The 56,354-nt window shown below is 70.6% G+C and carries 52 protein-coding genes (2 of these 52 running past the window's edge); 12 read left to right on the top strand and 40 right to left on the bottom strand.

Annotated features, from left to right (window positions below; translation table 11 throughout):
* Positions 1-376, bottom strand: the 5' portion of a protein-coding gene (locus tag ACZ4MU_RS09735; RefSeq protein ID WP_467873246.1) for an acyl-CoA desaturase. The gene continues 638 nt to the left of window position 1, outside the view; the window shows 376 of its 1,014 coding nt (coding positions 1-376); it begins with the start codon at positions 374-376; the stop codon falls past the left edge of the window.
* A 476-nt stretch (positions 377-852) separates the two neighbouring features.
* Here ACZ4MU_RS09735 and ACZ4MU_RS09730 point away from each other — a divergent pair, with 476 nt between their 5' ends.
* The 3 genes from ACZ4MU_RS09730 to ACZ4MU_RS09720 all read left to right on the top strand — a co-directional run bounded on the left by ACZ4MU_RS09730 (position 853) and on the right by ACZ4MU_RS09720 (position 4,181).
* On the top strand, positions 853-1,491 hold the full coding sequence (locus ACZ4MU_RS09730; RefSeq protein ID WP_467873243.1) for a DUF5994 family protein: 639 nt from the start codon (positions 853-855) through the stop codon (positions 1,489-1,491).
* A 285-nt stretch (positions 1,492-1,776) separates the two neighbouring features.
* The gene (locus tag ACZ4MU_RS09725) at positions 1,777-2,700 is read left to right on the top strand and encodes an expansin EXLX1 family cellulose-binding protein (protein ID WP_467873240.1); all 924 of its coding nucleotides are present in this window, start codon (positions 1,777-1,779) and stop codon (positions 2,698-2,700) included.
* A 242-nt stretch (positions 2,701-2,942) separates the two neighbouring features.
* Entirely contained in the window at positions 2,943-4,181 is a 1,239-nt protein-coding gene (locus tag ACZ4MU_RS09720; protein WP_467873601.1) for a PP2C family protein-serine/threonine phosphatase, read from the top strand.
* A 71-nt stretch (positions 4,182-4,252) separates the two neighbouring features.
* Here ACZ4MU_RS09720 and ACZ4MU_RS09715 read toward each other — a convergent pair whose 3' ends face one another.
* Positions 4,253-4,420, bottom strand: coding sequence for a hypothetical protein (locus ACZ4MU_RS09715; RefSeq protein WP_398028461.1), 168 nt, complete (start codon positions 4,418-4,420; stop codon positions 4,253-4,255).
* A 34-nt stretch (positions 4,421-4,454) separates the two neighbouring features.
* Entirely contained in the window at positions 4,455-4,811 is a 357-nt protein-coding gene (locus ACZ4MU_RS09710) for a PRC-barrel domain-containing protein (RefSeq protein WP_365114490.1), read from the bottom strand.
* A gap of 246 nt (positions 4,812-5,057) precedes the next feature.
* Between ACZ4MU_RS09710 and ACZ4MU_RS09705 the strand changes: the two genes are divergently transcribed.
* The 3 genes from ACZ4MU_RS09705 to ACZ4MU_RS09695 are packed head-to-tail and all read left to right on the top strand — an operon-like array spanning position 5,058 to position 8,385.
* The gene (locus ACZ4MU_RS09705; protein ID WP_467873236.1) at positions 5,058-6,611 is read left to right on the top strand and encodes an FAD-dependent oxidoreductase; all 1,554 of its coding nucleotides are present in this window, start codon (positions 5,058-5,060) and stop codon (positions 6,609-6,611) included.
* A gap of 15 nt (positions 6,612-6,626) precedes the next feature.
* Positions 6,627-7,757 (top strand): hypothetical protein, encoded by a 1,131-nt coding sequence (locus tag ACZ4MU_RS09700; RefSeq protein WP_467873234.1) that lies wholly within the window; start codon positions 6,627-6,629, stop codon positions 7,755-7,757.
* 4 nt (positions 7,758-7,761) lie between these two features.
* Entirely contained in the window at positions 7,762-8,385 is a 624-nt protein-coding gene (locus ACZ4MU_RS09695; protein ID WP_467873231.1) for a TetR/AcrR family transcriptional regulator, read from the top strand.
* 26 nt (positions 8,386-8,411) lie between these two features.
* Here ACZ4MU_RS09695 and ACZ4MU_RS09690 read toward each other — a convergent pair whose 3' ends face one another.
* Positions 8,412-9,059, bottom strand: coding sequence for a dihydrofolate reductase family protein (locus ACZ4MU_RS09690; protein ID WP_467873229.1), 648 nt, complete (start codon positions 9,057-9,059; stop codon positions 8,412-8,414).
* Positions 9,060-9,253: 194 nt separating this feature from the next.
* On the opposite strand from ACZ4MU_RS09690, the gene ACZ4MU_RS09685 reads away from it, so the two are divergent.
* Positions 9,254-10,294 (top strand): HAD-IIA family hydrolase, encoded by a 1,041-nt coding sequence (locus ACZ4MU_RS09685; RefSeq protein ID WP_467873226.1) that lies wholly within the window; start codon positions 9,254-9,256, stop codon positions 10,292-10,294.
* Between the two features lie 140 nt (positions 10,295-10,434).
* On the opposite strand, the gene ACZ4MU_RS09680 is transcribed toward ACZ4MU_RS09685, so the two are convergent.
* The 7 genes from ACZ4MU_RS09680 to ACZ4MU_RS09650 are packed head-to-tail and all read right to left on the bottom strand — an operon-like array spanning position 10,435 to position 17,461.
* Entirely contained in the window at positions 10,435-11,559 is a 1,125-nt protein-coding gene (locus ACZ4MU_RS09680; RefSeq protein ID WP_467873223.1) for a hypothetical protein, read from the bottom strand.
* Positions 11,560-11,585: 26 nt separating this feature from the next.
* On the bottom strand, positions 11,586-12,503 hold the full coding sequence (locus ACZ4MU_RS09675) for a methyltransferase domain-containing protein (RefSeq protein ID WP_467873220.1): 918 nt from the start codon (positions 12,501-12,503) through the stop codon (positions 11,586-11,588).
* Positions 12,504-12,548: 45 nt separating this feature from the next.
* Positions 12,549-13,529, bottom strand: a complete 981-nt coding sequence (locus ACZ4MU_RS09670; protein ID WP_467873218.1) for an ornithine carbamoyltransferase — start codon at positions 13,527-13,529, stop codon at positions 12,549-12,551.
* A gap of 22 nt (positions 13,530-13,551) precedes the next feature.
* A complete protein-coding gene (locus ACZ4MU_RS09665; protein WP_467873215.1) occupies positions 13,552-14,583 on the bottom strand; it encodes an ornithine cyclodeaminase family protein in 1,032 nt (343 codons plus the stop codon).
* Positions 14,580-15,527, bottom strand: coding sequence for a diiron oxygenase (locus tag ACZ4MU_RS09660; protein ID WP_467873212.1), 948 nt, complete (start codon positions 15,525-15,527; stop codon positions 14,580-14,582). Before ACZ4MU_RS09660 ends, ACZ4MU_RS09665 begins: the two co-directional genes overlap by 4 nt.
* A complete protein-coding gene (locus ACZ4MU_RS09655) occupies positions 15,528-16,541 on the bottom strand; it encodes a pyridoxal-phosphate dependent enzyme (RefSeq protein ID WP_467873209.1) in 1,014 nt (337 codons plus the stop codon). It lies immediately after the preceding gene.
* Positions 16,538-17,461 carry a polysaccharide deacetylase family protein gene (locus tag ACZ4MU_RS09650; RefSeq protein WP_467873598.1) on the bottom strand — a complete coding sequence of 308 codons (924 nt, stop codon included), beginning with the start codon at positions 17,459-17,461 and terminating at the stop codon, positions 16,538-16,540. The genes ACZ4MU_RS09655 and ACZ4MU_RS09650 overlap by 4 nt, the downstream gene beginning before the upstream one ends.
* Positions 17,462-17,717: 256 nt before the next feature.
* Here ACZ4MU_RS09650 and ACZ4MU_RS09645 point away from each other — a divergent pair, with 256 nt between their 5' ends.
* The 5 genes from ACZ4MU_RS09645 to ACZ4MU_RS09625 all read left to right on the top strand — a co-directional run bounded on the left by ACZ4MU_RS09645 (position 17,718) and on the right by ACZ4MU_RS09625 (position 24,391).
* Positions 17,718-19,004, top strand: coding sequence for a M20 metallopeptidase family protein (locus ACZ4MU_RS09645; protein WP_467873206.1), 1,287 nt, complete (start codon positions 17,718-17,720; stop codon positions 19,002-19,004).
* The gene (locus ACZ4MU_RS09640) at positions 19,001-19,552 is read left to right on the top strand and encodes a GNAT family N-acetyltransferase (protein WP_467873203.1); all 552 of its coding nucleotides are present in this window, start codon (positions 19,001-19,003) and stop codon (positions 19,550-19,552) included. Before ACZ4MU_RS09645 ends, ACZ4MU_RS09640 begins: the two co-directional genes overlap by 4 nt.
* Positions 19,549-20,475, top strand: coding sequence for an ectoine hydroxylase (thpD, locus tag ACZ4MU_RS09635; protein WP_467873199.1), 927 nt, complete (start codon positions 19,549-19,551; stop codon positions 20,473-20,475). The genes ACZ4MU_RS09640 and thpD overlap by 4 nt, the downstream gene beginning before the upstream one ends.
* A gap of 265 nt (positions 20,476-20,740) precedes the next feature.
* On the top strand, positions 20,741-21,676 hold the full coding sequence (locus ACZ4MU_RS09630) for a helix-turn-helix domain-containing protein (RefSeq protein ID WP_467873196.1): 936 nt from the start codon (positions 20,741-20,743) through the stop codon (positions 21,674-21,676).
* 330 nt (positions 21,677-22,006) lie between these two features.
* On the top strand, positions 22,007-24,391 hold the full coding sequence (locus ACZ4MU_RS09625; RefSeq protein ID WP_467873193.1) for a glycoside hydrolase family 44 protein: 2,385 nt from the start codon (positions 22,007-22,009) through the stop codon (positions 24,389-24,391).
* Positions 24,392-24,463: 72 nt separating this feature from the next.
* On the opposite strand, the gene ACZ4MU_RS09620 is transcribed toward ACZ4MU_RS09625, so the two are convergent.
* The 29 genes from ACZ4MU_RS09620 to ACZ4MU_RS09480 form a co-directional block, all read right to left on the bottom strand.
* On the bottom strand, positions 24,464-25,204 hold the full coding sequence (locus tag ACZ4MU_RS09620; RefSeq protein ID WP_467873191.1) for an aKG-HExxH-type peptide beta-hydroxylase: 741 nt from the start codon (positions 25,202-25,204) through the stop codon (positions 24,464-24,466).
* Positions 25,205-25,386: 182 nt separating this feature from the next.
* Positions 25,387-26,343: a JmjC domain-containing protein gene (locus tag ACZ4MU_RS09615; RefSeq protein ID WP_467873188.1), complete on the bottom strand. Its 957-nt coding sequence runs from the start codon at positions 26,341-26,343 to the stop codon at positions 25,387-25,389.
* Positions 26,321-27,571 (bottom strand): MFS transporter, encoded by a 1,251-nt coding sequence (locus ACZ4MU_RS09610; RefSeq protein ID WP_467873186.1) that lies wholly within the window; start codon positions 27,569-27,571, stop codon positions 26,321-26,323. The genes ACZ4MU_RS09615 and ACZ4MU_RS09610 overlap by 23 nt, the downstream gene beginning before the upstream one ends.
* 36 nt (positions 27,572-27,607) lie before the next feature.
* On the bottom strand, positions 27,608-28,777 hold the full coding sequence (locus ACZ4MU_RS09605; RefSeq protein WP_467873183.1) for a M29 family metallopeptidase: 1,170 nt from the start codon (positions 28,775-28,777) through the stop codon (positions 27,608-27,610).
* A 59-nt stretch (positions 28,778-28,836) separates the two neighbouring features.
* A complete protein-coding gene (locus ACZ4MU_RS09600) occupies positions 28,837-29,007 on the bottom strand; it encodes a hypothetical protein (RefSeq protein ID WP_467873181.1) in 171 nt (56 codons plus the stop codon).
* A 292-nt stretch (positions 29,008-29,299) separates the two neighbouring features.
* Entirely contained in the window at positions 29,300-30,175 is an 876-nt protein-coding gene (locus tag ACZ4MU_RS09595; protein WP_467873178.1) for an LPXTG cell wall anchor domain-containing protein, read from the bottom strand.
* A gap of 10 nt (positions 30,176-30,185) precedes the next feature.
* Entirely contained in the window at positions 30,186-30,977 is a 792-nt protein-coding gene (locus tag ACZ4MU_RS09590; protein ID WP_467873176.1) for a papain-like cysteine protease family protein, read from the bottom strand.
* 122 nt (positions 30,978-31,099) lie between these two features.
* On the bottom strand, positions 31,100-31,654 hold the full coding sequence (locus ACZ4MU_RS09585) for a hypothetical protein (RefSeq protein WP_467873173.1): 555 nt from the start codon (positions 31,652-31,654) through the stop codon (positions 31,100-31,102).
* 67 nt (positions 31,655-31,721) lie between these two features.
* On the bottom strand, positions 31,722-33,746 hold the full coding sequence (locus ACZ4MU_RS09580) for an RICIN domain-containing protein (protein WP_467873170.1): 2,025 nt from the start codon (positions 33,744-33,746) through the stop codon (positions 31,722-31,724).
* Positions 33,747-34,191: 445 nt separating this feature from the next.
* Positions 34,192-34,905 carry an alpha/beta fold hydrolase gene (locus tag ACZ4MU_RS09575; RefSeq protein ID WP_467873167.1) on the bottom strand — a complete coding sequence of 238 codons (714 nt, stop codon included), beginning with the start codon at positions 34,903-34,905 and terminating at the stop codon, positions 34,192-34,194.
* A gap of 180 nt (positions 34,906-35,085) precedes the next feature.
* The gene (locus tag ACZ4MU_RS09570; protein ID WP_467873164.1) at positions 35,086-35,985 is read right to left on the bottom strand and encodes a helix-turn-helix domain-containing protein; all 900 of its coding nucleotides are present in this window, start codon (positions 35,983-35,985) and stop codon (positions 35,086-35,088) included.
* A gap of 41 nt (positions 35,986-36,026) precedes the next feature.
* Positions 36,027-36,878 (bottom strand): alpha/beta fold hydrolase, encoded by an 852-nt coding sequence (locus ACZ4MU_RS09565; protein WP_467873162.1) that lies wholly within the window; start codon positions 36,876-36,878, stop codon positions 36,027-36,029.
* Between the two features lie 138 nt (positions 36,879-37,016).
* The gene (locus tag ACZ4MU_RS09560; protein ID WP_467873159.1) at positions 37,017-38,264 is read right to left on the bottom strand and encodes a PucR family transcriptional regulator; all 1,248 of its coding nucleotides are present in this window, start codon (positions 38,262-38,264) and stop codon (positions 37,017-37,019) included.
* 136 nt (positions 38,265-38,400) lie between these two features.
* Positions 38,401-41,232, bottom strand: a complete 2,832-nt coding sequence (locus ACZ4MU_RS09555) for an ATP-binding protein (RefSeq protein ID WP_467873156.1) — start codon at positions 41,230-41,232, stop codon at positions 38,401-38,403.
* 142 nt (positions 41,233-41,374) lie between these two features.
* Positions 41,375-41,989 (bottom strand): CE1759 family FMN reductase, encoded by a 615-nt coding sequence (locus ACZ4MU_RS09550; RefSeq protein WP_467873154.1) that lies wholly within the window; start codon positions 41,987-41,989, stop codon positions 41,375-41,377.
* Positions 41,986-43,071 carry an LLM class flavin-dependent oxidoreductase gene (locus tag ACZ4MU_RS09545; protein WP_467873153.1) on the bottom strand — a complete coding sequence of 362 codons (1,086 nt, stop codon included), beginning with the start codon at positions 43,069-43,071 and terminating at the stop codon, positions 41,986-41,988. The genes ACZ4MU_RS09550 and ACZ4MU_RS09545 overlap by 4 nt, the downstream gene beginning before the upstream one ends.
* A gap of 106 nt (positions 43,072-43,177) precedes the next feature.
* A complete protein-coding gene (locus tag ACZ4MU_RS09540) occupies positions 43,178-44,014 on the bottom strand; it encodes an alpha/beta fold hydrolase (RefSeq protein WP_467873151.1) in 837 nt (278 codons plus the stop codon).
* 134 nt (positions 44,015-44,148) lie between these two features.
* Positions 44,149-46,917 (bottom strand): helix-turn-helix transcriptional regulator, encoded by a 2,769-nt coding sequence (locus ACZ4MU_RS09535; protein ID WP_467873149.1) that lies wholly within the window; start codon positions 46,915-46,917, stop codon positions 44,149-44,151.
* A complete protein-coding gene (locus ACZ4MU_RS09530; RefSeq protein ID WP_467873147.1) occupies positions 46,914-47,792 on the bottom strand; it encodes a carbohydrate ABC transporter permease in 879 nt (292 codons plus the stop codon). Before ACZ4MU_RS09530 ends, ACZ4MU_RS09535 begins: the two co-directional genes overlap by 4 nt.
* A gap of 5 nt (positions 47,793-47,797) precedes the next feature.
* Entirely contained in the window at positions 47,798-48,763 is a 966-nt protein-coding gene (locus tag ACZ4MU_RS09525) for a carbohydrate ABC transporter permease (RefSeq protein ID WP_467873145.1), read from the bottom strand.
* On the bottom strand, positions 48,763-50,094 hold the full coding sequence (locus ACZ4MU_RS09520) for an ABC transporter substrate-binding protein (protein WP_467873142.1): 1,332 nt from the start codon (positions 50,092-50,094) through the stop codon (positions 48,763-48,765). The genes ACZ4MU_RS09525 and ACZ4MU_RS09520 overlap by 1 nt, the downstream gene beginning before the upstream one ends.
* A gap of 83 nt (positions 50,095-50,177) precedes the next feature.
* Positions 50,178-50,921, bottom strand: coding sequence for an alpha/beta fold hydrolase (locus ACZ4MU_RS09515; RefSeq protein ID WP_467873140.1), 744 nt, complete (start codon positions 50,919-50,921; stop codon positions 50,178-50,180).
* A 40-nt stretch (positions 50,922-50,961) separates the two neighbouring features.
* Positions 50,962-51,276 (bottom strand): GNAT family N-acetyltransferase, encoded by a 315-nt coding sequence (locus ACZ4MU_RS09510; RefSeq protein WP_467873137.1) that lies wholly within the window; start codon positions 51,274-51,276, stop codon positions 50,962-50,964.
* Positions 51,277-51,320: 44 nt separating this feature from the next.
* Positions 51,321-52,058, bottom strand: a complete 738-nt coding sequence (locus ACZ4MU_RS09505; protein WP_467873135.1) for a GPR1/FUN34/YaaH family transporter — start codon at positions 52,056-52,058, stop codon at positions 51,321-51,323.
* A gap of 16 nt (positions 52,059-52,074) precedes the next feature.
* Complete coding sequence (locus ACZ4MU_RS09500; protein ID WP_467873132.1) at positions 52,075-53,961, bottom strand: amidohydrolase; 1,887 nt, start codon at positions 53,959-53,961, stop codon at positions 52,075-52,077.
* Positions 53,958-54,911 carry an alpha/beta hydrolase gene (locus ACZ4MU_RS09495; protein ID WP_467873129.1) on the bottom strand — a complete coding sequence of 318 codons (954 nt, stop codon included), beginning with the start codon at positions 54,909-54,911 and terminating at the stop codon, positions 53,958-53,960. Before ACZ4MU_RS09495 ends, ACZ4MU_RS09500 begins: the two co-directional genes overlap by 4 nt.
* 163 nt (positions 54,912-55,074) lie before the next feature.
* A complete protein-coding gene (locus ACZ4MU_RS09490; protein WP_467873127.1) occupies positions 55,075-55,653 on the bottom strand; it encodes a Dps family protein in 579 nt (192 codons plus the stop codon).
* Between the two features lie 104 nt (positions 55,654-55,757).
* Positions 55,758-56,279, bottom strand: coding sequence for a DoxX family protein (locus tag ACZ4MU_RS09485; protein WP_467873124.1), 522 nt, complete (start codon positions 56,277-56,279; stop codon positions 55,758-55,760).
* A gap of 5 nt (positions 56,280-56,284) precedes the next feature.
* Positions 56,285-56,354: the 3' end of a hydrolase gene (locus ACZ4MU_RS09480; RefSeq protein WP_467873121.1), read on the bottom strand. The gene runs 593 nt beyond the window's last position; only the last 70 of its 663 coding nucleotides appear in the window; its start codon lies beyond the right edge, outside the window; its stop codon occupies positions 56,285-56,287.

Genomic DNA, 56,354 nt, shown 5'->3' with positions numbered 1-56,354 from the left:
AGCTCATCGACCCGGCCACCGCGAGCGCGGTGCGCAGCGGCCGGACGGCCCGGTAGCTGTTGTGGGTCAGGCCACGGTGAAAGCCGACCGTGACGCCGAGGCCCGTGACGACATAGAGCACCGCGGCGAGCAGGACATCCGCGGGATGGATCAGGCGCCCCCACAGCAACCAGACGGCCAGACCGAGTGCCAGGAACGGGAGGAAGACGATCAACGCCGTGATGGCCAGGGACAACCGCTCGCTGCCGGTGCGCTCGTCGGCCGTTCCTTCGTGCGGGAAGGCCGCCTTCCCGTCGTACTCCGGGAGTGGCCGGGTGCCGTCCGGCGGGACGGCGGAAGCGGGGCGGGAGACGTGAGGGGAGAGCTGAAGAGACATACGCGATCCTTGACCTCGGTGACGACAGTGCGGCCGGGGTCTTGGGCTGCGAGTCTTCGACGTGCGTGCGGACGGCATCGCCGGGAGCGGATGCGAGTCGCACGGAGAGCGGATGGAGGAAACTGGACAGGACGTGGAGCGTGGGCGGTGGACCGCCGGGCGGTCCCGCCGGCGCGGACCATCACCGGGCGTCCTGCTGGAGCCGAGCGTACCGATGACGCGTGAGCAGCCCATCGCGAGTTGCGGTCGCGGGCCCGTTCCCGAAGGGCCGCGGCGAGGACGAGACCACCGGCCCCAACACCGGCGTACGGCGCACCCTCGAGTTGTCAGCGTACTCCTGTGGCCGCCCGGAACGGCCGCCCCCGCGTTGCTTCCGTGGTGCGACGGCCCCCACGGCGAGGGGTGCGGGGAGTAGACTGGACAGACCGAGGGCATCTCGCACATCGGCTTCCACGCCGGGTCGTCCCCGGTGAGCGATGAAACCCGGGCCGCTGTTCACAAGGGCGGCCCGGAGACGGGTCCGCATCATGACCGCGACCTTCCAAGCCACTCTGCCGCGGCCCGCACCCGTCGCAGCTCCTCCCGCCCGTCTCGCCCTGAAGCCGGACGGTCCCTCCCGTGGGCTCCTTGACGGTGCCTGGTGGCCCCGCTCACGTGATCTGTTGCGCGAACTGCCCGCGCTGACCGACGTGTTGGACATCACCTGGGGCCGCATCACCCGTATCGCCGTCAACCCCGAGCACTGGCCGGTCATCCCGCACAAGGTGCCCGTCAACGGCCACGTGGTGAAGACCGGTTGGTTCACACCCGAGATGGACCCGCACAAACTGCTGCTGCTCTCCTACGGCACCGGGCGCTGGGATCTGCTGGTCATACCGCCCGAGACCGATGCGGAGTCGGCGGCCCGTCTGATGGCGGCCGCGTCCGACTACGACGGCCCCGCGCTGACCGCGAGCCTGCTCCTCGCCGCGGACCGGGCCGGACACGCTGTCTCCACGGCCCACCGGCCGGCCGACCCGAACGAGACGTGGGAGTACGAGGGCGGTACCTGTGCCACCTCCTCGGCCGTACCGGCGAAGGCCCGGGTCGTCAGCCGCCTGATCATCGGCATGTGAGACAGCCTCGCTGAACGCCTGAACGCCCGGACGCGTTCGACGCAGGGCGCCGCCTTCTCGCTGCGGGCGGCGCCTGTTTCCGTTCATGCCAACCAGTGCCTCCTCCGGCGCGCCTCCGGGCCCGGTCTCCCATGGTGAGGTGCTGTCGCGGCCCGGCAGAACGATCGGCGGCAACCTTCTCGTCGCCTGCGGCCACTGATGGGGGGAACACCGGCTCGCTCTTCCGAACGGATGCATATGAACGAGACACGTCAGGCTGCCCGACAGCGCAGGCGCAGAAGAAGGATGACAACGGCCCTCACCACCGGGCTGGCCGTCGCAGGCCTGCTCGTCTGCCTGGTCATGGCCGTGCAACCGGACCGCCATGACCGGAAGACTGCCGGGCGGGGCACGGCCGTCGCCGACACCCGGGGGACCCTGCCGCCGACCTCGCCGGGCTCCAGGCCCGCCTCCACTCCCCCGGCGGCTCCCTCCGCGGCCTCCTCGGCCGGTGCGAGGACCCCGACGCCGGACGGCGCCACGTCCCGGACCCCGTCCCCGACCACGTCGGTGTCGCGCCCGGCCTCCCCGCGCAGCCCTGCCACCTCACCCCTCGCCGGGCGGATTCGGCCCAAGAGCACCTACCGCGGAGTCGCCACTGTCTACAAGGCCGGTGTAGGGGACGGCGCGTGCTCCTACGGCGCGAGCGACGACATGCTGATCGCGGCGATGAACACCACCGATTACGAGACGTCCAGAGCCTGCGGGGCGTACGTACTCGTCCGTGCGGAGAACGGCGCCTCCGTCACGGTACGGATCACCAACGAGTGCCCGCTGCCCTGCGCGCCGGGTCAACTCGACCTCAGTGAGCAGGCCTTCGCCAAACTGGCGCCCGTCTCGACCGGCCGGATCGCGATCACCTGGAACCTGTTGAGCCCCGGCATACCGGACACGATAGCCATCCGCTACAAGAAGGGTTCCAACCCCTACTGGTGCGGCATTCAGGCTGTCGGCCACCGCAATCCGCTCGCGCGGCTCGAAGTCCGCACCAGCAGCGGCTGGCGCCAGCTGGCCCGGACCGGCTACAACTACTTCCTCTCCCCCGACGGCAGCGGGTGCGGCGGCCCCATCAGGATCACCGACATCTACGGAGAGCGCCTGACCGTCAACGGGATCGGTCTGCGGCCGGAAGCCGTGCAGCCCACACAGGTCCAGTTCGCACAGCACTGATGCCGTTCATTCGGAGCATTCGGGGGCCGGTTTGCCGACCGCTGCGCCTGGTCATGGGCCCTGTGATGCAATATGGGACATCTGCCCGGCACCGGGTTTGACGCCGGCCCCTCGCGCGATCGGGGCGGAACCCTGAGAGTCAGCGAGCAACGAGGAGTCGGACCGTGACCGTACATGGGCCGGGCGGGAACGGTTCGGCTGCCCCTCGTACCCTGGAGAACAGCGGTGCCCGGGACAGGGCGATGACCTTGGCGGGGGTGCTGGCGGCGGCGGAGACCGCGGCGCCCGTCGAATCGCTCGACGTGGTCGCGCGCATGCTCAAGGAGCACCTCGGGGCCGTGTCGGCGTCGTTCCTGATCATCGATTTCACCGGCGGCTCGGTGGTACGACTCGGGGCGGCGGGCAGTGTCGAGACCGATGAGCCCGCCCGGCGCATCAAGGTGCGGGGCACCCTCTACGACGACGTGATCCGCACCCAGCGGCCGAACGTGGAGGACAAGGGCGACGGCGGGCTGGTGCGGATCGTCGCCCCGGTGACCAACCGCGGGGATGCCATCGGGCTCCTCGAACTGTTCCTGCCCGCGGCGCCGGACGCGGAGGTGATGCGGGAGATCGGCGAGACCGCGCACGCCCTGGCCTACATCGTCATCGCGAACCGCTCCTTCACCGACGTCTACCAGTGGGGCCGCCGCACCAAGCCGCTCAGCCTGGCCGCGGAGATCCAGCACCGGCTGCTTCCCGCGTCACTGGCCTGCGAGGCCGCGCAGTTCGCGGTCGCGGGGGCACTGGAACCGGCCGACCACGTCGGGGGCGACACCTTCGACTACGTGATCGACCGGGACACGGTCCAGCTCTCTGTCACCGATGCCATGGGGCACGACGTCGACGCCTCGTTGCTGGCCACCTTGCTGGTGGGCGCTCTGCGCCGGGCGCGGCGGGCGGGTGCCGACCTCGCCGAACAGGCCCGCCAGGCCGACCGGGCCATGCGCGAGCACGGCCGCCAGGGGTACGTCACCGGTCAGCTCCTGCGCATCAGCCTGCTTGACGGCAGCACCGAGTTCATCAACGCCGGCCACCCCTGGCCGCTGCGGATGCGGGACGGGAAGGTACGGGAGATCGCTCCGAAGATCGATATGCCGTTCGGTTTTCACGCCCCTCACGACTATCAGGTCCAGTCGCTGGACCTGCGGCCGGGCGACCGGCTGGTGATGGTGACGGACGGCATGCTGGACCGCAACGCCAACAGCCTCGACCTGTCGGATCTGATCATCCGCACCCGCGAGCTGCATCCCCGCGAGGCCGCCCGCACCCTTATCGCGGCGATCGTCGACGCCACCGAGGGCCATCTCCAGGACGACGCGACCGTCATGTGTCTGGACTGGCACGGCGTGGGCCAGTCCCAGCGGGACGCCGACAACGGCGCCGACCTCGCCGACGCCTCCGCGCCCTCAGGGTCAGGACCGGCCATTCCGCAGCGCTGACGCGAGCAGACAGTGACCCTCTTCAGTGGAGCTCGGGCGGCCACGGCGGGTGTCTGCTCCGGGTGACCGCGTCACCGGGGAAGGCGCCTGCGGCGGCGACCCAGGCGCAGGCCGAGGAGCACGAGGTCGGCGACCAGCACCAGCACGCCGATGACCAGGAGATAGAACAGGCCCTTCGCCACCACACCGACAATGCCGAGCACGATGGCCACAATGACCAGCAGGAGAAAGAGAGCCATGCTTGTCACCTCGTGGTGGGGAAGTTGGTAGGGATCAGCGGCGGGCGAGACGGCGTTCGCCGCCCGCACCCGTTCGGTAGGCCAGCTCGTAGTGCGCGAAGACGGCCTTCTCGGCCTCCGCGAGCAGTTCGCCGTCCGTGTCGATCGACGGCGCGTCCTTGACCTGCTTCTTGCCGTAGACAACCTTCAGGTACCCCGGACCGACGGTCGCGCCGGTCAGGGGGACGAACACCAGCCGGTGCCGGGTGGGCAGACCGACCGTGACCGTCGCGAACGCCGGCTCGTCCGTGGCGGTGTCGACGTAGACCGCCTCCAGAACGCCGATCTTGTGCCTCTCGTGGTCGACCACATCATGGCCCCGCCACTCCCTGATGTCCTCCACCTCGAACACGGGGACCTCCTCTGTCGCTGGTCAGCCGAAGACCGCACTCCAGTCTTCCTCTCGCTCCCCCTCCTTACCTGCTTACGGCATGTCACACCCGGTAAAGCTGCCTCATCGCGGGTGAATTCACCCGCGCCTTGCTGAGGGGCCGGCCATTACGTCGCGTGGAAACGGTGGTTCGTTCGAGCCGTACCTGCTAATCTCCGCTCCCCACCGATCATACGTTCACTCAGAAAATGTATGAATGGAGGAAACATGCGGGGAGAGACAGCCGTCGTACTCGGCGGCAGCGTGGCGGGGCTGTGCGCCGCCGGAGTGCTGGCTCGGCATTTCGACGAGGTGATCGTTCTGGAGCGGGACCGGCTCCCGCCGGACGCGAAGCACCGGCGGGGCGTGCCGCAGAGCAAGCATCCGCACTTCCTTCTGAACTCCGGGCGCCGCACGATCGGTGAGATCTTCCCCGGTTTCGAGGAGGCGTTGCTCGCCGCCGGCGGGATGCACCTGATGCCGTCGATGGACGCGGCCTACTGTGAGAGCGGCGGATGGGCCCCCCGCAGGTCCGGATCGATGACGATGGTCTACAGCTCGCGCGTACTCATCGAGCGGGTCCTGCGCGACAAGGTCCGCGAGCTGCCGGCCGTTGAGGTCCGCGAAGGCGTGACCGTCACCGGGCTACGCACCAGCGGTGGCGGCAGCGAGCGAGGCCGGGTGGTGGGGGTCGAGTACCGCGTGGGCGACGCCCCGGGGCGGCTGGCCGCCGATGTGGTCGTCGACGCGCTGGGGCGCGGGTCCTCCGTCGCCGACTGGCTGGTCGAAGCGGGCTGGCCGGCCCCGCCGGAGAAGACCCTCGACGCCAAGGTCACCTACACCTCGCGGTGGTACGACCTGCCGCCCGCCGGGCGGCGTCCGCAGTCATGGTGGTGGAAACACCTGGTCGTCACTCCGACGCGGGACACCGGTGACCATCCCGAAGAGCATGAATTCCTCAGCAACTTCTTTCCGATCGAGGGCGACCGCGCCATCGTGTGCATGGGGGCGTGGGGCATCCGGATGCCGCGCGAGGCCGACACCTTCGAGAAGGCCGTGGACCGCGTGCGGGCCGCCGCCTTCGGGCAGGCGACGCGTGCCTGCATTCCCACCTCCGAGGTGCACCTGACCCGTTCGACCGGCAACAAGTGGCGCCGCTACGACCTGCTGGAACGGCCCCCGCTCGGGCTGGTGTGCATCGGTGACTCGATCTGCGCGTTCAATCCGTTCTACGCCCAGGGGATGAGCTCGGCGGCCCGCTCCGCGCTCGTCCTCGCCGAGCTGCTGCACGGCCGCACCGCCCTCGACCTCGCTTTCTTCCGTGACTTCCTCGCCCGGCAGAAGAAGTCACTCGACGTGCCGTGGATGCTCGCCATGGCCCGTGACCAGGCCTATGACTTCGCCACCGGCAGCGAGGTCGTCGCGCCGTGGCGCCGCAAGCTGGCCGCACGCCTGAGCTGGCCGGTGTTCGACGCCATCAACGCCACCAGCCGCGAGGACGCCTACGTCGAGCGGACGTTCGCCGAGGTCTTCAACCTCGACAGATCACTCAGGGAGATGGCCACCGATCCGCGGTTCTGGTTCGGCATCGCGCGGTACAAGATCCGTCAGCGGCTCGGACGCACGGTCGTGCCGGGCGGCTTCGACGATCAACAGGACCCGCCCGGCACCGACTACACCGACTTCACCGGCTCCGCCGACCGCACCGACCGCACCAACCGGACCGGCCCCGGCGGTGCCGGTGCTTCGCCGTCCGCCGAGGCCGATCTCGTCCACGACTGACCCGAGGAGCACGCCATGGCCCACGCATGCGACTCAGCGGCCGAGCGCCTCGCGGAAAGGCTCGGCTTCTCCTGCCATGACGCTCACCCCGTCGTGGACGTCCGCAACCCGTTCGGTCTCGAGAACGCCACCATGCCGTTCCTGGAACTGCTGGTCATCGGCGGCGCGGTGTTCGCCCTCATCCACGCCTGGCGGCGATGGCGGCGCGACGGCGACCCGGTCAACATCTCGCTGTGGTTCGCCTCCGTCGTCTATCTGGCGGTGATCGAGCCGCCGCTCTACTTCCCCGGCTGGTTCGGTCTGGAGGAACACGTCGGTCTCATCTTCTCCCACAACGTCTTCACCGTGCAGTTCATGTACGACCGGCTGCCGCTCTACATCGTGGCCTTCTACCCCGCCCTTGCGCAGCTCGCCTACGAGGTGGTCCGCGCCCTCGGAGTCTTCGCGCGGCGCGGGCTCCTGGCCGGTTCGCTGGCGGTCGCGTTCGTCTGCCAGGCGTTCTACGAGCTGTTCGACCAGCTCGGCCCCCAGCTGAAGTGGTGGGCCTGGAACCCCGACAACACGATGATCAACGAGCCGGCGCTCGCCTCGGTCCCGATGAACAGCATGTTCCTGTTCGCCTCGGTGTCCTTCGGCGCGATGACCTACCTCGTCATCCGCCTGGTCGGCGTGCCGGACGGGCGGCGGAGCACGCCCAACGGCCGCCGGATCAGTCTGCGCGCCGCCGCCGCCGGCGTCCTGACCCCGTTGGCGATGGTGATCGCCGGCGCGCCGGGCAACGCCTTCCGCGGCGGTGACCACCTCGGGGTCCAGCGGGCCGTCATCGGCGCCGAGCTCGCCCTGGTCTGGATCGTCGGCCTCTGTCTTCTCGCGGACGCCTGGCGCGCACCGCGAACCGATCCGGCCCCGGTGGCCTCGCCCCTGTTCGTGCGGACCTACCCGGCGCTCTACCTCGGCGTCCACTGTGCCCTCTGGCTGAGCGCGTTGCCTTCCTACTTCGCGGCGGTCGACAACATCACCGAGCAGGGCACCCCGATCGGCAGCCTCTGGTACGCCGCACTGTGCGCTGTCGCCGCCACCGGGCTCATCGTCGCCGCGCTCCGCGCCACCACGTCCCACCGGGCCGAAGAGCCTGTGCGATCCTGAAACCATGGGGCACCACGGCTGGGGAGGCCGACCTCCCGCATCGGAGGCGGAGGCACGGCAGCGCATCATCGATGCGACCGCCCGCTGCATCGACCGGCACGGTGTCACCAAGACCACCCTGTCCGACGTCGCCGGCGAACTCGGCGTCACCCGCCAGACCGTCTACCGCCACTTCGGCCGCCTCAACGACATCATCGCCGAGGTCGCGGCCCAGGGCGCCGAGTCGTTCGTCGACCGGATGATCGCTCACCTCCAAGGGATCACCGATCCGGCCGAAGCCGTGGTCGAGAGCATGGTCTTCTGCGTACGGACCATCCCCACCGAGCCACGCCTGAGCCTGCTGCTGCAACTCGGAGACACCACCGCCTTCGGCCGCGGCGCCACCACCCCGGACACGATCGCCTACGGCGCCAAGATGTTGCAGCGTTTCCCCGTCGACTGGGCCACCGCCGGCATCGGTGCACCCGACCTCGACGGCCTCGCCGAGATCATCATGCGGCTGCTCACATCGCTGTTGCAGCACCCGAGCGAGCCGCCGCAGGACGAAGCCCGGCTCCGAACCCTTCTCGGCCGCTGGCTGGCCCCGGCGCTGTCCCCGACCGCGGCCGCCGTGCCCGCGGGGTCTTGAGGCTCGCCCTCAGCCCCGGGGCCCGGTCACTTCCTCCAGAACAGGTGGTGCGTCACACCGCTCGGGCTGGGCACGACCTCCAGGTGAAAACGGTCGAGCAGCTCGTCGGGGGACTCCCACAGCCGTAGTCCCGAGCCGATCTTCACCGGCGAGACCACGACATGCAGGGTGTCGACGAGGTCCGCGTCCAGGAACTCCCGGATGGTGGTGACGCCGCCGCCGAGCCGGACGTCCCTGCCCCGCGCCGCCTCCCGCGCCTGCTCAAGGACCGTGGCAGGGTCACCGTCGACGAAGTGGAACGTGGTGTCGGCGAGCGTGAACGAAGGACGCCTGTGGTGGGTCATGACGAACACGGGGGTACGGAACGGAGGCTCTTCACCCCACCAGCCGCGCCACTCATGGTCGTTCCAGGGCCCGCGTTGCGGGCCGAACTTGTTGCGGCCCATGATCTCGGCCCCGATGTTGCGCGCGTAGTCCCGCGTGAAGTAGTCGTCGAGTCCCCGGCTCCCCCCGGAGTCGGTGCGCATGGGCCAGCTCGCCGTGGCGCCTGCCCACGCGAAGAGTTTCGCCGGATCGATGGCGTGGCCGAACGGATTCTCCAGGCTCTGGTCCTCACCAGCACCGATCCCGTCACTCGAGACGCTGAAATTCTGAACTCTCAGCAGCTGAGGCATGTGTTCCTCCCATGTGGTCGACAACGGTGTTCAGACTCTCCGGGCCGCGAGAACTCATCGCCGCATCCGGAACCGGCAAAGAAAGTGTGTCCCACGAGAGCCTGTCCCTCCGGCATCGGCCTGGTGTCCGAATCGCTCCCTTTCGCCCGGCGGGGTCCCATCAGCACACTGCACGGGGCGGCAGAGGGGGGCCTATGAGCGGATCGGAGCCAGCGGACAGAGCGGCACCCGGCCCGTCAGCCGGCCTGCCGTTGCTGCGGCTGTACGACGCCGTACTGGTGGATCTCGACGGCGTGGTCCGCGTGGGCTCCCATCCCGTGCCGTATGCCGTGCCCGTGCTGCGCGGGCTGCGGGAGGCCGACCGACGGACCGTCTATGTGACCAACAATGCCAACCGTTCCCCCGCCGGTGTGGCGGCGGCCCTGCGGCACCTCGGTCTGGCGGTCGACGACGGCGAGGTGGTGACATCGGCTGAGGCTGCCGCGCGCCTCGCCGCCGAGCGGTGCCGCCGTCACGCGCCGGTCCTCGTCATCGGCTCACCGGCCCTGCGGGCAGCGGTCGTCGCACACGGGCTGCGGCCCGTGGCGTTCGAGCGGGACCGTCCCGCCGCCGTGGTCCAGGGGTTCGCGCCGACGGTCTCCTGGCAGGAGCTGGCCGAGGCGGGTCACGCGGTGGCGCGCGGCGTACCGTGGATCGTCACCCATACCGACCTGACCGCTCCCACCCCCCGGGGGACCGTGCCCGGCAATGGTGCCCTGGTCGCGGTGGTGCGGGCCGCCACGGGAGCCGAGCCGATCGTCGCGGGCAAGCCCTCACCCGCGTTGTTCCGGGAGGCTGCTCGGCGGGCCGGCGCCCACCGGCCCCTGATGGTCGGCGACAGCCTGGACAGCGACGTCCAGGGCGCCCGGCGTGCCGGATACGACAGTCTCCTGGTCCTGACCGGCCGTACCCGCCCGGCCGACCTGTTCGTCGCACCGCCCCACCTCCGGCCCACGCATCTGGGACGGGACCTGCGAGCCCTGTGCGCGCCGCCACTCGTCGCCGACCCGCGGGCGCGGGGATGGTGGTGCCGGGGCTGGTACGCCAGGGTCGAGGACGGCGCCGTGCTGGTGGAGGGAGGCGGCGACGCCTGTGCGGGACTGTGGGCGGCCTGCACGGCCGCCTGGTCGGCGGCGCCCGAGCGACCGGACCCGCTGCGGGCCCTGGCGGTGCTCGATGGCACAGCCGACCGCTGAAGGCTCTCCGGGCACGCTCCACGAGAGGTTCCGCGCCGGGCCGTCGACGGTCTGCGGCACACACGCGCCGCAGGTGGCATGGTTCGCCGCACCCCCGGTGGGGCGCTCCGGGACCGACGGCCCGGCTCCCCCGGCGCTGCTCAGCCGCCCGGCCGGGAGCCGGTCCGGCCGAGCAGCCGCACCACTTCCGATGTGGTGTAGCCGCGCTCGAAGTGCTGCGGAGCGGACAGCATCAGTGACACCAGCCGGTGCAGCGTCGAGGCGTACTCCTGCGTCGTGCCCTCCCAGCGCGTCGCGTCCAGCATCCACGGCGGGGTGTCCGGGGACAGGTCCGCCCTTCCCTGCCGCATCAGGGATTTGGACAGTTTGGCACCGGACGCGGACAGGACGACGGGTGTCAAGACGCGGGCCGGCGGAAGGACACCGCCCGGGAAACAGAGGTGTGCCTCGTCCAGCAGACGGCAACCCGCCGCCCAGTCCGCGCCTTTGACGATGACGGGCAGGGCGGCCTCCCGGGCGGCCAGCCGCTCTTTGACGACGTTGCGGTGCAGCGTGGTGAGCCCCACGTACGCGTCCCCTTGCGGCCCGGCCTCGGCCTCATGGCGTCCGTGGTCGAGGCAGAGGGCGGTGAAACGGGCACGGCTGCCGTCGAAAGCCAGGAGTTCGGTGTCCTCGCCGTGCTTTTGCAGCCAGCCGCAGCGCGGACACGGGAAGCTGATGGGCACGTGCCCGCTGGACGGGGCAAGTGAGAACCGCAGCCGGTCCCATTGAGCGAGGGAATCGAGGAACTCCTCGCGGAAGGCGGGTGTCCGCTGCTGGTCCGTGTACGTCTCGACGGAGTACGGCACACCGGTCATGGCGCTGAGCGCGTCGAACAGACCGCTGTAGAACCGTTTCACCAGCTCCAGTATCCGGTCCGGACCGGCCGCGTGGTGGTAGGAGCGGGTGTAGAGGGTGCCGGTGCGCGGGCAGAGGCGGGTCTGGCAGGGGGCGTTGTCGAGCGCGCCGAAGCGGAGTTCGGACTGGACGCCGAGCCGGTCACGGGCTGCCTCTGCCAGCAGGAAGGCCGCCGTCTGCAGAACGCCGGTGCCCAGATGCGGAGCTCCGTTGATCTGGACTCCCGCGTACAGGACCACCCGAGTGGCCGCGTGCATGCGCAGGTGGGGCCTGATGAAGTCGACGCTGTGTTCGACGGCGCCCTCCGTGACGCTGACGGGAGAGACGGGCTCCGCGGGCCGCGGTGCCGCAGGAACGGACGAAGGCATGAGGCGGGCTCCCTGGGGCAGCGGCATTACCAGTGGTGACGTGCGCTTGCGAGGGGCAGGTCCAGGACGCGTACGGGCCAGGGGCAGGGGGTCTCGCCCGGCGCATCGAGGTTCTCCAGCCGGGTGGTCCTCGACCGCGCCGCGCTGTGCAGGAGGTCCATCAGCTCCTTGGCGCCGGCGGGATGGCCCGCTGCCTCCGCCCGGCGGCAGGCCAGGCCGACGATGAAGTAGGCGAGCGGGCCGGGCCCACGGCGCCACAGGACGGCCTCCCCCGCTTCTTCCAGGGCCAGGACGCGCTCGGAATGGCGTCGGGTGAAGTCGCCGAGCGGCAACGGGCACAGTGTCACAGCGGCGATGCGGTATCCGGCCTCGGCGAGTCCGGCGACCGCGCGCCGGGGCGCGGAGTAGCTGCCGAGGGTGAGGCCGAGGTCGGCGCCGAGGGCCCGGGCGTGCCCGGTGATCGGCCCGGCCCACCTCAGGCCATCGGCCCCACCGCTGATCGAGGGGCGGGCCCGGCCCACTTCCGGGGGCAGCGGCACATAGGCGGGATTGCTGGTGACGACCAGGGGCCGGGGAAGCGGGCCGGGGGCTGTGGCGAGCAGCCGCGCCGCGCTCATCAGCGCGAAGTCACCACGGGCGAAGGTGACTCTCCCGTCACCGGGAGGGGAGGCGTAGCGCGTGCGGGCGTAGCGCAGGGTCTGCTCACCGGAGTCGATGCCGTGGACGCGGGCCGCGCCGGCCCGGGCCATGGCGGCCGCGGCGGCTCCGCTGCCCGACCCGAGGTCCAGCACCGTGCCTCCGCCGCCGGGCGGCAGCAGGTCCGTGGCGACCCACACGCCGGTCTCGGTGTCGGCCGGTTCGAAGAAGACCTCCGGTTCCCCTGGCGGCTCGAGATCGTGCGGCGTCAGGTGGGTGTAGTCGGTGACCCGTGAGACGTGCGGCATGGCGTGCCTCGCTCCTGATGGACGGTGGGAGTCCGGATGGTCGCGTCAGCGGGGCCGCAGCCCGATGGTGTGCTCCAACACGGCCATGGCGCTGGGCAGTTTCATGGCCGCTTGGGTCCAGGCCAGGGACCGGGGGCCGTCCAGCACCTCTGCGGCGACCTCGTCGCCGCGGTGGGCGGGCAGGTCGTGCAGGAAGACGGCGTCCGGGTACCTGCGCAGCAGCGCGGCGTCGACGTGGAACGGCCGGAATACCTCCCGCCAGGAAGGGTCGGGCTTGCTGGTGCCGGTGGTCTGCCAGCGCGTGGTGTACACGACGTCGGCCTCGGCCGGCGCCTGTGCGAGGTCGTGGATCTGGCCGATCCGCGCCCCCGTGGCCTCGGCGTTCTTGCGCGCCACGGCCAGCGCTTCCTCGGGCAGGCCGTAGCCGGGAGGGGTGGCGAAGGTGACGTGCGCCGCGGGGATCGTCGCCAGGCCGTGGGCGAGGGCCGTGGCCGTGTTGTTCCCCTCCCCCGCGTACAGCACCCTGATCCCGCTCAAGTCGCCGAAGGCGAGTGTCAGTGCGGCGAGGTCGCACACGCCCTGCGTGGGGTGCTCCTCGGCCGCCATGGCGTTGACCACGCGAAGGCGGCCCGCACGGGACAGCTCGCGCAGCTGTTCCAGCGGCCCTGCCGTGCGCGCCACCAGCAGGTCGAGCATGGGGCCGAGGACCCGGCCGGTGTCCGTCACCGATTCGCCCGTGTTCAGTTGGAGGTCGTCGGGCCCATAGGAGAGGGGCGAACCGCCGAGCCGGACGGCGCCGCTGTGGAAGGCGGTGCGGGTCCGGGTGGAGGTGCGGGTGAACAGCACACCGACGACCCGGCCGTCCAGCGGCCGGTCGTGCGCGTCGCGGTCCCGGAACAGCTCGACCGATCTGGCAAGGAGACTGCTCAGCTTCTCAGGAGGGAAGTCGGCCAGGGAGAACAGTCCATGCTCCGGGCCGGGGACAGGGGCTCCGAGCAGGGAGTCCGGGCCGGTGATGTCACGCATGCGCAGTCCTGCCTTCCGTGTCTCAGTAAAGGCGCAGCCGTCGGCCGGACGCGCGGCGCACGGCGACCTCGTGGACGGCCGCGAGCAGAGCGACGTCCAGGACGGCCATGCCGAACGGATTGCTGATGACATGCCCGGCGCCGGGCCGCTCGGCCGCCACCTCACCGGTGAGGACCTGGCCGAGCGTTCCGTCGACGGCGCGTCCGCCCGCCGGCCCCGGCGCCCGGGCGGTGATCCTTCCCTCGCGCATCAACGCCCCCAGGACGCGGCGCGGGTTGTCCTGGACCAGGCCGATGTCGTCGACGTACAGGGCCTGCGCCGTGAGCAGGGCCTCGGGCAGCAGGTCCGCGAGCGACACATGGGCGACGAAGGTCCCCGGACGCAGCCAGGCCGCGGGCAGATAGCCCGTCTCGGTCGTGGTCACCGTCACCACCACCGGGGAGGCCCGCACCGCCTCCCGCGCGGTGGCGTGGACCAGCGTGCGCAACTGGGGCCGCTGCTGTGCGTTCCAGTCGGCGAGGGCATCGGCCCGCCGGGGATCGACGTCGTACACGTGCACTGTGCGCACCTGCGGAAAGGCCGTGCCGAGCAGTTCCAGATGGATACGGGCCAGGGTGCCGCAGCCGATGAGCGTCAGCTCCTGCCAGCCGGGCGGGCCCAGGTGACGCAGGCTCACCATGGTGTACGCGGCGGTGCGGGCCGCGCTCAGCCAGCCGGCCTCGGCCAGCACGAGCGGGCGTGCGGTCTCGTGATCGAACAGGAGGCTGACGCCGGCTGCCCGCTCCCGGCCGAGCGCCGGGTTGCTGGTGGCGGCGTTGATCAGCTTCATCCCCCGCACGGGTGGGGCGCCGTCGCCCTCCAGCGCGCCGAGCATGGCCAGCGAACGGCAGGAGCCGCCGCGGTCGTTGGTCCAGGGCAGATAGCCCTCGGCGGGCAGGGTGCCCGCGCCCCGGGCATGCCGGACCAGCGCGTCGGTCACGACCTGGCACACGTCGATTTCGGCCGCGCACTCCCGCACGGCCGTACGGTCCAGGAAGAGCACGTCCTCACTCACGAACCGCCTTCTTTCCCCTCGGTCAGCAGGCCCGCCTCGTGGAAGGCGTCCCGGGCGCCCTCGACCGCGAGCACGCCCGTCTCCTCGAAGAGCCGTAGAGCGTGCCGCGCCGCCACGCGCGTCCGCCGCTCGCCCTCGGCCCGTGCATAGCAGTCCCCCACCACGTCCTCCACCTGAGCCGCGCTGAGACCCGCCATGCTCAGCATGGCCCGTACCGGGCGCAGGTCCGGCAGCAGACTGGAGCGGATCAGCCGCGGCAGACAGCGGGCGATGCGCACCCGCTGGGCGGAGGAGTTCTGGGCCCACAACTCCCGGAAGAAGCCCGCGAAGAAGGCGTGGTGCCAGCCCTCGTCCCGGGCGTGGTCACGCACGATCTGCCGGACCACACCGAGCACCCGCTCGTCCTTGGGCACCTCGCTGAGGATGGCGGTGACGAGCGTTTCGAAGACGACGACCTGCAGCAGCTGCGCGAGCACCGGCTGGCCCGGCAGGGCCTCCCCGCCGATCGCGTCGAGGTGCGCCCGGAACGGCGTGAACACGTACGGCACCGGTTCGATGCCGCAGGCGTCCGCGATCTGCCGGATGACGTCGAAGCTGTACAGCGCGTGATAGCCCTCGTCGCAGTAGATCCGGAAGGCGTCGAGCCTGGTCTCCGCGGGGATGTCGACGCCGCAGCCGCCCGTGGCGATGAGCTGGGTGGCACGATTGACCACCTGGGTCTCGAAATGCGTCGTGAAGCCCAGATACTGGAACAGGTGCCGCGCGGCCAGCGCCTCCCGCGCCCGCGCGGGCAGCGCACACACCAGGGGATGAGCACCGTAGGGGATGAGGGCCGGCGGAAAGTACAGCCGCCCGGCGCGCAGTTCGTCGCGCAGCAGCCGACGCGGGTCCCTGCGCACGCCCGCCTTCGCGTACCAGTCCCGCTCGCCGCCGTCGGTGTGCACTTATCCCGCCTCCCCGCTCACCGCACCGGCAGCCTCACCGACAGCCAGGACGCGGACCCCGGGCGCTCCCGCGTGCCCGGTGATGCCGTGTGCCCGGCGCCATACGGCGGAGTACACGGTGTCGAGGTAGCGGTCCGCGCCGTCGGGGCACAGACAGGCGGCGCTGGTGCGCCGGGCGTCGGCCCGGAACAGGCGCAGTGCCGCCGCCACGAGTGCGCCCGCACTGGCGCCGACACCGATCCCGGTGGTGTCGCGCAGCCACAGACACACCCTGACCGCCTCCGCGGGGCGGACGTAGACCGTGGGCCGGTGGCCGCCGGGGAGGAAGGCGGACGGACGGCTGGAGCCGATGCCGGACAGCAGGCGGGGGCCGACCCGCCCGCCCAGGGCCGCCGATCCGACCGCGTCCACCCCGATCAGCTCCCAGTCGGCGCCCGACGCGGCCACGTACCGTCGGAAGCCGGCGAGCGTGCCGCCGGTGGACACCGCCACCAGGACGCTCATCCGCTCCCCGGATGTCTGCCGATGCAGCTCGGGCGCCGTGCCGGCCTCATGGGCACCCGGATTGGCCGGATTGGCGTACTGGTCGGGCCACACCAGCCCCGGCTGGTTGTCGAGCAGGTCCCGCACCCGAGCGAGACGGTTGAGGAGATAGCCGCCGGCTCCGTCCGGGGCGTCCACGGTCACCACCCGGGCCCCCAGGGCGCGGATGTCGTACAGCAGCGCCACGCTGGCGCGCGGGTCCACCACCGCGGTGAACGGCACACCGTGGGCGGCGGTCAGTGCGGCCAGGGCCAGGCCGAGATTGCCGGAAGTGGACTCCACCAGCCCCACGCCCGGATCCACCCGGTCGGCGACGTCCCGCCACAGCGCCAGCGCCGTGCGTCCTTTGATGGACCCGGAGGGGTTGTTGCCCTCCAGCTTCAGCCACAGCCGCCGCGGTGTACCGGCCACCTCGACGCCCAGCCGGAGCACCGGCGTCCAGGCGAGACCCTCCCTCGGTGACCGGCTCATAAGGCCGTGCCGCCGGTCGCCTCCTGCCGCACGTGCCCGGCGACCTGCGCGTGTGTCGCGTACCAGACGTCACCACGGGCGGCGATGTGCTCCAGCAGTTCCTCCAGGACCACCATCCGGGAACGGTGCCCGATGACGTGCGGGTGCAGGGTGAGCTGGAAGAGACCGCCGTCCGCGTGGGCCGCGTCGAACTCGTCCCGCCACAACGGGATCAGCTGTCGGGGCGGGGTGTAGGGACGTACGGCCGTGGAGCGGTCCATGTTCAGATACGCGGCGTCGTCACGGATCCATTCCGGCGGGATCTCCACCACGCCCGTGGGCTCGTCGTACGCCAGCAGCTCGTACGGCTCGTCGTCCGCCATGAGGGAGGAGTCGTAGAGGAGCCCCAGCTCGCGGATGATGTCCAGGGTGCGCTCGGTGAAGTCCCAGGAGGGCGTGCGGATGCCCACGGGCCGGTGGCCGGTGACGCGTTCCAGGGTGTCCGCGCACCGGAAGGCCAGGTCCCGCTCGTGCTTGTACTCCAGCCCCATGGCGCGTTCATGGATCCAGCCGTGGACGGCGACCTCGTGCCCGGCGTCGACGTAGCCCCGGGCCTCGCCCGGACGCAGCAGGGCGCACACCGCCGGCATGAAGAACGTGGCGGGCACGGCGTGCCGCGCCAGCAGGCGCAGGATGCGGGGGACGCCGACGCGGGCGCCGTACTCGCCCTGTGACAGCTTGCCGGGCGTCACCTCGCCGTCCCGGAGCGGAATGGTCTCGTGGTCGGGGTCGAAGGAGAGCGCCACCGCGCAGCGCGCGCCTTCGGGCCAGGACGCGGGCTTGAGACTGCGCCCGGCACGGACCCGGTCGACGTGCCGTCGCCATTCGGCCTCGCCCCATTCCCACGGGCGTTCAGGTGTCGCTCCCGCGGACGCGGACATCGTCATGGATCGGGCCTCACCCTCACTCGGGTTCGCGGGCTGACTCGGTCGAGCATCTCAGCGCGTCGGCCCCCGGTCAGCACAGGGAATCCGCCATCCTGTCCGCACGTGGTGGTGTCCTGATCCCGTCCACCGCGGCACACGGGGGCTGTCCGGCCCCGCCCGCGGTCCCTACGGTGAGACAGTACGGCCGCCTCCCCCGACGCCGCCGCGGGCCGGGCCGCCACGGACCGGGCCCGGGAAGGAGAACGGCTGCATGACCCCTGCGCCCCGGGCTCCGCACCACGCACAAGACGCCGCCCTCTCCCAGCAGCCCACCGGGACTCCCGCGGGCCCGCCTCTGCTCGACGCGGCTCGCCGGCTGGCCCCCGAAGCCATCGCCCTGCGCCGCGCGCTGCACCAGTGTCCGGAGCAGGGCCTGGACCTGCCCAACACGCAGGAGCTGCTGCTCGACGCCCTCGGTGGACTCGGCCTGAGAATCCACACCGGCCGCGCGCTCACCTCCCTCACCGCGGTCCTCTCCGGGGCGGCCGACGGGCCGACGATCCTGCTCCGCGCCGACATGGACGCCCTTCCGGTGGCCGAGGAGAGCGGACTGCCCTTCGCCTCACGGACCCCCGGGCTGATGCACGCGTGCGGCCATGACGCCCACATGGCGATGCTCGTGGGCGCGGCACGGCTGCTCGCCGAGCGGCGCGCACAGATCGCCGGGCGCGTGGTGTTGATGTTCCAGCCCGGTGAGGAGGGCCATCATGGGGCCCGCCACATGATCGAGGAAGGTGTCCTTCAAGCGTCCGGACACAGAGCCGACGCCGCCTTCGCCCTCCATGTCCACCCCCAGCTGCCCTCAGGCGCACTGCGGTTGCGCCCCGGTCCGCAACTGGCCGCCTCCGACCGGTTCCGCGTCCTCGTCCGTGGCCGCGGCGGACACGCTTCCGCGCCGCACACGACGTGCGACCCGGTACCGGTGGTGTGCGAGATCGTGCTGGCGCTGCAGACGATGGTCACCCGCAGCCTGTCCGCCGACGACCGGGCCGTGCTCAGTGTGACCCGCCTCGCCGCCGGTACGGCACCCGGCGTCATCGCGGACACCGCGGAGCTGGGCGGCACTCTGCGCACCCTGTCCGAACCCACCCGGAAGATGCTGCACGAAAAGATCATCAGGGTGGCCGAGGGGGTGGCCGAGGCCCACGGAGCACGAGCCGAGGCGGCCATCGAGCCGGGCTATCCGGTCACGGTCAACGACCCCGGCTTCACCGACTTCGTCCTTCGCGCGGCCGCGGGCGCGCTGGGGACGAACGCGGTGGACGTCCTGACGGCCACACAGATGACCGCGGAGGACTTCGCCTACGTCCTGCGGGCGGTCCCCGGCGCCCTGGCGTTTCTCGGTGTGTGCCCGCCCGGCCTGGAACCGCACGAGGCCCCGTCCCTGCACTCGCCCCGCATGGAACTGGACGAGGACGCGATCGCCTCGGGCATCGCCTGCCACGCGGCCGTGGCACTCACCTTCCTCGCAGGAGGCGCGACGGAGCTCGCGCCATGACGGCCCCCGACATACGCACCGCTCTCCCCGGCGACCTCGACCGGGTCGAGGGCCTGTGGCTGGAGGGGAGTCGCTGGCTGGCCGGCCGCGGCCTCGACCAGTGGCAGTATCCGCCGCGCCGGTGGCGCATGGAGGAGGCGATCGAGGCGGGCGACTGCTATCTCGTCTTCCGTGACACCACGGCCGTCGCCACCATCACCGTCCACGCGCGTGCCGACCTCGAATGGTGGAGCGAGGACGACCCCGCATCAGCGCTCTACGTCCACGACCTCGTGGTCAGCCGGGCGGCCGCCGGACAGGCGCTGGGCGCACACCTGCTGGACTGGGCCGGCGCCCTGGCCCACCAACGGGGCAGACCCCGGCTGCGGCTGGAAGCGTGGAAGACCAACCACCTGCTGCACCGCTACTACCTCGACCAGGGCTTCACACTCCTGCGGATCGTCGACCTGCCGCACCGCAACTCCGGGGCTCTGTTCCAACGAGCCGCCTCCCCTGCCGCGGCCCTCCGGCCGGTCATGTCTCCCGAGACGATGGAGAGCCGACGATGACGACCACCGTGCGCCCCTCCGAATCCGGGGACTTGTACCCGACCCGCACCCCGCACGCCGCGGCTCCCTTCCCGCGCCGGCACCCCGTCGTCTGGAACGCCGACGCCGACGGCCCTGTGTCCTCCGCCCGGCTCAGCACCTATGACCGCGACGGCTTCCTGCACTTCGAGGCGCTGCTGTCCAAGGAGGAGACAGCGGCCTGTCTGGAGGAGACCGGGCGTCTGAAAGCCGACCGCTCGCTGAGCGCATCGGGACGAGTGGTACCGGAGCCCGACGGCGGCGGGATCCGCTCGGTGTTCGAGGTGCACGCGCTCAGCGATACGTTCGGCCGGATCGTCCGGTCCGCCGGGCTCGTCGGCATCGCACGCCAGATCCTGGGCTCGGATGTGTACGTCCACCAGACCAGGGTGAACCTGAAGTCGGCGTTCACCGGCTCGGGCTTCGGCTGGCACTCGGACTTCGAGACCTGGCACTCCGAGGACGGCATGCCGGCGCCGCGCGCACTCAGCCTGTCCATCGCCCTGAGTGAGAACGCCCCGTACAACGGCCCGCTCATGATCATCCCTGGGGCACACCGCACCTTCGTCCCCTCCGCCGGCCGGACGCCTCCCGACTACCACCACACCTCCCTTCAGGGAAAGAACCTCCCGGCCGGCCCACCGGACCGCGCCGAGGTCGCGGCCCTGGCCCGCGACCTCGGTATCCGCCAGTTCACCGGCCCGGCGGGTTCGGCGGTCGTCTTCGACTCCAACAGCCTGCATGCGTCCGCCTCCAACGTCTCGCCGTTCCCGCGCACCAACCTCTTCGTCGTCTACAACAGCGTCGAGAATCCGATCGGCACCCCGTACGCGGCAGCGCGCCCACGCCCCACCTATCTGGCGAGCCGCACCTTCACCCCGCTCCCCCACCCGTCTGCGGGGTGACGTGCGGGCGTCAGCCGCGGACGCCGAAGCCGAGGTGGTCGGTGAGATCCTCTCGCCTGTCCTCCACCGCACCGCCGCCTCCCCGCGCACCCGGCGGCAGGTCGGATCGATCACCCGGCCACGGACACCCGCCCGGTCGGCCATCACGGGAACACGTCCCTGGGACCCAGGCACCGGCGCGGTCTCCCAGGCCCCCGGAGAAGGCCGCGGCCGGAAAGATCACCTCTCCCGCGTCGGAAACGGCACGCAGCCTACAGTTTCGGACATGACCACTGTCGCGCTGGCCGTCACCGAAGGCATGCTCCACTACGAACTGGCCGTGGCTGTCGAGATCTTCGGGTCCGACCTGACCCACCTCGTGGACCCCTGGTACGACTTCGCCCTCTGCGGGAGCGGCCCGGTCCGGGTCGGCCGCTTCAGCCTTGAACCCGACCACGGACTCGACCGCCTCGCGCGCGCGGACACGGTGATCGTCCCCGGCTGGGCCGACACGGATCGCGAACCGCCTCCCGAACTGGTCGAGGCGGTGCGCGCCGCTCACGCGGCCGGTGCCCGCGTGGCGTCCCTGTGCACGGGCGCCTTCGTCCTGGGCGCGGCAGGACTGCTCGACGGCCGTCGCGCCACCACGCACTGGGCTCACACCCGGGAACTGGCCCGGCGCCACCCGGCTGCCGCGATCGATCCCGACGTCCTCTACGTCGACAACGGCGACATCCTCACCTCCGCGGGCAAGGCGGCCGCCATGGACCTGTGCCTGCACCTGGTCCGCCTCGACCACGGCTCAGCCAACGCCAACAAGATCGCCCGACGCCTGGTCATCCCACCCCACCGCGACGGCGGCCAGGCCCAGTTCATCGCCACGCCCCTCCCCGCCCCCGGCAACCACCCTCTGAGCCAACTCTTCCCCTGGGCGCTGGAGCGACTGGACCAGCCGCTCACCGTGGAAGACCTGGCCCGCCAGGCCCGCATGAGCTCACGCCATCTCGGCCGGCACTTCAAACACCTCACCGGCACCACGCCGTTGCAGTGGCTCCACACCCAACGCATCCGCCACGCCCAGCAGCTCCTGGAGACCACCAACGCCACCGTGAACACCATCGCCGTGGCCACCGGCATGGGCACCGCCACCACCCTGCGCCGCCACTTCCATCGCAGCGTCGGGGTCCCACCCGACACCTACCGCCGCACCTTCCGCTCCTGAGGGACATGGAGGCGCTGGATCCCGCCCATGTGACCGCTCATGCATACGTGTTGACACTCCGGGCCGGGCACTCCAGACTCCAATATGGGAGCGCTCCCACCCATCGACTGGGCCCGGCCTGGGGCGAGTTGAGGAGTTCAGCCATCGGACGCGCGGCGCGATCGCCGGCCGCGGAGTCCTGTCTCGCCGCCACCGGCCGGTGAGGCTCCCCCAGCGCGGCCGTTTCCATCCCCCACCGAAGGCCGCGGCACGGCCGACGGTACGTACCGATCGCACGCTCCGGCGCCGCGGACCGTACCGCCCGTGCTGCCAGCTGTTGAGAAGGAGACCATGCGTACGACACACAAGGCGGCCGCCCTGGCGGCATTCGCGGTGCTGCTGGCAGGCGCCGGGACGGCACAGGGTGACGAAACCAGTCCCGGGCGGTCGATACGGGCAGCCGACGCCGCCGCCGGCCCGGCGATCACGGTGGACGCCACCACCGGGCGGCACGCCATCGACCCCCACATCTACGGCATGAACTTCCCCGACGAGGCACTGGCCGAGGAACTGCGCCTGCCGACGGGCCGCTGGGGCGGCAACGCCACCACCCGTTACAACTACCAACTCGACGCCTACAACGCCGGGTCCGACTGGTACTTCGAAAACCTGCACTACAACAATGACACCAAGAACCTGCCCGCCGGATCACAGGCAGACAAGTTCGTCGACCAGAACCGCAGGACCGGCACCGACACGCTGATGACCGTGCCGATGATCGGCTGGACGGCGGCGGCCCGCGACGACCGCTGCGGGTTCAGCATCGCCAAGTACGGCCCCCAGCAGGACACCGACGCGCAGTGGCGACCGGACTGCGGCAACGGCAAGAAGCCCGACGGCACCCTGATCAAGGGCAACGATCCGGCCGAGACCAGCACGCCCGCGGGCCCGGACTTCGTCAAGGGCTGGGTGCAGTACCTCAAAAGCGCCTACGGCAGCGCGGACAGCGGCGGGGTGCGGTTCTACGACCTGGACAACGAACCCGACCTCTGGTCCGGCACACACCGCGACGTTCACCCGACCGGGGCGGGCTTCGACGAACTGCGCGACAGCACCTACGCCACCGCCGCGGCGGTCAAGGACGCCGACCCGGGCGCGCAGACCCTCGGACCGGTCGGCTGGGGCTTCAACTCGCTGATCTACTCCGGCCTCGACCAGCAGGTGTGCGGCGAGCAGGGCGGCAGTTGCTGGTCCAACCCGCCGGACGCCGCCGCCCACGGCGGCGTGCAGTTCGCCCCGTGGTACCTGCAAAGGATGAAGGAATACCAGCAGGCGCACGGGCGCCGGATCCTGGACTACTTCGACGAGCACATCTACCCGCAGCAGTCCGGTGTGTCCGGCAGCGCGGACGACGCGGCGACACAGGCCCTGCGACTGCGCTCCACCCGGCAGTTGTGGGATCCCTCCTACGTCGACGAGAGCTGGATCAACCAGCCGATCCAGTTCATCCCCCGCATGCGCTCGCTGGTGGACCAGAACTACCCGGGTACGAAGCTGGCCATCTCGGAGTACAACTGGGGCGCGCTGGACCACATCGACGGTGGCCTTGCCGAGGCGGACGTGCTGGGGATCTTCGGGCGTCAGGGACTGGATCTGGCCACTTTGTGGTCACCACCCAAAGCGAGCGACCCCGGAGCGTACGCCTTCCGCATGTTCCTCAACTACGACGGTCACGGCGGCGCCTTCGGCGACACCTCCGTCCGGGCCGCGAGTGCCGATCAGGACAAGCTGTCGGTGTACGCGGCCGAGCGCAGCGGCGACCGCGCCACCACGGTCATGGTGATCAACAAGACCACCGGCGACCTGACCGCACCCGTTTCCGTGACCGGCAGCACCGCGCTCCCGGCAGCGGCGCAGGTCTACCGCTACGGCCAGGCCGACCCCACCGCGATCCAGCACCCGGCCGACCAGCCGCTGAGCGGCGGCTCCTTCACCGCGACCTTCCCGGCGTACTCCATCACCGAGTACGTCATTCCCGCCGGCTCGACCCAGGCCACCCCGCCTTCGGCACCCGGCACTCCCACGGCCTCCGCGACCGGTCCCGACCGCGTGACGCTGATTTGGCCCGCCGCCACACCCGGGACCTCCCCGCTGGTGGACTACCGCGTGTACGCCGGTGACCCGGCCACCACGGCGCCGCTGGCCACCGTCCCCGCGTCGACGACCACCGCCACGCTCACCGGACTGACCCCGGCCACCGCCTATACGTTCCGCGTCGTGGCCACCGACACCGCGGGCCGCAGCTCGCCTCCGTCGGCATCGCTCCAGGTCACCACCGGCCCGGCCACGACAAGCGGCTGCACCGTCGCCTATCAGATCAGCAGCGACTGGGGCACCGGCTTCACCGCGAACGTGAGGATCACCAACCAGGCCGCACCGGTCAACGGCTGGAGCCTCGGATTCACCTTCACCGGCAAGCAGAAGGTCACCCAGGGCTGGAACGGCACCTGGTCGCAAACCGGTGCCGCGGTCACCGTCAAGGACGCCGGCTGGAACGCGTCCCTGCCCACGGGCGGTTCCACCACCATCGGCTTCAACGGCTCCTACTCCGGCGCCAATACCGCGCCCAGCACCTTCACCCTCAACGGCACACCTTGCACCACCGCAGGCACCGCGGCAGCGACCGCCCCCTCCCGGGCCGTCGGCCACGCACCCGCACGCAAGGCCCTCCACTGACCCAACCTGCACCGGCACGGCCGACCCCGGCAGCAGGGGTCGGCCGTGTAGCTGTTTGACCGTGCGGTTCTGTCAGCACTGATTATCTGTCAGTTCCTTTTCCCACTTGAGGAGGTCGTCGAAGTACAACCGTCCCCTCTCCGTCCACTCCGCGACCGGTTCCAGTGCCGCGATGGTCCCCTTGAAACGTCGCAAAGCCTCGTCGCGGCGATCGGAGACCTCGGGCGGCGCCGACGGCTCCGTTGCCCAGCGGGTGAGCCCGTACGTCATACGCGCGAGCACATGTGCAGCGTGCACGGCACCAGCGACCGGTCGTGGGTCGGGACGCAGAGCGTGGCTCACCATCGCGTCACCGTTCGTCACGAACGTCTCGAAGTGGTTGCGCAGATAGAGGGCATGGTGGCCGGTTTCGTGCAGGAGCGCCTCGAAAGCGGCGGGAGTGCTTTCGACGCTGGCTGTGCCGAGGTAGATGGCCCCAAAGGTCTGTCGAAGGGTACCGGAGCGGAAGGCGCCCCCCTGCACGTACACGATGACGCGGATCAGTAGATCCATTTCCAGGGCGGCTTCCGGCCATACCCTTCGCAGGGTTTCCCGGGCGCCTTCCAGGTGCGCGACCCCCTCCTTCATCTCCGGCGTGCTGAATTCAGCGTCATCGGTGCCCCGCGTGAGCCGAATATCCGTCAGCAGCTGACGAATGCCCCATCGGCACCAATCGGGGTGCAGCGGTGCGTCAAGTGCGAGGTGCTCAAGCGGAGGCATGAGACCCCCAGTTTTCAGGCTGCGGATCAGGTCGGCGACGCGCTCGGCGTCCACCGCGGCGGCGGATGCCTGCTCTGCCGCCCAAACCAGGCCGGGGTGCAGACAGGAGGGCTCAGGCCCACCCTTGAGATGGGGCTCAAGGAGTCCGAAGACCGCCCGCTGGTGGCTCCGGACCAAGCTCATGGTGCCGGCTGGCGTTATTCCGACCCGGACTGCTTCGTCGCGGCCGGCTCCCATCACACATCACCCGGTTTTGACTCCACTGACAGGATCTCGGCGAGCCGGGCCGGTTGCGACCTCGACAGTTCTTCTTCACGTGCCTGGAGACGCCGTACAACCAGTGCGGAGATCATCTCGTCTCCCACACCCTCCAGCGCGCGCACCACATCGTCCCGGACCGATTGCCAGACTTCCCTCGACTGGCCGCTCAACGCCTCGGCCCTGCCGGGCAAGCGGCCTCGCAACGATTCGGTCCGTTGAGCCACCAGATCCAGTACGTCGTGCAGGACATCGACCCAGTGGTCCTCCACCCCGTCGGAGAACGTGATGTGAACGGACCCGTCCTCCCCCGTGATCCCCTCATGGTAGTAACCACGTGGCAGGTAGAGGCAGTCACCGGGATGGAGAGTGATTTCATGAGCCAACGGCGTTTTCGGCTTGTCGCCCGGCTTCGAACGCCTGATGGGCCAGGTAGCCGGCGGTTCATGAAGACGCCATGTCTTGGAGCCCGCCAACTGCCGTATGAAGACGCTCGCCATGTCGTAGTGCACCGGCGCACCCTGCGCGTGCGGCGGAGTCAAGAACGCGTTGGCGGCTACGGGACAGCCGACGTCCTCACTCAGATCCGCGCAGAACGACGCCACCTCGGGGCAGTACGTGGACATCGCCTGGAAGACGAGCGTCGCGCCGGCCCGTATCTCGGACACCGCGTACTGGGGATCCACGAGCCCGGAAAGCACCCTGCGCTCGTCGGCTCCGCCCTTGGTCTTGGCAGCGTCCCGGACTCCTATGTCCTCACCCTTGCGCCACAGCCTGATATAGGGGGCGCGCAGTCCTCGATCGAAGAGGAGGGTCTGCGCGATCTCCGTTGAGAACACATGGTCCAGCTTGCCCAGGCTCCGACTGACGTGCGGCTTCCTGTCCCGAATGGATGCCAGCAGCGACGGATCGTCAAGAACTTGTTCCAGCGCCATCTTCTACCTCCGAATATTCGGTATCTGACCGTTCGTCCTGATGGAAATCGCGCACGCCCGGCACAGTCAGCACCAGTGCCGCGGTGACGAGTTGTACGGCCGCGGCGACGCCGAGCGCTGTCGTACGGCCCAGGACATCTGCCAGTGGCCCGGCGCTCGCGAGACCGATCGGCAGCAAGGCGAGGCTGCACAGCGAGTCGACCGCTGTCACCCGGCCGAGCAGCGACGGGGAGAACTGGCGCTGCAGCGCGGTGTGCAGAAGAGTGTTGAACGGCATCATCGCGAATCCAGCGACCATGTATCCGCCCACCACCCAGCCCAAGGAGAACGGAGTGAGCAGGACGAGTGGAACGGTGGCGAAGAGCGCGTTGAAGACGATCGCACTCGTTCCGGGACGCTTCAACTGAATGCGCCCGACAATGATCGTGCCGACGAGGCCGCTGAGGCTGAACGCGGCGAGCACCAGGCCGTAGGCCGAGGGCCCCCCGAACTTCTCCTGCGTGATCACCGGCAGCAACACCATATGGGGCGCGACGACGAGCATGGTCTGCACCGCGGTCATGACGAGAACGGCCGACGTCCAGTGCACGCGGCGCACCGCGGCCAGTCCTTCTCGACTCTCGCGGACGATGGAGGAGCGGGGTGACGGCCGTTGCATCGGTGGTTCGGAGACCGCGAGTACACACACCAGACTGACCGCGAACGTGGCCGCGTTGATGGCGAAGGCCAGCCGGGTACCAGCGGTGGCCACCAGTACGCCGCCCAGCGCCGGCCCCAGCACGGCGGCGGCGCTCTCCATGCCGCCTCGCCATACGTTCGCGCTGAGCAGGCGTTCTTCGGGGACGACCGAAGGCACAAGTCCGCCATATGCGGGGCGGAAAAATGCCTCGCCGCTGCCCACGAGGAAGGTCATGGCGGCGAGCGGAAGTGTTGCCGTGTCGAACGCTCCCAGCACGACCACGCTGATGGCCGCCAGCCGGAATCCATCAGCGACGATCATCGCCCTTCGCCGCGGCACACGGTCGGCCCAGACCCCGCCGACGAGTACGAACAGGACCATCGCGAGCATGCGGCCGCCGATCACCAGCCCGACGTCGCCGGCATCACCGCCGACCTCGATCACGCGGAGAGACACGGCTATGGTGAAAAGCTGGTCTCCGACGGCGCTGACCGCTTGTCCGGCCCACAGGAACCGGAAGTCGCGCAGTCCCATGGCGCCGTCGGCCATGCGCGCGGCAGGGGCCTTGCTCAGGAGAGGCATGGGTCAGCCGATCGGTGCCGCCGTAGCGGGATCGGTCAACTGGCCGTAGCCGAAGCCGCAGCAGTCGCCCGTGATGTCCTCGTCCCGCACCAGCGCCGGGTGCTCGTCCCCGACCAATGGGATGGCCGCCAGATCGACCGGTACTGACTCCTCGTCAACATATAGCTCGGCACCATCGGTGATGAGGTCGAGATGCACCTTCTCCTCGTACCCGACAACGGAACGGTCCTGATTGTGCTGTCCGAACCCGATGTGTACGCCGACTCGCCGTTCATTGATGTGGGAGTTGGCCGCGATGAACTGGTCGATTCCCGCATTCGTTCCGAATCCCAGCTCGCCCACCCGGGTACCGTGCGGTTGCTTGAAACAGAGCTCCACCAGCTCCCGGACATCGTCATCGGCGCACGTGAAGCCTGCGGCCCGCCCATCTTCAATGTCGACCGTCAGCGGGTGGGCCGCCAGCCTGGTGTCGATCCGAGTGATGACGTTGCAATTGAGCGCCCCGTCAGCGACCAGGCGGCCGTCGATCCTGGCGGGATAGGTGGCGATCTCACCCGCCGGGAGAATGGTGAATCCGCCCGGCCGCCACACGCCACGATTGCTGATCCATTCAAATCGATCGGAGTCGAGGCTGATGCGGAGGTCGGTGCCACCGCCCGTGCGGATCCTGACGGTACGCGCCTTGGTCAGTCGTGTCAGCAGTGCGGCATTCCGTGCACTGAGTTCGTCCGGTCCGAGATTGAGGGCCTTCTCGAAGAACTCGCGCGATGCGCTGATGATACGCACCACCATGCACCGGTTCGGGCCGAACCGTTGCATCACATCGAGGAGGGGCGCGAAGTGAGACATGGTGTCTCGTTCGAGAGTGAATATGATGAGCCGGCCGGTGGCGGGGTCGGCCTCCGATACAGCGGAGTTCAGGCGTCCGGCGAACTCGTAATCCACCAGCGGTCGCATTCCCACGACCTGAGTCCTGACATCCCGCTGCTTCAGACCGGCCATCAGCCAGGCGGCCGCCTCCCGGCTGTCCGGGGAGAAGGCGACGACGCAGTGATCTCTGGTGGATATTCCGACGTACCGATCGAGGAGCGAATCGACTCCATCCCGCAGTTCGCGGCTCGACTGCACAACACTCAAGACGTATTCCCCCTGGCCTGAGATCGTCGTTTCCATGACGGTTCCAGCCGCGGCATCCGCCGCGGCTGGAACCTTCAAGAGCCCTACAGGGTTGCTCAGGTGGCTACGAACCAAGCCATGAGGGGGCCTTCTTCGCCACTCCCGACCGGTTCGAGCACCTCGGCCGATTCGGCTGCGCCGAGTTCACGCAGCGCGTCCTCGACCAGGGACTCATAGGTGGCTGCTTCAGTAGTGGTGCCGATTGCTGGGGTGTAAGTCTGTGCCATCTTGCACTCCTCTCAGCCAATAGCTTGCGGCGTGATGCTATGTGGCATGGCCACGTAAGGTCAATACGGATACATCGCGCAACTCCTGTTTGTCCACGGCATGTTGGGGTATTCGCTGCCGTCTTCACGCTCGCTCCGCTCCACCAAATCCCGGCGATGACCTCCTCTTATGCGCCTGACTTGAGTCGGACTTGAATGTGACTTGAGTTTGACTTGAACGCGGTTCGAGCGGACTCCGGCACCGGTTTCAGGGGGAGGAAGAAAGATGTGAGCGCGGGCGCGGGGGCGACGTTTACTGATCTGCGCGACACCGACGTCGGCGGCGCAGGTGGAAGAGCCCTCCGCCTGCCGCCGACAGGGCGACCGCGCCGGAGGCGGCGGGGAGCCAGGCGTGTGAGGGACCGGTGGCAGCGGCCGTCATGGTGGCGGGCTGGTCCTCGACGGGCGCGTAGCCGCCGGCGAGACCTTTGCGGTCGTAGGCCGAGCCCGGGAGCTTGTCGCTGTAACGCTTGGCGACGAGTTGCCGGTACGCCTTGAGGGTGACCCGCGGTTTGCCTTGGAGGGCCACGCCGGCCTCCTTGTTGAGTGGCTCGACGGTGCCGGTGCTGGTCACCCGGTACCAAGCGTGGATCTGAGGTTCCATGAAGGTCTGTGCCTGATCGGTGCCGCGCTCGGCGGCGCTGATGTCCGCGTCGCCGTCGCGGATGCCCGCCAGCTCCCAGGCGCGGCCACCCTGTTTCTGGGCGAGCAGGACGGCGGCCTGGTGGCCATTGGCCGCTGAGACACGGGAGACGAGGTACGAGAGCCGCAGAGCCGAGGCGGCGGTCGCCGTGGTCCTGCCGGTGACGAACTCGGGTGCGAGTTCGTAGAGCGGGACGGGCTTCTTGAGGTCGAAGTCTGTGGAGGTGGTGGGGGATTTGACGAGACCGCGTGGGCTGCCGGCCGCGCCGCCGTCCGCGCCGGCGGTCGGCGTACGGTGCTCGGCGGCCGTCAGGAAGCGGGAGACGGTGTCGTGGACCTGGCCGGAGCGCAGCACTTGCTGAGCGGCGGTGTAGTCGGTCGCGGCGGGCGCGGTGGGGCGGTCGGCCGCCTGCGCGGGAGCGCCCGCGCACAGGGTGGCAGCAGCAGCGGCGAGCAGAACGGCGGCGCGTGAGGTCGAACGGTGCATGGTGGGTCCCCTAGCCGTGGATGCCGGTGCGCGTGTGGGTCCACCGGAAGGAGGTGTTTCCGGCGTAGGTGGAGTAGTCCCACCAGGTGTAGGTCTGAGTGCTGGGCCATGGGTCGCCGACCGCCACCATGTTGCTGGTGCTGTCGTAGCCGTAGATGACGTTCATGTGGCCGCCGCCGGAGGTCCAGCCGATGCGGACGGCGAACGGGCGCCCGTTCGCGATCTCGTTCTGGGTCTCACCGAAGGAGGCGCTGCGGTACAGGTCGGTGCCGCTGTTGCGGAAGCCCATGTTCTTGAGGGCGTTGGCCATGTCGGCGAGCGTGGCGGGCTGGTTGTTGCAGTCCAGCCAACTGTTCTGGGCGGCCAGTCGGCAGAAGTCGTACTGGGAGTGGCCGGTGTATCCCCAGTAGTTGGCGATGGTCAGACCGGAGGCGTCCCAGCACCACTGGTTCTGGACCTGCTTCTGCATGCCGATGTTGAGGGCCGTCCAGCCGGTCGGCCGGGTGGAGCTGCAGACCGGCAGACCACCGGTGTCCTCGCGGATGAACGCGTCGGCGAGGTAGTACGCACCGGACCAGATCCAGCGCGAGTTGTTCTCCACGACGTCGCCGGTGGTCCGGCAGACCATCGGGATGTGGTCGCCGACCGGAGAGCTGCCCGTCACGTTGGAGGACAGGGTGGGCAGAGAGCGCTGGTTGATGGTCGTGAAGTTCCCCTGGCCGCCGACGACTGTTCCGGTGGTGGCGGCCTGGGCCTGCGGGGCGACGGCCAGCAGGAGACCGGCGGACAGGGCGGCGGCCACTGTGGACGTGAGTGTCCTTCTGCGGGCCGGCCTGCGGGCCGGCGCTTGGGCGGGTATGCGGGAAGTTCCGCGGAATCTGCGCATGGGGGGTTCCTTTGTCTTGATCAAGGAGGTCGACCCGATCAGGAAGGGTGGATCCGGCGGTGCCGCAGCCGGAATGCGACGAGGCCACCGATGGCGACGAAGAGGGCGGCGACGCCGATGGCCCACGGGGTGCCTGCGCCCGATTCGCCGTCGGATTCGGTACGAGGGGCAGCCGCCGGGGGTGTCTCCGCTGCGGGCGCGGGGCGCGGCGGGGCGGTCGACGCGGGGGTCACCTCGGCCCGGGACTCGGCGCGGCCCAGTGCCGGGAAGGCTGTCTGTGCCGTGATGGTCCACTGGCCGGCGGGCAGAGCCTCGGTGGTGGTGAAGGTACCGGGCTCACCCGCTACCGGTATGAACTGCCAGGGCCCGACGCTGGTGCCGTCGGCCGAGGTGGCGGTGAGGGTGCCGGCGACGTTCTCCTTGACGGGGTGACCGTCGTCTTCCCAGGTCGCCCTGGCGACCGGGTGGCCCGCGGACACGCCCGTGACGGTCAGATGGATGGTGTCGCCGTGGGCGTGTGCCGTTGGAACGGGGCTCAGGAGGAGCAGGCCCGTGAGGGTGGCGGCCACTGCCGTGAAGCGGCGATCGGGCATGAGGAGGTGGCTCCGGTGTGAGGGGGTGGCAGGGGCCGTATGACGACGGCCCCTGCCGCTGGAGGGGTCAGGACGCTTTCTTCAGGGTCCAGGTCTGGTACTTGGAGGTGTCAGGGTCCTGGAGTTCGAGCAGCCAGGCCCCGTAGTACGGGCGGTTGCCGACGCCCAGGGCGAGTGAGCTGTTCTTCGCGGTCAGGCGCAGGCCCGTTCCCGACTGGGTGATTCGCCACTGCTGGGCGTCACTGCCGGAGCAGGTCTGCTGGGCGATCCACTGGCCGCGGGTCGAGGCACCGCCGATCTGCAGGCACTTTCCCGATACGGCCGAGCGAAGGCGCGCACTGCCCCCCGCGACGTCGTCGAAGTACCACTGCTGAGCGGTGAATCCAGTGGGCTGGGACCCGACGAGGACGGTGCCGTTCGCGCTCCCGCCACCCCAGATCTCAGCCGCCAGCCCCGTGTGGCCATTGGTCAGGGTGTACCGCGTGCCGGGTTTGGTAGCGGTGCCGCCGACGGGTGGGGTGTGGAACGACAGCACGCGACCGGGTCCGGAGTCGCGGCCGGCCTGGTCGCGGACCGCGACCGCGAGCCGGTAGTCGGTGTCGGGGCGCAGGTTGTAGATCCGCGCCGAGTTGGGCTGGACCCATGCCAGGTGACTGTCGTTGAGCAGGAGGTGATACCAGGCTGCCGAGGGCGCCGCCGGCCAGCTGACCACGGCCGAGTCGGACGTCAACTGTCCGAGGACCGGGTCGGGGCCCGTCGTAGCTCCGGTACTCCCAGTCGGCTTCGGGCTCGGGGTCGGCGTGGGGCCGGGGTCCGGGTCGGGCCGGGTCCCCCCGCCGGTCATCAGGAACTGGTTGTTCGCTACGTTCCAGTGTGTGGCGAGGTAACTGCCCGCTCGCGGACTGGTGTTGTAGTAATCGTCGTGATTGCAGTCCAGGCGCTCGTCATGGCTCCGCTCGGTACAGACGTTGCGCATGGTGGGGTAGTACGGCGTGTCCGAGTAGCACATGATGTCCCACTCGTCGGTGCAGTGCGCACCACGGCTGCTGTTCGGTGCGCTGTTGTTCACCGCACCGAGGTTGTGTCCGAGCTCGTGCGCGGCGGTGGAACCGCTCCAGCAGCCGGCGTCCGTGCGGCCGTATGAGGGGCCGAAGTTGCTGAGGTTGGCGGCTCCGGGGCGCTCGTCACCGTTGAAGGTTCCGATACCGCAGTAGACCTTGGCGTCCGCGAAGATCATGTACTTGCGGTCGCGCCGGTCGAAACCCTTCCCCGCGAGCGCGGAGTTCAGAGCACCGAACTCGGCGAGTGCCGAGCTCGCCACCTCCACGTTGAGCACGGACGGCGTGCAGTCGGCCCCGGTCACGTAACGGATGTGCCGTACGCCCCCGGTCTCCTGTGCGCTGGCGAAGTAGATGGTGTCGGCGTCGGCGGCCCACTTGCGGAACGACTCCAGGTACTCGCCGTACCGGTCGTTGCCGGGACCGTGCGCATACACCACCTGCACGCGATTGCCCGTGCTGCCGTCGCCGTCGCACTGCACCGCTTGACCGCCCGGCGCCGCCTTCCCGCTTCCCGGTCCCCGCGTGGGGACGGCGGGCGGCGTCTTGGCGGCGGTGGCGGCCTGCTGGGCGTCCACAGAGGCCGTGGTGCCGGAGGACGGTGGTGGCGTGGAGGGTTTTTGGGTGGAGGGTTCTTGGGTGGCGGGTATGTGTGTGGCGGGGCGGCTTGACGTTCCAGGCGCTCCCTGCGCCTTCACGGCGGGTGGTGTGTCCTTGGAAATGTCCACCCCCTTGGGCGGCTTGTCGGGGCCGTGCGTGCACCGTCCGTCGACGGTGCGCAGGACGCCGGCGCAACGGTCACCCTTGGGCGCGGAACTCAGGCCCTTGTAGACCAGTCCGCGCTTGCGGTCCTCGTTGGGTATTCGGGCCACCGGTTCTGGGGTCCTGTCGTGCGCGGGTGCCGCGGCGGGACCGTCCGCCGTGGCCCGCGCGGCGGTGATCTCGGGTCGGGACGAGTGGTGGTCGAAGACGCCACCGAGCGCCGCTGTACCGGCGAGCGCTGCCGCCGTGACGGCTACCGCTGCGACGAGCATTCCGCGTCTTCGCCGCCGTTGCCGCACCTGTCTTCTGCGACCGGACAAAGCCACACCTCATTTCTGTGGGGGAGTTGTGGTTGGCCGGAAGTGTGCCAGAACGGATGCACGAACTGACAGGGCCGCTTTGCGCGGAGAACGGGAGTGTGCACTTCAGAAAAGCGCACGGGAACAATTGGCGCAGACCCCAAGTCCCGTTCGCGAGCGGCGATCTGACGGCACGACAGCCAAAGGTCCATTCCAATGAACGACAAAGCCGAGAGGTATTACTTAGAAAGATCGTTATCATGGAATGAGTAACTCCACTTGTGTGCAATTGCACAGCGTGTCGGTGCTATCACCCAAGATCACCTTCCTGGGGGAATCCGTTTAGGCAAACCCAAGGCGGGCTTATGGAACCGCCGATGACCCGTTGCAGGTAATCGGCTACAGCGAGGCACGTCGATCAGCTCGTCGCCCGTACGGCTTCTCTGATCAGAGCGGCGACCCGCGTGGGCTCGGACAGGACCACGGCGTGGGAGGCGTGCGGGAGTTCGACGACGACCGCTCCCGCCCGTGCGGCTCCGAACCGCTGGACCTCGGGGCTGATCGCTCGGTCCGCCCCGGCCACCAGGGCCCAGGACGGTTTCGTGCGCCAAGCCGCCGCTGACGCGCCCTCGGTGAACGCGCCCGCGGCGAGGGGGCGTTGGGCCGTCGCCAGGACCCCGGCTACGTCCTCGGGCACGTCCGCCGCGAAGACGCTGGGATACGCCGCCTCCTCGATGGTGACCTCGACCCCGAAGTCGCCGTCGAGGAGCGGGTACGTCCACTTCTTAAGGCTGCCCGTCAGCAAGGACTCGGGGAAGCTGCCGTCGAGTTCGCCGAGGCTCTCGCCCTCGTGGGGCACGTAGGCGGCCACGTAGACGAGCCCCACGACGTTCTCGGCGACGCCGGCCACGGTGATCAGCGCACCGCCGTACGAGTGGCCCACGAGGATGGCGGGGCCCTCGATCTGCGCCAGGACCGAAGCGAGGTAGGCGGCGTCAGACGTCAGGCCCCGCAGCGGGTTCGACGGAGCGACCACCGCGATCCCACTGCTCCGCAGTTCCGAGATGACGCCTATCCAGCCGGTCGCGTCGGCGAAGGCGCCGTGCACGAGAACGACGGTGGGGTTGGGCATGCGGGTTCTCTTCTCCGTATCGGGCCATGATGTGAGGCGTCGTCATGACGTCCGGGGTGCCGCCCGGAAGAAGGCAAGAAGTCCGTGCGACTGTTACTCACGGTAGAGGTGTGGAAACGGCAGCTGTTGTCCATGCGTGCAGCCGCGCTGTCATGACAGCGCACACGCGTCTCAGCTCCTTCACCCGTCCTGGGCACCGGCGTTGGCCGGAGCGAAGGCCGAGGTCGCCAGCGCCTGCCACTGGCTGGGGCTCATGCCGTAGGCGCCGCGGAATGTGCGGCTGAAGTGCGAGGGGCTGCTGAAGCCCCAGCGGTGCGCCACCGCGGCCATGGTGATTCTCCGGTGGGAACGGCCCAGTTCGAACCGGCAGAACTCGAGCCTGCGCCGACGTATCCAGTGGCTCACCGTACTGCCGTCGTTCTGGAAGAGTTTCTGCAGGTACCGGACGGAGATGTGGTGGGCGCGTGCGATCGACTCCGGTGACAGGTCCGGGTCCATCAGGTGTTCTTCGATGTGGGCGCGAATGCGGGACAGCATCTCCTTGCCGGCCGCCGACGGGTCGTCGGCCTCGTCATTCGTGTCCGCTTCGAGGAGCTCCATCACCAGGACGGAAAGGAGGTGTACGGCCGTCCGGGCACGCCGGTCCCCGATCGTGGAGCGGCGCAATTCCGCCCTGGCCGCGAGCGCGGTCAGGAAGTCGGACACCAGCGCCCCGATCCCCTCCCCGCCGCGTACGGGGACACCGAGCACCCGGTTCAGTTCCGCCTCCGCCACGCCCAGATAGCAGCGGGGCACCCGGAAGAAGAGCATCTGGCAGTCTTCGTGGAACCGCAGCAGGTGCTGTCGGGTCGGGTCGCAGAAGACCAGGTCGTTCGGTTCCAGCAGGGTCGTGGCACGCCCGTGGACGGCGGTGACGGAGCCACGGATGTGGACGCCGAGGTAGAGGTGGTTCGGGTCGTCGGTGTCCGGCATGGCGGAAAGCATCTGGACCAGCCACCCCGAGCGGGAGGCGGACTCGGCCGGATCGGAGGCCTGCCGGGGCATCTGTTCGGGCACAGGTGACATCAGTGTGGGAGTCATGGGGATTCCTAGCCGTGGGTTGGTGCGGAGCAGGACGGGATTCACGCCCCCGTCGCCGGCTCCTCGGCCAGGAACTTCTCCACCACGGCGTTGAAGGCCGGCGCGTTCTCCAGGAAGGGGAAGTGTGAGCTCGCCACGTCGGAGGCGAAGACGTGCAGGCGTGCGCCGGGAATCCGCTCGGCGACGAAGCGCTGCGAATCGGGGTGCACATGGCTTCCCTCGCAGCCGATCACCAGGGCCGGCACCTCGATCCGGGCCAGCACGTCACGCCAGTCCTGCGCGCAGTGGTCGAACAGCAGCGGTACGCCCGCGTAGGCGGGTGTCGACCTGACCTCCTCGGCGACGAAGGCCAGCATCTCGGGGTCGGGATCGCCGGAGAACATGCCGCGCACGAAGTCGGCGAGAACCGTGTCGCCCTCCGGCCCCGCCAGTGCCGCACCCAGGTACAGCAGCCCCGACACGTCGAAGATGGCACCGCAGTCGCGCTGTTCCCGCTCGGTCATCCAGGGCACGGCGGCGACCGCCGCGGGCTGGTCGACGGCGACGAGGCGCCGGATCCGTCCGGTCCCGTACTGGTCGATGAAGCTCCACCACACCGAGACGCCCATGGACCAGCCCAGTGCGTCGAAACGGGCCAGGCCGAGGTGGTCGACGAGTTCGAGCACGTCGCGCGAGAACCGGGCGATGCGATAGCCGTGACGCGGTTTGCCGGACTTCCCGTGGCCGCGGAAGTCGACGGTGACGACACGGCGGCCGGGCGCCAGCCCCTCGATCTGGTGGCGGAACATCGCCTGCGTCTGCCCCCAGCCGTGCAGCATCACCAGCGGAACACCGTCGCCGCCGCTGTCCTGGTAGGCGAGCCGTACGCCATCCGTCGTGATCAGTTCCTCCATGACCTCTCCCCTGGTCAGAGGCGGCAACTGCCGTTCCCGCCGTCCCGGACATCATCGAATGGGGCTCGCCGCCCGCACCACCGCGAGCTGTAGGAATCGGGCCGCGTATCCTCCTCGCTTTGTCGAAGCGAGGACCGCTCAGGCGGCCCTGTCGTCGCCCGGGTCGAGGAGTTCCTCGATCCGCAGACCGAGGTGCAGGGTGAGCCGGTGGGCGCCGTTGCCGAGGTCCAGTCCGGTGATCTCCTGGATCTGGCGCAGGCGGTAGTGGAGCGAGGTGCGGTGGATGCCCAGCGCGTCCGCGGTCCTGCGGATCGATCCCGCGTGTTCGAGGAAGCAACGCAGCGTCTCCCGCAGGCGGTCGCCGCCATGAGCCTCGCTCAGGGTGCGCAGCGGCTTGGGGACCAGGGACGTGTTCAGGGCGTGCTCGGGGAGTTGCAGCAGCACGGCGAGCTCCCCGAGGAGTTCCCAGTCGCCGACGCTGTTCAGTGAGGGCAGCCGGCGGGCGGCGCGGGCCGCCACGAGAGCCTGTTCGTACGACGTCCATGCGTCGTCCAGGCCGGCGTGCCGCCCACCGACGCCGATCACGGGGTCCGCCGACGGGTCCAGGAAGGTGCGCAGTTCGGCGAGGATGTGAGCGGACTGGGCGGCGACCTCGTCCGGGCCCGGGGGCCGGTCACGGAGCTGGAGCAAAATCGCCCGCTCCTTGCCGATCGCGATGAGACCCTGGGCGGAGCGTGTCTGGCGGAACCCTTCCAACGCCGCCCCCAAGGCGGCCTCCGACAGCCGCACGAGCTCGGTCGCGCAGCTCAGCCGGACCACGGTGACCAGGACGTGCTCCGCCGCCCCGAGCAGCCCCAGCTCCTTGCCGCGCCGACGCGCGGCGTTGCGTGCGGCGACGTCGCCACCGACGAGCGCGAGGGCCAGGTCCCGCTCGTCCGTCTTCCGGTTGTCGGCGGCGATGTGCTCCCCGTACATCTGGGCGGCCATGGCATCCGCGGCATGCCCGATGGCGGCGGTCTCCCGCTCGCGCAGCGTCTTTTCGGGCGCGACCACCACGAGCAGGCCGAGGAGATGCCCGCGTCGGCGCAGCGGCGCCACGTAGCGGGGAAGCAGTCCGAGATCGTCACGGCCGTCGATGAATCCGGGCCTGGACCACTGGGTCACGCCCTGGGCGAGGACGTGGCGGATGGCCGCGTTGTCGGCGCGGCCCTGCAACAGGGTGGTGATGCGCACCGGGTCCTCGTCGCCGAAGTGGCGGCTCGTGCAGATCATGCGGACCAGCGGGTCGTCGACGGCGACGGACCGGCCGAGCCGCTCCGCGAGCTCGTCGACAAGCGCCTGGAGCTCAGGGCTGCCGGGGCGGGCTCGCTCCAGCCGTGCGGTCATGCGCTGTTCCTCTTTCGGCCAAGGGTTCCCGCGGACTTCTCCGTTCCGCAGTTCTTGATCATTTTGAGGAAGCGGCGACGTCGGCACATCGCACGAATCGTCCATTGCCCCGGCACCCTCGTGGGATACGAAGCGACTACTCTCCGCTGTCGCGGTGCTCGGCCAGCCGGGTCAGCTCCCGGCGCGAGGCGACGTCGAGCTTGGTGAAGGCCCGGCGCAGGTGGGAACTCACCGTGTGCGGTGAGAGGGAGAGGTGCTCGGCCACCTGTCGGTTGGTCAGCCCTCCGGCCACGAGCCGTACGACCCGTATCTCCGCGACCGTCAGTTCCGGCCATGCGCTGTCCAGCCCGGCCGTCGAGGGCCGGCGCCGGACGCCGGCGGCCCGCAGGCGCCGGCGCACGCGTACGACGTCCCGCTCGGCGCCCGCTCGCGCGTACAGCGCGAGGGCCTTGTCGAAGTACGGCACCGCCTCGGACCTGCGGGTGGCCGCCAGCTTGCGTCCGGCGTCCTCCAGGGCCGACGCCCGGGCCAGCACCCTGGGGCAGTCGTCGTACAGCCGTACGGCGCGTATGAGCGGGGCGAGGTCGTTGTCGAGGAGGCCCCGGGCGTGCGCGGCGGTAGCGGCCAGGAACGTGAGGCCGGGGTTGAGCACTGCTCGCCGCTCGGCCAGGACGACCGCCTGGGCGGCCCGTTCGTGCGCGCCGGCGCGCAGCGCCAGACGGACGAGCACCGGGGCGTCGGCGGGGTCGATCAAACCGGCGTAGGCGGGCCGGTCCGCGGCGGGCGACGTCATCACCGCGTCGAGTTCGGCCATGGCACGGTCGGGGCGGCCTTCGAAGTCGGCCATGAGCGCCAGCATCCAGGAGCCGAAGTGCCGTACGACGAGTGCGCCGTCGCTCCGCATGCGCCTCGCCTCCGCCGCGTACGCCCGTGCGGCCGCCCGGTCGTCGGTATGGAGGGCGACGCGCAGCATCACGTACCGGAGCGTGACGTCGGCGAGGTTGCCCGGGCCGAGCTCGTCGGTCGGCTCGGACGCGGCCTCGGCGTCGACCCGGGCCTCCGTCAGCCGTCCGGCTTCCAGAAGGATGCGGGAGCGGGTCATGAGCCACATACGGGTGGAGGCCGTCCGGCCCTGCTCCTTGGTGATCCGGATGCCCTCCTGAGCGGCGGCGAGCGCCTGCGCGGTGCGTCCGGTGGTGTGCGACAGGAGAGCGTGCCACAAGGCCTCCGGCACCCACAGCGAGGTGCTGACGCCCAGGGCGTCGGCCAGCGCGGCGGACCGCTCGGCCTGCCGGAACGCCTCGGTCAGGTCCATGCGGTGGAAACTGGCGGCCGAGCGGACGGTCGTCAGCGTGGCCTCCACGGTGCGGTCCCCCGCTGCCGCCGCGCTCTGCCACGCCTCGGCGGCGGCCTCCTCGGCCGCCGCGTGCTCGCCCGACATCGACAGGCTCACAGCGAGCATGGCCAGCAGTTGTCCCCTCGCGGCCACGGAGATCCCGGGCAGGGCCGCCCCGGCGCGAGCCTGTCTCACCGCCTCGCAGAAGTCGAACGGCACTGCCAGGCGTGCCAGGGCCAGGCGGATGCGCGCCTCGTCCTCGGGCCCGAGAGTGCCGGCCGCCAGGGCGGAGGATCCCAGTTCACGCGCCTGGGCGGCCCGGCCCGTCTGCCAGAGCAGCGGGATCGTCCCGGCGATGACCCGCGGCCGCTCCACGGCGTCCACCGGGGTGAGTTCCAGGGCCTTGAGGCTGCGTTCCGCGGCCGGTCCTGGAGCGGTGGCCGCGAGTTCCGCCGCGGCGGTGCGCAGCCGTTCGGCCTCCGCCGCGTCTCCCCGGCCCGCTGTCCCCGCCGACGGCGCCGGACGATCGGCGGGAAGGGCCGCGCTTCCCGGCGGCAGCCCGGCGGCCTTACGGTGAAGGGCCTGACGCAGGGACGGGGGAAGCGCGGCTTCGACCGCCTCACGGATCAGGTCGTGGCGGAAGGTGAGGCGATCGCCGCTCTCGGCGAGCAGATCGGCGTCGAGGGACTCCCGTACCGCTGTGATGAGCGCCGCCGAGGACCGGCCCAGCAGTTCGGCCAGCACCGCCACGGTGACCGGGCCGCCCACGGCGGCCGCCGTCCGCACCAGCTCCCGCGCCTCACCGGACAGCTCATCGAGGCGGCGCACGACAGAGGGGAGTTCCCGTGGGACGGGAACTCCGGCCGACAGCCCGGCCGTGCCGTTGTCGATCGTCACCGCCTCCTCGAGCAGCGAGCCGAGCAGCTCGACCAGCAGTTGGGGCACCCCTTGGGCGCGGTGGGCGAGATGGAGGACGTCCGGCCCGGCGGGGGCGCCCAGGACGTCCTCGGTGATCCGTGCGACCGCCCGGTCCCCGAGCGCTCCCAGTACCAGCTCGTGTGCGCCCGCCTGACGGATCCTGTCCAGGGTCGTACGCACTCCCGGCGACACGCTGCCGCCGCGCACGGCGACCAGCCACAGGATCGGGTGTGAGGAGAGTCCCGCCGCGAGGGTGTGGAAGCTGAGCAGGGTCAGGTCGTCACACCACTGGAGGTCGTCCAGGACGACGAGCAGGGGGCCCCTGCGCGCCGTCTCCCGCAGGCGCTCCCCCATCTCCTGAAGCAGCCAGAACCGCTGGCCGGGTGTCGTGGCGAGATCCCGGAGACGCTGGGCGCCCGACAGGGGTTCCTCGCCGCCGAGTACGCCTTCGAGGAGCGGGCCGAGCGGTACGAACTGTTCGTCGGGTGCCGCCGCCCCCTCGAACACCCGCGTCCCGCGCCGCCTCGCGGCTGCCGCGGCCTCCGCGAGGATCCTGGACCTGCCGATACCGGCGGGGCCCGCGACCCGGACGATCCCGCCTTCGCCCCGGTGGAGCGCGTCGAGCCGCGCCTCGATGAACGCCATTTCGGTGTCCCTGCCGCGCAGGGGTACCCACGGGCCGTCGCGCTCCTCGCGAGCGGTCCTCGTCGTCACTTGGTTCACGCTCACTCCGCCGGCCTGGGCCGCACGGAACGGGCTCGGTCCTCATGCGGTACGGCGGAACAGTATGAACCATATGAGCGGAACCGTACGAACCAAATGAACTGTTCCGCCGTCGTGCGGCCTGCGGCCCGTCTCAGTCGAAGCGCAGGTCGGCGAGTTGCCGTTCGAGGGCCGTGACGTCGTCCTCGGGCTCCTCCGCGACCGGGCGCGCCGCCATGAGCGCGGCGAGTTCGGCGGCCGCCCGGCGGATGCGGCCGGGCAGCCCGTCGGTGTACTCGTCCCCACCCGAGCCCCAGTCCTCGGACGCCGCGAACACGGCGGTGGGGACGGCGACCGCACGGAGATGGGCGAAGAGCGGACGCAAGGCGTGCTCCAGGACCAGCGAATGGCGGGCGGTACCGCCCGCCGCCGCGATCAGGACCGGCTTCCCGGTGATGCCATCCGGATCGATCACGTCGAAGAAGGACTTGAACAGACCACTGTAGGAAGCCGCGAACACGGGAGTCACGACGATCAAACCGTCGGCCGCCGTCACCGCCTCGATCGCGGCGCTCAACCGTGGCGGCGGGAATCCCGTCACGAGGTGGTTGGCGATGTCCCCGGCCAGTTCGCGCAGCTCCACCACGACGGTGGACGCCGTCTGCCCCCGGGCGGCCAGTTCGTCGCGGGCCGACTCGGCCAGCCGGTCGGCGAGCAGCCGGGTGGAAGAGGGGGTGCTCAGCCCCGCGGAGACGACGGTCAGCTTCACGCGGCGGACACCTCTCGGACGGCTCGCAGGGACGCGTGCGTGGGAGCCTGCGGCACGTCGGCCGGACGCCCCTTCGCGAATTCCCTCCGCAGCACGGGCACGACCTCTTCGCCGAGGAGGTCGAGCTGTTCCAGGACGGTCTTCAGGGGCAGGCCCGCGTGGTCCATCAGGAACAGCTGACGCTGATAGTCGCCGACCGACTCCCGGAACGACAGAGTCCGCTCGATGACCTGCTGGGGAGAGCCCACGGTCAGCGGGGTCTGCTCGGTGAACTCCTCGAGCGACGGGCCGTGGCCGTACACCGGCGCGTTGTCGAAGTAGGGACGGAATTCCCGTATGGCGTCCTGGGAGTTCTTGCGCATGAAGACCTGCCCTCCCAGGCCGACGACGGCATCCTCCGGCCGGCCGTGACCGTGATGCGCGAACCGGCGCCGGTACAACTGCACCATGCGCCGGGTGTGGTCGGCCGGCCAGAAGATGTTGTTGTGGAAGAAGCCGTCGCCGTAGAAGGCGGCCTGCTCCGCGATCTCGGGGGATCTGATGGATCCGTGCCAGACGAAGGGCGGGACGCCGTCCAGGGGCCGCGGTGTCGAAGTGAAGGCCTGGAGCGGCGTACGGAACGTGCCCTCCCAGTCCACGACGTCCTCGCGCCACAGCCGGCGCAGCAGTGCGTAGTTCTCCTTGGCGAGGTTGATGCCCTGGCGGATGTCCTGGCCGAACCATGGGTACACCGGGCCGGTGTTGCCGCGCCCCAGCATGAGGTCGACCCGGCCGTCGGCCAGGTGCTGGAGCATCGCGAAGTCCTCGGCGATCTTCACCGGGTCGTTGGTGGTGATCAGCGTCGTGGACGTGGACAGGATCAGTTTCTCGGTGCGGGCCGCGATGTGGCCGAGCAGGGTGGTCGGCGACGACGGCACGAACGGCGGGTTGTGGTGCTCGCCGGTGGCGAAGACGTCGAGGCCGACCTCCTCGGCCTTGAGCGCGATGGCGACCATCGCCTTGATGCGCTCGTTTTCGGTCGGCGTGCGACCGTCGGTGGGGTCGGGGGTGAGGTCCCCGACGGTGAAGATGCCGAACTGCATGGGGTGTCTGCTCTCCTGAGCTCATCCGGTTCCCGCGCCGGGAACCGGGGGGCGGGGGTGACGCCGGGGAGCTCCGGTGTCACCCCGGCAGGTCAACGGTGCGGCGTCACTTCGCCAGGAAGGCGAGGAGGGCCGTGTTGACCTCCTCGGCGTGGGTCCACAGCAGACCGTGCGGGGCACCCTCGATCTCGACGTAGTCGGCCGACACAAGCGCCTTGTGGAAGAGGCGCGCGGTGCCTTCGGCCGGCAGGATGCGGTCGGCGGTGCCGTGCAGGATCAGGGCCGGGACGTCGACGGCGGGGATGTCGGCGCGGAAGTCGGTGTACCAGGTCGCCGGCGCGGCGGACGCGGCGAAGGAGCCGCCGCGGGCCGCGGTGTTCCAGCTGTTGCGGACGGCCTCCTCGCTGATGCGGGTGCCCAGGTTCTCGTCGAGGTTGTAGAAGTCGTTGAAGAAGGCCGTGTAATAGGCGTAGCGGTCGGCCTTGACCGCGGCGACGACGCCGTCGAAGAACTCCTGCGGGGCGACGCCCTGCGGGTTGTCGTCGCTCTTGAGCAGGCAGGGTTCCAGCGAGGCCAGGAAGGCGGCCTTGGCGACCCGGCCCGAGCCGTAGGCGGAGAGGTAGCGGGCGACCTCGCCGGTGCCCATGGAGAAGCCGACGAGGACGGCGTCGTGCAGGTCGAGGGTCTCCATCACGGTGTTCAGATCGGCGGCGAAGGTGTCGTAGTCGTATCCGGTGGTCGGCTGCGAGGACTGCCCGAAGCCTCGGCGGTCGTAGGTGATCACGCGGTAGCCGGCGTCGAGCAGGGCCGCGCTCTGGCGCTCCCAGGAGTGGCCGTCGAGCGGGAAGCCGTGGATGAGGACGACCGGCTGCCCAGCTCCCTGGTCTTCGAAGTACAGCTCGACGGGGTTGGTGTTCTCCTGGCCCACGGTGATGTACGGCATGGGGGCGGTTCCTCGATTCGGGTCGACTGGTCCGCGCGTCGAAGCGGCGTGGTATGCCCGTCACGCTAGGGCCGGCCCCGCACCCGCTGTTGTCCTCCCGCGCACCACACCTTGCACGGGGGCGCAGAGGTTGCTCAGCCGCCGGTGGCTGTCGCGGTGTGGTCTTCCGCGAGGACGATCCGGGCCAGGTGGACCCTGGAGCGCACCGCGAGCTTGCGGTAGATCGACGTCAGATGGGTGTTGACCGTGTGCGGGGAGACGACGAGAGTCTGCGCGGCCGACCGGTTGGTGTGACCCTCGGCGATCAGCCGGGCCACCTTGCGTTCCGAGGCCGTGAGTGCCTCCCAGCCCTGGTCGGCGCGGGGCCGCAGGCGTCCGGTGCGCCGGCCCGGGCGGTTTGTGGCCCGTTCCAGATCGGCCCGCACCCGGTCGGCCTCGGCGTCGGCCCCCGCCTGGGTGTACAGGTCGTACGCCCTGGTCAGAGCAGGTGTCGCAGTGGCGTCGCCCACGGTCAGCAACGCGCGCCCGAGGTCGGCGGACGCGGCGGCGAGGGGCAGGGGCCGGGGGCCGGTGAGGAGGATGCGGACCGCACGCTCCAGGAGTTGGTGGTCGTCCCTCACCAGGGCGGCCGCGTGGGCGGCGGTCCCCCGGGCGGTCGGTACGGCGGGGTTGCGGGCGGCATGTTCGCCGGCCTGGGCCGCGAGATCCTCGGCCAGTTGCCGGTCCCCGCCGTTCAGGGCGATGCGCACTGCCCGGGCGACATGAGGGCGCAGGAGCCGCCACCGCAGGAAGGGGTGGTCCCGTTGCACGGAGCGGATCCGTTCGGCCGCGGCCGCGTGGTCGCCGTCGGTGTCGGCGATGACGGCCTCGAAGTACTGGTGCGCGGCGTGGTTGCCCGTGTTCGGCCGGTCGGCCAGGGTCGCTCTCACGACATCCAGGTGTTCGCGGGCGGCGTCGCGGTCACCACGCAGCAACGCGAGGAGACCGCGGTTGACACGGATGTTGACCAGGTTGCCGGGCACGTGAAGGTCCGCTTCGAGCCGCTCGGCGGTGACGAAGCCGGCGTCGGCGTCGTCGAGCCTGCCCTGTCCCATGTTCAGGTTCGCCTGGGCCCAGATCAGCATCGCGGGGCGCAAGGGAGCGTCACCGGCCGTCCGGAGCAGCCGGGCTACGGTGGCGAAGTCGTCCAGGTGGATCCGTGCGACGGCCTCCTCGGGAAGGAAGGCCGTGTCGAACACGCTCAGCGCCGTGTGGTGTTCGACGGCGGCGGCGCAGTCGCCCGCGTTGAGGGCGGTCTCGCCGAGACCCCACAGCGCGAGGACACGGGCCTCGCGGTCACCGGCGCGCTCCGCCTCGGCGAGCGCCTGTTCACCGCTCTCGCGAGCGGACCCCAGGTCGCGGCCGCGGGAGCGGGCCAGGGCCTGCCGGGCGGTGAGCCGGGCCCGGGTGGCCGGGTCGGTGACGGCTGCCAGCGCCGCCGTCGAGCGGCGGGTCAGCTCGTGGATGTCGTCGAGGTGCCACAGCGCGTCGCCCAGTGCGCACTGCAGACGGGCGAAGACGTCCAGGGACGGCTGCCGGGCCAGCAGCGCGTCGCCGGTCTCCCGTGCCTGCGTGTACCGGCCCGCCCGGGTCAGCGCGACGATGGCCCGCTCGCCCACGTCGAACAGCACGGGCGCACGGGGCGGCACGAGTTCCAGGGCCCGCAGCGACAGGTCGGCGGCGAGGTCGGGCATGACGGCGATCACGTCCGTGGCGGCCGCGCCGAGCAGTCCGATCGCCTCCATGTCACCGGGGTCGGCGCTCTTCAGCAGATGGGGGACCGCGTCGACGGAGCTCCGCCCGGCCGCGACGAGCCGGCGTGCGGCCTCCCGGTGCAGCGCCCGGCGTACGGAGGGGGCGAGGTCGGCGTACACGGCCTCCCGAAGCAGGTCGTGGCGGAACAGGAGGCGCTCGCCGTCGTCGTGCAGGAGGGCCGCGGCGATCGCCTCGTCCACCGCGGCGCTGAGTGTGGAGGCGGGCCGGGCACACAGGGCGGCGGCGTCCGCGAGCGAGAACGCGCGGCCCAGAACCGAGCCGATCCGCAGGAAGTGCAGGGTGTCCGGCCGCAGATCGGCCAGTCGGCCGCGCACGCCCAGGACCAGCCGCTCGGGCACGTCTGGCCCGTCCCCGCCCGGCGCCGCGATGCCCGAGAGCATCTCGGTCGCGAGGAAGGGGTTGCCGCCCGCCCCGCCGAGGAGTTCCGCGACCCGCGCCGGCACTCGCGCGCCCAGGACGTCGTGTGCCAGCTCGGCCAGGGCCGCATCGGACAGCGGACGCAGGGCAAGGGTCGTCGCCCGCGGCCACGGCCCGTACAGCTGCGGGTCCTGCCTGCCCGTGAGCAGCCACAGGACCGGGGAGGCACACAGCCGTGCCGGCAGGAGGCCCAGGGCGAACCGGCTCAGCGGATCGGCCCATTGGACGTCGTCGACCGCGATCAGTACGGGCGTGCCCGCCGCGCGCTCCTCGATCAGCTGGGCCAGCCGTTCGACGAGCCAGATGCGCTGGTCGTGGTGGACGGCGAGGTCGGCGAAGTCCTCACGGGCCAGCAGCGGCGTCTCGCCATGCAGCAGGCCCGAAGCCAGTGAGGCCAGCGGTGCCAGTTCGTGCAGCTCCTCGGCGCGTCCATGGCTGACGACGAAACCGTGGGCCCGGGCGAGCAAGACCGCTTCCCGCAGCAGTACGGTCTTGCCGATGCCGGGCTCGCCCAACAGGAGCGCGACCGCTCCTGCCCCGCCGCGGCGCACCGCCTCGACCAGGGCGCGCAGCTGTTCCAGCTCGGCTTCGCGGCCCCGCAGCCCGGGCCGGCTGACCCCCGCGCTCGCCGGCGCCGCCACGCGTGGCGCCTCGGCCCGGTCGGCGCTCATCCCTTGACCGATCCGGCGAGCAGTCCCCGTGCGAAGTGCCGCCGCAGGGCGAAGAAGACAAGCAGCGGGACGAGCGCCGCCACGAAGGCTCCCGCGGTGAGCCGCTGCCATTCGTTGCCGTACGTCCCGGCCAGGCTCGCCACTCTGACCGTCATCGGCGCGGTCTCGGCCGTTCCGCCCGACAGGGTCAGTGCCACCAGGAGGTCGTTCCACACCCAGATGAACTGGATGAGGGCGAAGGTCGCCAGGGCCGGGCGGCTCAGCGGCAGCACGATCCGCAGCAGCAGCGTCGCGTGCGACGCGCCGTCGACACGGGCGGCCTCGATCAGCTCCCGGGGCAGTCCGGCAAGGAAGTTGTGCAGGAGGAACACCGCGAACGGCAGCGCGAAGGCCGTGTGGGCGAACCAGACCTGGGCAAAACGCGCGGGACCGGTGAGGTGCCACGCGGGCAGGAACAGCCAGCCCCGGGAGAAGAGCTTCAGGAGAGGGACGAGCGCCATCTGGAGCGGCACGGCCTGGAGCGCGAAGATGCCGATGACGAGCGCGTCGCGCCCCCTGAAGTCGATCCAGGCCAGGGCGTAGGCCGCGAAGAAGGCCACCACGAGCGGGAACAGCACCGAGGGGAGGGCGATGACGACGGAGTTGACGAAGTACTCCGCGAGGCGCCCCGACCCGTTCCCGCCGCCGGACAGCACCTCGCCGTAATTGTCGAGCGTGAGGTGCGGCGCACCGAACACGGTCCACCAGCCCGTCGTCTTGATCTCCTGCTCGGGGCGGAACGAGGAGAGCAGGAGAGCGAGGGCCGGGGTCGTCCACAGGACCGCGATCACCACGGCGAGCAGCGTGAAGGCGCGGGAGGCCAGACGCTCCCGCACTCCCCTCACCCCGTCCTCCGCCGCGCCCGGACCTGGTAGGCGACGAAGGGGGTGACGAGGACGAAGAGGAGAACGGCAAGCGCCGCGCCGTGGCCCGTTTCGCCGTAGCGGAAGGCCTGCTCGTACATGTCGTGGGCGATGACGTCCGTGTCGAACTGCCCGCCGGTCATGGTCTTGACGATGTCGAAGGCCTTGAAGGCGCCGATCGCCTGGGCGAGGACCACGACGGTCAGCGTGGGTCTGATCGAGGGCACGGTGATCCGCCAGAAGATCTGCCGGGCGCGGGCACCGTCGAGCCGGGCCGCCTCGATCAGCTCAGCGGGAACGGCCCTGATCGCGCCGGCCAGCAGGACGGCCGCGAAGCCCGCCTGTGTCCACACCATCACCACGATGAGGAACAGGACGTTCCAGGGTGGGTCGGCGAGCCATTGGCACGGTTCGCCGCCGAACGCGACGACGAGTTCGTTGAGCAGCCCGATCTGCCCGGCTCGCGTGGGGCGGTAGGCGTAGACGAACTTCCAGACGACACCCGCGCCGACGAAGGAGATCGCCATCGGCGCCAGGAGGAGGGACAGCGCGAACGCTTCGAACCGCGACCGCACGACCGCCGCCGCGTACAGGAGACCGACCGCGGTCGCCGTCAGCGGCACGAGCACCACCCACGCCACCGTGTTGCGCAGCGCCACCAGTGCCCGGGGGTCGGTGAGCAGCCACCGGTAGTTGTCCCACCCGGCCCACGCCTCTCCCCCACGGTCGGTGAACGACAGCATCAGGGTGCGCAGAGCGGGCAGTAGCAGACCGGCCATGAGCAGCAGCAGCGCGGGGGTCAGCAGGATCAGGGCCGCGGACCTCCCGCGTACCGGCCCCCGGTGCAGCGCCAGCAGGATCAGGCAGACCACCGCCGCGAAGGCGGCGATGCCCTGGAGCAGGTACAGCAGCTTGGGTTGCTGGGCGACGGAGTCGAACGACATCAGCGGCTCGGCCAGGACCGTTCGATGGAGTCGGCGACCTGCCGGGTGGGTGCGCCGCCGATCCAGTCGACGGCCCCCTTCCAGAACGTCCCGGCGCCGACCGACGCAGGCATCAGGTCCGAACCGTCGAACCTGAACTGTGTCCTGGGGTCCTGGAGCAGCTGGATCGACAGCCTGTCGACCGGGGTCGCGGCGTTCGCGGGATCCACGCCTCTGTTCGCCGAGACGAAGGGGCCCTTCTTCATGCGGGCGTTCGCGAAGTCAGCGGAGGCCAGATACTCCTGGAACGCCCGCACTTCGGGGCGGTCGGCGAACGCCGCGGTGAACACACCGCCGCCCAGTACGGGGTGGGCGACCGGCTCGGCCCCGGGCAGGAGGAAGGCGTAGACGTCCTTGTCCGGACCGATCGTCGTTCCCTTCGGCCACAGATCGGCGTAGAAGGAGGCCTGATGGTGCATCGCGCAGTCGCCGGAGAGAATCGGTGTGCCGGCTTCCTGGTAGGAGATCGATGCCATCGACCGGGCCGGGCCGAAACCGCCGTTGGCGTAGCGGTCGTTCTTGAGGAGGGATCCCACGGTGTCCATGGCCCGGATCACGCGCGGGTCGTTGAAGGGGATCTTGTGGGCGACCCACTGGTCGTAGACGTCTGTGCCCTGCTGGCGCAGCAGGACATCCTCGATCCAGTCCGTCACGGGCCAGCCGGTCGCCTCGGCGGACTCCACTCCCGCGCACCACGGCTTGACACCCGACGCCGCTGCCTTCTCCGTCACCGCCATCAGCTCGGACCACGTGCGGGGAACGCTCAGTCCCCTGTCACGGAAGAACTTCGGGGAGTACCAGACGAACGACTTCACATTCGCGACCAGCGGCGTGCCGTAGAGGGTGCCGTCCACGGTCGCGTACCCGGTCCAGTCAGCCGACCAGCCCTGCTTCGCGAGGGCCACGACACCGGCGCTCGCGGGCTTGAGTCTGCCCGCCCGCGCGAAGCGTTCCAGGAGGCCGGGCTGAGGGAAGAACGCCATGTCGGGCTCGTTTCCGGCGTCGACCCGAAGCTGGATCTGGGTCTCGAACTCTCCGTCGCCCTCGTACCGGACGGCGATCCCCGTGCAGTGCGTGAAGTCCGCCCACGTCTCTTCGAACAGGTCGGCCTCGCGGTCCCGGTTCTCCGCGTAGACGGTGACCTTGGTGGCGGGGTGCTTGCCGTATCGGGCGTACGGGGCGCAGTCCGCGGTGGGGTGTGACCGCGAAGCGCTGTCCTGGGGAACAGCGCAGGCGGCGGCAAGGGCGGCAACGGCGATGACGGCGAGCGCGGTCCTCGCGCCGAACCTCATGGGTGGTTCTCCTCCGATCGCCCGCCGAGGCTCTCGGGGGCGATCAGAAGTTACCAGCGCTCGAACAATATCGACTAATCGTTCTAGTCGGCCTGATCGTGCCCGTGGGCGGTGGACCGGATGGCGTCCTGGATCAGCTCCACCACGGCCTCGGGCCGGGCCAGCATGACCAGGTGGGAGGAGTCGACTTCCACGGTGGTCATGCCGGCGCGCTCGTAGCCGTAGCGCTCCACATCGGGGTTGATCGTGCGGTCGCGGGAGGCCACCAAGCCCCACGAGGGCTTGGTCTTCCACGCGGCGACCGGCGCCGCCTCGGTGAAGGCGCGTGCGGCCAAGGGGCGCTGGGAGACGGCGAGCACCGCGGCGAGGCCGGGCTCGACGTCCGCGGCGAACAGGGCGGGGAACCGGTCGACCGCCACCGAGACGTCTGTGCCCGTCTCCGCGGTGCCGGCCACGGGGAAGGGGGTGTGGACGAGCGCGTCGGCGAGTCCGGAGTCGGGGAAGCGGCCCTGCAGTTCGCCCAGGCTCTCGCCCTCCTCCAGTGCGTATCCCGCCACGTACACCAGGGCGCGGACATTGTCCTGCGTCCCGGCGAGGGTGATGACGGCGCCGCCGTAGGAGTGCCCCACCAGGATCACGGGGCCGTCGATGGCACGGACCACCGAGGCGATGTACGCGGCGTCCTCGACGAGGCCGCGGTTGGGCACCGCCGGGGCCACCACCTCCACGTCGGCGGCGATCAGGTCGGGGATGACGCGGGCGAAGCTGGAGGCGTCGGCGAAGGCGCCGTGGACCAGGACGACGGTGGGGCGGGCGGGTCGGGACATGCGGGAACTCCTCTGGGTGGGGAAGGGGTGGTGTGGTGTGTCACAGACCGAAGCGGGCACGGCGTTCCTCGGGCACGAGGTCTGCGTAGTCGGGATGCTTGGCGATCCAGGCCCGGATGAAGGGGCAGTACGGCAGGACGCGCAGCCCGCGGGCCCGGGCGCCGTCCAGGGCCCCGCGGGCGAGCAGGCCGCCCAGGCCCCGGCCGGCGAACCGGCTGTCGATCTCGGTATGGATGAAGGCGATCTCGCCCTCCGAGAGGTGGTACTCGGCGAAGCCCGCACTCTCGGTGCCGTCGTCGCCGGCGAGGATCTCGTACCGGGACCTCTGGGGCCGGTCCGTCACCTGCGGTTCCATGGGTGCTCCTGTGCGGTCGCGGTGTGCGGTGGCGGTGGGTGCGGTCACAGCGTGCGGCGCACGCCCGCCTGGCGTTCGAGGTTGCGCAGCTGGACGCCCAGGTCGCCTTCGACGGCGAGGTGGGCGGGGCCGCTGCGGCCGATGGGCAGGACCTGCTCGCTGCGCATGTCCTCGAGCATCAGGGCGAAGGCCGTGTACATCGCGACGAGCGCCACCACGAGGCCCAGCGCACCCGATGTGCGGGTCAGCCACTCGGCGCCCGTGATGCCCGCGAGGCCGGTGGCCGCCCAGCGGGGCAGGGAGGCCGCGAGGACGAACCACAGCGCGCGCTTGGGCCGGGTCACGGCGGTCATCAGCGCCCCGAAGCACAGGAGCGCCAGGTTGAACACGCCCAGGACCTGAAGGCCGTCGTCCGCGCCGGTGAGCATGACGAGGGAGTAGGGCAGCCAGCTGCCGGCGAACACCGCCATCAGCGTCGCCGCGATGACGTCACGGGCGCCGAAGGCCAGGACGCTCACCAGGAGTTGGAGGACGAAGGCCGGCAGGACGGTGTAGGCGACGGCGGGGCGGGCCGCCTCGTCGAAGAACCCGAGCTGGAGACAGCCCGTCATCACGGACGCGATGGCGATCGTGAAGAAGCCGAGCGGCATGGGTGAGGCGATGGGGCGCAGGGTGATCCGGGTCATCGACCGGAGGTCCGGCTCGAAACGGCGCCCGGGGAGAACGTCCGGCGGGGGCGCCGGGGTGTCGCCGTCGCCGGCGGCGGGGGTGGCTGCGGTCATCGGGTGGAGCTCTCTTTCAGTGATCGAAGCAGGGGTCGGCGAAGGACGGCGTCGCCCGGGGAACGGAGCCGCGCGCGACGCGCCACCGGCGGTGCTGCTCGGACTCGGCAACGGCCTCGGCCACGGCCGATGCCTGGAGGGCACCGCTCTGGTAGCCGCCGAAGTGGGCCACCGGGCTCCACTGCGGGCTGACCGGCGGGACGGCCTCGTCGAGTCCCTCGTACTCCGCGGTCGCCCAGACGATCCGGCCGCCGACGACGGTGAGCACCGACTCGATGTCGGGGATGACGTCCTCGGGCACCGTGAGGTAGTCGTCGGACAGGATCGCGAGGTCGCCGTAGCAGCCCTGCCGCAGGGTTCCCTTGACGTCCTGCTCGCCGGTGAGCCGCGCTCCCCCACGGGTGTACAGACCGAGGGCGGTCTCCCGGTCGAGCAGGTTCGCGGCCGGGTAGAGCGCGGTGCCGCCGACGGTACGCCCGGTCACGAGCCAGTGGAGTGCCACCCACGGGTTGTACGAGGAGACGCGGGTGGCATCGGTTCCGGCGGCGACGGTCAGGCCCCGGTCGAGCATGGCCCGGACGGGCGGGGTGTGGGCGGCGGCCTCGGCGCCGTAGCGGTCGAGGAACGCGGCGCCCTGGAAGGACATCCGGTTCTGGACCGAGACGGCCCCGCCGAGGGCGGCGATCCGGTCCAGGCTGTCGGTGGAGACGGTCTCGGCGTGGTCGAAGAGCCAGCGGTTGCCGCCGGGGAACAGCCCTTCGGCCGCGAGCCTCTCGAAGACAGCCAGGTCGCGGCGGATCGTCTCGTCGTACGTGGCGTGGAGCCGGAAGCCCCAGCCGTTCTCGAGCAACAGCCGGACCGCCTTCTCGAACTCGGCCTCGTACCCCTCCGCGAGCGCGGGACGGGGCTCGGAGAAGTTCTCGAAGTCGGCGGCCGCCCAGGTCAGGTTCTCGCCCGCGCCGTTGAGGCGGAGCCATTCGTCCCCGTCCCCGGGCTTGACCATCTCGGTCCAGCGCTTCAGGTCGGCGAGCTCCTGCCCGGCCGTCTGCGGAAAGAGGTGGTAGGCGATCCGCAGGGTCAGCTCCCCCGACCTGGCGAGGTCGACGACCGTGGCGTAGTTGTCGGGGAAGTTCTGGAACCCGCCGGCGGCGTCGACCGCGGACGTCAGGCCGAAGCGGTTCAGCTCACGAAGGAAGTGGCGCGTCGATGTCCGCTTGTCGGCCTCGTCGAGAGCCGGTGCCTTGGCCAGGGTCGAGTACAGGACCAGAGCGCTGGGAGCGGCGAGCAGGACGCCGTTGGGTTCGCCGTCCCGCCCCCGGACGATCTGCCCGCCACGGGGATCGGGGGTGTCGCGCGTGAATCCGGCTGCCCGCACCGCGGCCCGGTTCATCAGTGCCGCCTGGTACAGATGCAGGACGAAGACCGGGGTGTCGGGGGCGGCGGCGTTCAGCTCGGCGACGGTCGGCATCCTGCGCTCGGCGAACTGCTCGGCGGTCCAGCCGCCCACCACGCGGATCCACTGCCCTTTGGGGGTGCGGCCGGCCTGCTCGCGCAGCATCGCCAAGGCGTGCCGCAGGGTTCGTACGCCGTCCCAGCGCAGCTCCAGGACGTAGTTCAGGCCGCCCCTGATGACATGCAGGTGCGAGTCGTTCAGGCCGGGGACCACCCGGCGGCCGAGGGCGTCGACGACCCTCGTTCCCGGCCCGACGAGGTGGGCGAGGTCATGGTCGTCACCGAGGGCCGCGACCCGGCCGTCGCGGATGGCGACGGCACGAGCCTCGGGACGGTCCGGGTCACCAGTGAACACCTGGGCGTTGCGGACCAGGAGGTCGGCGTGCTCGGGTTGCCTCCGCGGGGCGGGGACAAGGCCCGCCACCGGCATGCTCGTCGACGGCCCGCTCATGCGAAGGCCTTGCGCAGGGTGGCGATGGCGAGAGCGATGGCGACTTCCGCGCCCTGCGTCTCGCGCAGGGCGTTCAGCATCACGAAGTCGTGGATGACACCGTGCACCCGCAGGGCGGTGACGGGGACGCCGGCGGCGCGGAGCTTCGCCGCGTACGCCTCGCCCTCGTCGCACAGGACGTCTGCTTCGGCGGTGATGACCAGGGCCGGTGGCAGGCCGGTGAGCTGGTCGAGGGAGGCGCGCAGCGGGGAGGCGGTGATCCGGGCGCGCTCGGCCTCGTCGCTCGTGTACTGGTCCCAGAACCATTTCATGGCCTCGCGGCGCAGGAAGTAGCCCTCGCCGAACCGGTGGTAGGAGTCGGTGTCGAAGCGCGCGTCCGTGACCGGGTAGAACAGGACCTGCTGGACGAGCGTGACATCGCCGCGCTGCTTGGCCATGAGGGTGAGGGCGGCGCTCATGTTGCCGCCGACCGAGTCGCCCGCGACGGCGATCCGCGTGCCGTCGAGGTCCTTGTGGTGCCCCTCGCGGGCGACCCACTGGGCGACGCTGTAGTTCTGCTCGATCGCGACGGGATAGCGCGCCTCGGGCGAGAGGTCGTACTCGGGGAACACCACGGCCGCCCGGCTGCCGACGGCGAGTTCGCGGACGAGCCGGTCGTGGGTGTGGGCGTTGCCGAAGACCCAGCCAGCGCCGTGGATGTAGAGGATGACGGGAAGGGGGCCGGCGGCGCCGCTCGGGCGCACGATCCGGGCACGGACGTCGCCGGAGGCGCCGCCCTGGACGGTGATCCACTCCTCATCGACAGCGGGCAGGGGGACACCCGCGCCGCTCTGGACGTCGTCCACGGCCTTGCGGCCCTCGGCGACGGGGATCTGGTAGAGGTAAGGCGGCTGGGCCGTGGCCTCGGCGAACGCCTGGGCTGCGGGTTCGAGGACCGGACGGTTCTTCATGAGGGGTTTCTCCTTCTGGGGACGGCCAAGAGGGGGCGGTCGGAGGCTCGACGGGTCGCCCGTGGGGCGTCGAGGCTCACGTCGGCGGTCGCCGTAGCGCCTTGCCCGGTACGCAGGCACGGAGCGCTCCCCGCCGACCACGACGACGTCGTACGTGTGTCCCTCAGCCCCGCGCCAAAGGCGTGTCCACGAGGTGCTCGGCCAGGAACCACACCTGCGCCTCGCCGGTACGGACGACATCCGAGACGAGGAGGTCGGCGCTGCCCTCGTCGCCCTCTTTGGAGAGCCGGGCGGCGGCGTCCCGGGAGTCGATCAGGATCCGCTCGTGCGCGTCGAGGAGCCGCGACAGCATGACGGGCACCGGCTCGACGCCGTCCGGCGGACGGGGGATCGCCGTCAGCTCCGCGACATGGCGAGGGTCCCCGACGGCGACGCCGCCCAGACTCTGGACCCGCTCGGCCAGCGCGTCCACGATGGCCAGTTGCGCCTCCGCATGCTTGTCCAGCATCAGGTGGAGCGAGTAGAAGGTCGCCCCGCGCATGAGCCAGTGGTGCTTCTTGTAGAGGGAGTAGAGGATCTGCGTGTCGGCCAGGACGCGGTTCAGCCGCTGGCAGCCGTACATGCGGGTGTCGTGGCCGAGACCGATCGGCAACTGCTTGAGCGTGCCGAACGCCTGGGTCTCGGCGCCCTTCTGATGCAGCAGCGGCTGACCGCCGCCGTGCGCGGGCGTGAGGGTGTCCATCGCGTGCTCCTGAGGAGAAAGAGGGTGGAAGGGCCCGGCCGCCCGGTCGGGGGTACGCGGGTGGCCGGACCCGGACTGAGCGGCCCGTGCTGAGCTCTCCGCGCTCAGTACCTGCCGGTGGCGGCGGCGTGCGGGGCCGCGGGGGCCTGCCGGTGCAGGACGAACCGGGTGAGGAGTCCGCTGCCAAGACCGGCGACGAGGGCGAGGGGGGCCCACCACAGCGGGTAGGGCGTGAGACCGAGGGCCGAGTCCAGGGACCAGGCGCCGGGGCCGGTGGCGGCGAGGGCGGTGGCGGTGCCGATGAGGACCAGCGGGTACTCGTATCCGTCGTTCTGCACCCAGAGCCCGTGGCGCCATTTCACGGTGAGCGCGACCGTCATGACCCCGGTGACGCCGGTCGCGGCGAGCGGAGTCAGCAGGCCGGCGGCGAGCAGCAGGCCCGAGCCGATCTGACCGCCGCCCGCCGCCAGGGCGGTGAGGGCACCGCCGCGGAAACCGTCGGCGCGGAACTCCTCGGTGCCGCCCGCCAGTCCCCTGCCGCCCAGGTGCGAGCTGACCTTCTGCACACCGTGGCCGGCGACGAGCAGCCCCACCAGCAGACGCAGGATCAGAATGCCGGTGTCCACCGGGGTCAGCCGGCCGCGTGCGCGCCGATGACACTCTGCGCGTACACGACGCCCAGGCCGTACGCACCGGCGTGG

It is taken from the genome of Streptomyces sp. NPDC026377, from assembly GCF_055567715.1.
The sequence above is the reverse complement of the archived record's forward strand: the minus strand, read 5'-3'. Positions and strand labels throughout refer to the sequence as shown.

Bases quoted from the DNA above. Each gene is read 5' to 3' on its own strand.
- ACZ4MU_RS09520 (WP_467873142.1), bottom strand. From the start codon at position 50,094: ATGAGGTTCGGCGCGAGGACCGCGCTCGCCGTCATCGCCGTTGCCGCC.
- ACZ4MU_RS09645 (WP_467873206.1), top strand. From the start codon at position 17,718: ATGACCCCTGCGCCCCGGGCTCCGCACCACGCACAAGACGCCGCCCTC.
- ACZ4MU_RS09725 (WP_467873240.1), top strand. From the start codon at position 1,777: ATGACAACGGCCCTCACCACCGGGCTGGCCGTCGCAGGCCTGCTCGTC.
- ACZ4MU_RS09560 (WP_467873159.1), bottom strand. From the start codon at position 38,264: ATGACCGCACGGCTGGAGCGAGCCCGCCCCGGCAGCCCTGAGCTCCAG.
- ACZ4MU_RS09585 (WP_467873173.1), bottom strand. From the start codon at position 31,654: ATGCCCGATCGCCGCTTCACGGCAGTGGCCGCCACCCTCACGGGCCTG.
- ACZ4MU_RS09715 (WP_398028461.1), bottom strand. From the start codon at position 4,420: ATGGCTCTCTTTCTCCTGCTGGTCATTGTGGCCATCGTGCTCGGCATT.
- ACZ4MU_RS09695 (WP_467873231.1), top strand. From the start codon at position 7,762: ATGGGGCACCACGGCTGGGGAGGCCGACCTCCCGCATCGGAGGCGGAG.
- ACZ4MU_RS09545 (WP_467873153.1), bottom strand. From the start codon at position 43,071: ATGCAGTTCGGCATCTTCACCGTCGGGGACCTCACCCCCGACCCCACC.
- ACZ4MU_RS09730 (WP_467873243.1), top strand. From the start codon at position 853: ATGAAACCCGGGCCGCTGTTCACAAGGGCGGCCCGGAGACGGGTCCGC.
- ACZ4MU_RS09630 (WP_467873196.1), top strand. From the start codon at position 20,741: ATGACCACTGTCGCGCTGGCCGTCACCGAAGGCATGCTCCACTACGAA.
- ACZ4MU_RS09540 (WP_467873151.1), bottom strand. From the start codon at position 44,014: ATGCCGTACATCACCGTGGGCCAGGAGAACACCAACCCCGTCGAGCTG.
- ACZ4MU_RS09575 (WP_467873167.1), bottom strand. From the start codon at position 34,905: ATGCCCAACCCCACCGTCGTTCTCGTGCACGGCGCCTTCGCCGACGCG.
- ACZ4MU_RS09705 (WP_467873236.1), top strand. From the start codon at position 5,058: ATGCGGGGAGAGACAGCCGTCGTACTCGGCGGCAGCGTGGCGGGGCTG.
- ACZ4MU_RS09505 (WP_467873135.1), bottom strand. From the start codon at position 52,058: ATGACCGCAGCCACCCCCGCCGCCGGCGACGGCGACACCCCGGCGCCC.
- ACZ4MU_RS09690 (WP_467873229.1), bottom strand. From the start codon at position 9,059: ATGCCTCAGCTGCTGAGAGTTCAGAATTTCAGCGTCTCGAGTGACGGG.
- ACZ4MU_RS09565 (WP_467873162.1), bottom strand. From the start codon at position 36,878: ATGGAGGAACTGATCACGACGGATGGCGTACGGCTCGCCTACCAGGAC.
- ACZ4MU_RS09525 (WP_467873145.1), bottom strand. From the start codon at position 48,763: ATGTCGTTCGACTCCGTCGCCCAGCAACCCAAGCTGCTGTACCTGCTC.
- ACZ4MU_RS09655 (WP_467873209.1), bottom strand. From the start codon at position 16,541: ATGAGCCGGTCACCGAGGGAGGGTCTCGCCTGGACGCCGGTGCTCCGG.
- ACZ4MU_RS09570 (WP_467873164.1), bottom strand. From the start codon at position 35,985: ATGACTCCCACACTGATGTCACCTGTGCCCGAACAGATGCCCCGGCAG.
- ACZ4MU_RS09675 (WP_467873220.1), bottom strand. From the start codon at position 12,503: ATGCCGCACGTCTCACGGGTCACCGACTACACCCACCTGACGCCGCAC.
- ACZ4MU_RS09535 (WP_467873149.1), bottom strand. From the start codon at position 46,917: ATGAGCGCCGACCGGGCCGAGGCGCCACGCGTGGCGGCGCCGGCGAGC.
- ACZ4MU_RS09650 (WP_467873598.1), bottom strand. From the start codon at position 17,461: ATGTCCGCGTCCGCGGGAGCGACACCTGAACGCCCGTGGGAATGGGGC.
- ACZ4MU_RS09640 (WP_467873203.1), top strand. From the start codon at position 19,001: ATGACGGCCCCCGACATACGCACCGCTCTCCCCGGCGACCTCGACCGG.
- ACZ4MU_RS09580 (WP_467873170.1), bottom strand. From the start codon at position 33,746: ATGCTCGTCGCAGCGGTAGCCGTCACGGCGGCAGCGCTCGCCGGTACA.
- ACZ4MU_RS09685 (WP_467873226.1), top strand. From the start codon at position 9,254: ATGAGCGGATCGGAGCCAGCGGACAGAGCGGCACCCGGCCCGTCAGCC.
- ACZ4MU_RS09720 (WP_467873601.1), top strand. From the start codon at position 2,943: ATGACCTTGGCGGGGGTGCTGGCGGCGGCGGAGACCGCGGCGCCCGTC.
- ACZ4MU_RS09500 (WP_467873132.1), bottom strand. From the start codon at position 53,961: ATGAGCGGGCCGTCGACGAGCATGCCGGTGGCGGGCCTTGTCCCCGCC.
- ACZ4MU_RS09700 (WP_467873234.1), top strand. From the start codon at position 6,627: ATGGCCCACGCATGCGACTCAGCGGCCGAGCGCCTCGCGGAAAGGCTC.
- ACZ4MU_RS09605 (WP_467873183.1), bottom strand. From the start codon at position 28,777: ATGGAAACGACGATCTCAGGCCAGGGGGAATACGTCTTGAGTGTTGTG.
- ACZ4MU_RS09490 (WP_467873127.1), bottom strand. From the start codon at position 55,653: ATGGACACCCTCACGCCCGCGCACGGCGGCGGTCAGCCGCTGCTGCAT.
- ACZ4MU_RS09595 (WP_467873178.1), bottom strand. From the start codon at position 30,175: ATGCACCGTTCGACCTCACGCGCCGCCGTTCTGCTCGCCGCTGCTGCT.
- ACZ4MU_RS09670 (WP_467873218.1), bottom strand. From the start codon at position 13,529: ATGCGTGACATCACCGGCCCGGACTCCCTGCTCGGAGCCCCTGTCCCC.
- ACZ4MU_RS09510 (WP_467873137.1), bottom strand. From the start codon at position 51,276: ATGGAACCGCAGGTGACGGACCGGCCCCAGAGGTCCCGGTACGAGATC.
- ACZ4MU_RS09495 (WP_467873129.1), bottom strand. From the start codon at position 54,911: ATGAAGAACCGTCCGGTCCTCGAACCCGCAGCCCAGGCGTTCGCCGAG.
- ACZ4MU_RS09515 (WP_467873140.1), bottom strand. From the start codon at position 50,921: ATGTCCCGACCCGCCCGCCCCACCGTCGTCCTGGTCCACGGCGCCTTC.
- ACZ4MU_RS09610 (WP_467873186.1), bottom strand. From the start codon at position 27,571: ATGGCCGACGGCGCCATGGGACTGCGCGACTTCCGGTTCCTGTGGGCC.
- thpD (WP_467873199.1), top strand. From the start codon at position 19,549: ATGACGACCACCGTGCGCCCCTCCGAATCCGGGGACTTGTACCCGACC.
- ACZ4MU_RS09615 (WP_467873188.1), bottom strand. From the start codon at position 26,343: ATGGCGCTGGAACAAGTTCTTGACGATCCGTCGCTGCTGGCATCCATT.
- ACZ4MU_RS09600 (WP_467873181.1), bottom strand. From the start codon at position 29,007: ATGGCACAGACTTACACCCCAGCAATCGGCACCACTACTGAAGCAGCC.
- ACZ4MU_RS09680 (WP_467873223.1), bottom strand. From the start codon at position 11,559: ATGCCTTCGTCCGTTCCTGCGGCACCGCGGCCCGCGGAGCCCGTCTCT.
- ACZ4MU_RS09625 (WP_467873193.1), top strand. From the start codon at position 22,007: ATGCGTACGACACACAAGGCGGCCGCCCTGGCGGCATTCGCGGTGCTG.